The sequence below is a fragment of the Sphaerotilus hippei genome (genome assembly GCF_003201595.1).
Lineage (GTDB): Bacteria > Pseudomonadota > Gammaproteobacteria > Burkholderiales > Burkholderiaceae_C > Sphaerotilus > Sphaerotilus hippei.
In genome coordinates, this window is record NZ_QJJS01000005.1 from 1 (window position 1) to 56,272 (window position 56,272).

At 70.3% G+C, this 56,272-nt stretch carries 51 protein-coding genes (1 of these 51 cut by a window edge); 33 read left to right on the forward strand and 18 right to left on the reverse strand.

Annotation, left to right across the window (positions count from 1 at the left end):
* Positions 1-254 precede the first annotated feature (254 nt).
* Together recX and recA are read right to left on the reverse strand one after the other, a co-directional pair.
* Positions 255-776 carry a recombination regulator RecX gene (gene recX / locus C7444_RS06640; RefSeq protein ID WP_245909431.1) on the reverse strand — a complete coding sequence of 174 codons (522 nt, stop codon included), beginning with the start codon at positions 774-776 and terminating at the stop codon, positions 255-257.
* Between the two features lie 16 nt (positions 777-792).
* Entirely contained in the window at positions 793-1,842 is a 1,050-nt protein-coding gene (gene recA / locus C7444_RS06645; protein ID WP_110400066.1) for a recombinase RecA, read from the reverse strand.
* A 187-nt stretch (positions 1,843-2,029) separates the two neighbouring features.
* Here recA and C7444_RS06650 point away from each other — a divergent pair, with 187 nt between their 5' ends.
* Together C7444_RS06650 and C7444_RS06655 are read left to right on the forward strand one after the other, a co-directional pair.
* Complete coding sequence (locus tag C7444_RS06650; protein ID WP_110400067.1) at positions 2,030-2,701, forward strand: response regulator; 672 nt, start codon at positions 2,030-2,032, stop codon at positions 2,699-2,701.
* Positions 2,702-2,719: 18 nt separating this feature from the next.
* On the forward strand, positions 2,720-4,297 hold the full coding sequence (locus C7444_RS06655; protein WP_110400068.1) for a sensor histidine kinase: 1,578 nt from the start codon (positions 2,720-2,722) through the stop codon (positions 4,295-4,297).
* 6 nt (positions 4,298-4,303) lie between these two features.
* On the opposite strand, the gene rodA is transcribed toward C7444_RS06655, so the two are convergent.
* The 5 genes from rodA to C7444_RS06680 all read right to left on the reverse strand — a co-directional run bounded on the left by rodA (position 4,304) and on the right by C7444_RS06680 (position 10,280).
* On the reverse strand, positions 4,304-5,452 hold the full coding sequence (rodA, locus tag C7444_RS06660) for a rod shape-determining protein RodA (protein ID WP_110400298.1): 1,149 nt from the start codon (positions 5,450-5,452) through the stop codon (positions 4,304-4,306).
* The gene (gene mrdA, locus C7444_RS06665; RefSeq protein WP_110400069.1) at positions 5,449-7,623 is read right to left on the reverse strand and encodes a penicillin-binding protein 2; all 2,175 of its coding nucleotides are present in this window, start codon (positions 7,621-7,623) and stop codon (positions 5,449-5,451) included. The genes rodA and mrdA overlap by 4 nt, the downstream gene beginning before the upstream one ends.
* 28 nt (positions 7,624-7,651) lie before the next feature.
* A complete protein-coding gene (gene mreD, locus C7444_RS06670; protein WP_110400070.1) occupies positions 7,652-8,170 on the reverse strand; it encodes a rod shape-determining protein MreD in 519 nt (172 codons plus the stop codon).
* A 12-nt stretch (positions 8,171-8,182) separates the two neighbouring features.
* Complete coding sequence (mreC, locus tag C7444_RS06675; RefSeq protein ID WP_110400071.1) at positions 8,183-9,151, reverse strand: rod shape-determining protein MreC; 969 nt, start codon at positions 9,149-9,151, stop codon at positions 8,183-8,185.
* Positions 9,152-9,236: 85 nt separating this feature from the next.
* The gene (locus tag C7444_RS06680; RefSeq protein WP_110400072.1) at positions 9,237-10,280 is read right to left on the reverse strand and encodes a rod shape-determining protein; all 1,044 of its coding nucleotides are present in this window, start codon (positions 10,278-10,280) and stop codon (positions 9,237-9,239) included.
* A 312-nt stretch (positions 10,281-10,592) separates the two neighbouring features.
* Here C7444_RS06680 and gatC point away from each other — a divergent pair, with 312 nt between their 5' ends.
* Positions 10,593-10,892 carry an Asp-tRNA(Asn)/Glu-tRNA(Gln) amidotransferase subunit GatC gene (gatC, locus tag C7444_RS06685; protein WP_110400073.1) on the forward strand — a complete coding sequence of 100 codons (300 nt, stop codon included), beginning with the start codon at positions 10,593-10,595 and terminating at the stop codon, positions 10,890-10,892.
* Between the two features lie 11 nt (positions 10,893-10,903).
* Entirely contained in the window at positions 10,904-12,394 is a 1,491-nt protein-coding gene (gene gatA, locus C7444_RS06690; protein ID WP_110400074.1) for an Asp-tRNA(Asn)/Glu-tRNA(Gln) amidotransferase subunit GatA, read from the forward strand.
* Between the two features lie 24 nt (positions 12,395-12,418).
* Here the strand turns inward: gatA and C7444_RS06695 are convergent, their stop codons facing one another.
* Complete coding sequence (locus tag C7444_RS06695; RefSeq protein WP_110400075.1) at positions 12,419-12,808, reverse strand: VOC family protein; 390 nt, start codon at positions 12,806-12,808, stop codon at positions 12,419-12,421.
* 119 nt (positions 12,809-12,927) lie between these two features.
* Between C7444_RS06695 and C7444_RS06700 the strand changes: the two genes are divergently transcribed.
* Positions 12,928-14,229, forward strand: coding sequence for an Hsp70 family protein (locus C7444_RS06700; RefSeq protein ID WP_110400076.1), 1,302 nt, complete (start codon positions 12,928-12,930; stop codon positions 14,227-14,229).
* 39 nt (positions 14,230-14,268) lie between these two features.
* Here the strand turns inward: C7444_RS06700 and C7444_RS06705 are convergent, their stop codons facing one another.
* The 3 genes from C7444_RS06705 to C7444_RS06715 form a co-directional block, all read right to left on the reverse strand.
* Positions 14,269-15,102, reverse strand: a complete 834-nt coding sequence (locus C7444_RS06705; RefSeq protein WP_110400077.1) for an N-formylglutamate amidohydrolase — start codon at positions 15,100-15,102, stop codon at positions 14,269-14,271.
* A gap of 74 nt (positions 15,103-15,176) precedes the next feature.
* Positions 15,177-16,754 carry a glycerol kinase GlpK gene (gene glpK / locus C7444_RS06710; RefSeq protein WP_110400078.1) on the reverse strand — a complete coding sequence of 526 codons (1,578 nt, stop codon included), beginning with the start codon at positions 16,752-16,754 and terminating at the stop codon, positions 15,177-15,179.
* A 107-nt stretch (positions 16,755-16,861) separates the two neighbouring features.
* Entirely contained in the window at positions 16,862-17,629 is a 768-nt protein-coding gene (locus C7444_RS06715) for a DeoR/GlpR family DNA-binding transcription regulator (protein ID WP_110400079.1), read from the reverse strand.
* A 223-nt stretch (positions 17,630-17,852) separates the two neighbouring features.
* On the opposite strand from C7444_RS06715, the gene glpD reads away from it, so the two are divergent.
* The 7 genes from glpD (at position 17,853) to C7444_RS06750 (ending at position 25,562) form a co-directional block, all read left to right on the forward strand.
* On the forward strand, positions 17,853-19,427 hold the full coding sequence (gene glpD / locus C7444_RS06720) for a glycerol-3-phosphate dehydrogenase (RefSeq protein ID WP_110400299.1): 1,575 nt from the start codon (positions 17,853-17,855) through the stop codon (positions 19,425-19,427).
* A complete protein-coding gene (locus tag C7444_RS06725; RefSeq protein ID WP_110400080.1) occupies positions 19,418-20,509 on the forward strand; it encodes an ABC transporter ATP-binding protein in 1,092 nt (363 codons plus the stop codon). The genes glpD and C7444_RS06725 overlap by 10 nt, the downstream gene beginning before the upstream one ends.
* Before the next feature lies 1 nt (position 20,510).
* On the forward strand, positions 20,511-21,587 hold the full coding sequence (locus C7444_RS06730; protein ID WP_110400081.1) for an ABC transporter ATP-binding protein: 1,077 nt from the start codon (positions 20,511-20,513) through the stop codon (positions 21,585-21,587).
* Positions 21,584-22,477 (forward strand): carbohydrate ABC transporter permease, encoded by an 894-nt coding sequence (locus tag C7444_RS06735; protein ID WP_110400082.1) that lies wholly within the window; start codon positions 21,584-21,586, stop codon positions 22,475-22,477. Before C7444_RS06730 ends, C7444_RS06735 begins: the two co-directional genes overlap by 4 nt.
* Positions 22,470-23,282, forward strand: a complete 813-nt coding sequence (locus tag C7444_RS06740) for a carbohydrate ABC transporter permease (RefSeq protein ID WP_110400083.1) — start codon at positions 22,470-22,472, stop codon at positions 23,280-23,282. The genes C7444_RS06735 and C7444_RS06740 overlap by 8 nt, the downstream gene beginning before the upstream one ends.
* Positions 23,283-23,409: 127 nt before the next feature.
* Positions 23,410-23,718, forward strand: a complete 309-nt coding sequence (locus tag C7444_RS06745) for a DUF2160 domain-containing protein (protein ID WP_110400084.1) — start codon at positions 23,410-23,412, stop codon at positions 23,716-23,718.
* Between the two features lie 110 nt (positions 23,719-23,828).
* A complete protein-coding gene (locus C7444_RS06750; protein ID WP_110400085.1) occupies positions 23,829-25,562 on the forward strand; it encodes an ABC transporter substrate-binding protein in 1,734 nt (577 codons plus the stop codon).
* 97 nt (positions 25,563-25,659) lie between these two features.
* On the opposite strand, the gene C7444_RS06755 is transcribed toward C7444_RS06750, so the two are convergent.
* A complete protein-coding gene (locus C7444_RS06755) occupies positions 25,660-27,027 on the reverse strand; it encodes a DUF6600 domain-containing protein (RefSeq protein ID WP_110400086.1) in 1,368 nt (455 codons plus the stop codon).
* Between the two features lie 124 nt (positions 27,028-27,151).
* On the opposite strand from C7444_RS06755, the gene C7444_RS06760 reads away from it, so the two are divergent.
* The 19 genes from C7444_RS06760 to C7444_RS06850 all read left to right on the forward strand — a co-directional run bounded on the left by C7444_RS06760 (position 27,152) and on the right by C7444_RS06850 (position 49,930).
* A complete protein-coding gene (locus C7444_RS06760) occupies positions 27,152-28,105 on the forward strand; it encodes a DMT family transporter (RefSeq protein ID WP_110400087.1) in 954 nt (317 codons plus the stop codon).
* Positions 28,106-28,130: 25 nt separating this feature from the next.
* Positions 28,131-29,360, forward strand: a complete 1,230-nt coding sequence (locus C7444_RS06765) for a multidrug effflux MFS transporter (RefSeq protein ID WP_110400088.1) — start codon at positions 28,131-28,133, stop codon at positions 29,358-29,360.
* 93 nt (positions 29,361-29,453) lie between these two features.
* Complete coding sequence (locus C7444_RS06770) at positions 29,454-30,521, forward strand: carbonic anhydrase (RefSeq protein WP_245909432.1); 1,068 nt, start codon at positions 29,454-29,456, stop codon at positions 30,519-30,521.
* Positions 30,522-30,845: 324 nt separating this feature from the next.
* Positions 30,846-31,286 carry a division/cell wall cluster transcriptional repressor MraZ gene (locus C7444_RS06775; RefSeq protein ID WP_110400089.1) on the forward strand — a complete coding sequence of 147 codons (441 nt, stop codon included), beginning with the start codon at positions 30,846-30,848 and terminating at the stop codon, positions 31,284-31,286.
* Positions 31,287-31,290: 4 nt separating this feature from the next.
* The gene (gene rsmH / locus C7444_RS06780; protein WP_110400090.1) at positions 31,291-32,352 is read left to right on the forward strand and encodes a 16S rRNA (cytosine(1402)-N(4))-methyltransferase RsmH; all 1,062 of its coding nucleotides are present in this window, start codon (positions 31,291-31,293) and stop codon (positions 32,350-32,352) included.
* On the forward strand, positions 32,349-32,636 hold the full coding sequence (gene ftsL / locus C7444_RS06785) for a cell division protein FtsL (RefSeq protein ID WP_110400091.1): 288 nt from the start codon (positions 32,349-32,351) through the stop codon (positions 32,634-32,636). Before rsmH ends, ftsL begins: the two co-directional genes overlap by 4 nt.
* A complete protein-coding gene (locus tag C7444_RS06790) occupies positions 32,633-34,477 on the forward strand; it encodes a peptidoglycan D,D-transpeptidase FtsI family protein (RefSeq protein WP_110400092.1) in 1,845 nt (614 codons plus the stop codon). Before ftsL ends, C7444_RS06790 begins: the two co-directional genes overlap by 4 nt.
* On the forward strand, positions 34,477-37,494 hold the full coding sequence (gene murF / locus C7444_RS06795) for a bifunctional UDP-N-acetylmuramoyl-L-alanyl-D-glutamate--2,6-diaminopimelate ligase MurE/UDP-N-acetylmuramoyl-tripeptide--D-alanyl-D-alanine ligase MurF (RefSeq protein ID WP_110400093.1): 3,018 nt from the start codon (positions 34,477-34,479) through the stop codon (positions 37,492-37,494). Before C7444_RS06790 ends, murF begins: the two co-directional genes overlap by 1 nt.
* Positions 37,484-38,665: a phospho-N-acetylmuramoyl-pentapeptide-transferase gene (gene mraY / locus C7444_RS06800; RefSeq protein WP_110400094.1), complete on the forward strand. Its 1,182-nt coding sequence runs from the start codon at positions 37,484-37,486 to the stop codon at positions 38,663-38,665. Before murF ends, mraY begins: the two co-directional genes overlap by 11 nt.
* 2 nt (positions 38,666-38,667) lie before the next feature.
* The gene (locus C7444_RS06805; RefSeq protein WP_110400095.1) at positions 38,668-40,431 is read left to right on the forward strand and encodes a Mur ligase family protein; all 1,764 of its coding nucleotides are present in this window, start codon (positions 38,668-38,670) and stop codon (positions 40,429-40,431) included.
* Entirely contained in the window at positions 40,428-41,699 is a 1,272-nt protein-coding gene (ftsW, locus tag C7444_RS06810) for a putative lipid II flippase FtsW (protein ID WP_110400096.1), read from the forward strand. Before C7444_RS06805 ends, ftsW begins: the two co-directional genes overlap by 4 nt.
* Positions 41,696-42,811, forward strand: a complete 1,116-nt coding sequence (gene murG / locus C7444_RS06815; protein WP_110400097.1) for an undecaprenyldiphospho-muramoylpentapeptide beta-N-acetylglucosaminyltransferase — start codon at positions 41,696-41,698, stop codon at positions 42,809-42,811. The genes ftsW and murG overlap by 4 nt, the downstream gene beginning before the upstream one ends.
* Complete coding sequence (gene murC, locus C7444_RS06820; RefSeq protein ID WP_110400098.1) at positions 42,808-44,217, forward strand: UDP-N-acetylmuramate--L-alanine ligase; 1,410 nt, start codon at positions 42,808-42,810, stop codon at positions 44,215-44,217. Before murG ends, murC begins: the two co-directional genes overlap by 4 nt.
* Entirely contained in the window at positions 44,214-45,206 is a 993-nt protein-coding gene (locus C7444_RS06825) for a D-alanine--D-alanine ligase (RefSeq protein ID WP_245909433.1), read from the forward strand. Before murC ends, C7444_RS06825 begins: the two co-directional genes overlap by 4 nt.
* A gap of 21 nt (positions 45,207-45,227) precedes the next feature.
* Entirely contained in the window at positions 45,228-46,019 is a 792-nt protein-coding gene (locus tag C7444_RS06830; protein ID WP_110400100.1) for a cell division protein FtsQ/DivIB, read from the forward strand.
* An 89-nt stretch (positions 46,020-46,108) separates the two neighbouring features.
* Positions 46,109-47,338 carry a cell division protein FtsA gene (ftsA, locus tag C7444_RS06835; protein WP_110400101.1) on the forward strand — a complete coding sequence of 410 codons (1,230 nt, stop codon included), beginning with the start codon at positions 46,109-46,111 and terminating at the stop codon, positions 47,336-47,338.
* Positions 47,339-47,474: 136 nt separating this feature from the next.
* A complete protein-coding gene (gene ftsZ, locus C7444_RS06840; RefSeq protein ID WP_110400102.1) occupies positions 47,475-48,683 on the forward strand; it encodes a cell division protein FtsZ in 1,209 nt (402 codons plus the stop codon).
* Between the two features lie 112 nt (positions 48,684-48,795).
* Positions 48,796-49,731, forward strand: a complete 936-nt coding sequence (lpxC, locus tag C7444_RS06845) for a UDP-3-O-acyl-N-acetylglucosamine deacetylase (protein WP_110400103.1) — start codon at positions 48,796-48,798, stop codon at positions 49,729-49,731.
* Positions 49,732-49,744: 13 nt separating this feature from the next.
* The gene (locus tag C7444_RS06850; RefSeq protein ID WP_110400104.1) at positions 49,745-49,930 is read left to right on the forward strand and encodes a hypothetical protein; all 186 of its coding nucleotides are present in this window, start codon (positions 49,745-49,747) and stop codon (positions 49,928-49,930) included.
* A 4-nt stretch (positions 49,931-49,934) separates the two neighbouring features.
* Here the strand turns inward: C7444_RS06850 and ruvC are convergent, their stop codons facing one another.
* The 4 genes from ruvC to dusB are packed head-to-tail and all read right to left on the reverse strand — an operon-like array spanning position 49,935 to position 53,413.
* Complete coding sequence (ruvC, locus tag C7444_RS06855) at positions 49,935-50,492, reverse strand: crossover junction endodeoxyribonuclease RuvC (protein ID WP_110400105.1); 558 nt, start codon at positions 50,490-50,492, stop codon at positions 49,935-49,937.
* Between the two features lie 13 nt (positions 50,493-50,505).
* Positions 50,506-52,089 (reverse strand): bifunctional phosphoribosylaminoimidazolecarboxamide formyltransferase/IMP cyclohydrolase, encoded by a 1,584-nt coding sequence (gene purH / locus C7444_RS06860; protein WP_110400106.1) that lies wholly within the window; start codon positions 52,087-52,089, stop codon positions 50,506-50,508.
* 53 nt (positions 52,090-52,142) lie between these two features.
* The gene (locus tag C7444_RS06865) at positions 52,143-52,379 is read right to left on the reverse strand and encodes a helix-turn-helix domain-containing protein (protein WP_110400107.1); all 237 of its coding nucleotides are present in this window, start codon (positions 52,377-52,379) and stop codon (positions 52,143-52,145) included.
* Positions 52,376-53,413, reverse strand: coding sequence for a tRNA dihydrouridine synthase DusB (dusB, locus tag C7444_RS06870; protein ID WP_110400108.1), 1,038 nt, complete (start codon positions 53,411-53,413; stop codon positions 52,376-52,378). The genes C7444_RS06865 and dusB overlap by 4 nt, the downstream gene beginning before the upstream one ends.
* A 92-nt stretch (positions 53,414-53,505) precedes the next feature.
* Here dusB and C7444_RS06875 point away from each other — a divergent pair, with 92 nt between their 5' ends.
* The gene (locus C7444_RS06875; protein ID WP_110400109.1) at positions 53,506-53,976 is read left to right on the forward strand and encodes a YqaA family protein; all 471 of its coding nucleotides are present in this window, start codon (positions 53,506-53,508) and stop codon (positions 53,974-53,976) included.
* Positions 53,977-54,031: 55 nt separating this feature from the next.
* On the forward strand, positions 54,032-55,543 hold the full coding sequence (locus C7444_RS06880; protein ID WP_110400110.1) for a carboxypeptidase M32: 1,512 nt from the start codon (positions 54,032-54,034) through the stop codon (positions 55,541-55,543).
* Positions 55,544-55,571: 28 nt separating this feature from the next.
* Here the strand turns inward: C7444_RS06880 and C7444_RS06885 are convergent, their stop codons facing one another.
* Together C7444_RS06885 and C7444_RS06890 are read right to left on the reverse strand one after the other, a co-directional pair.
* On the reverse strand, positions 55,572-55,877 hold the full coding sequence (locus C7444_RS06885; protein WP_110400111.1) for a copper-binding protein: 306 nt from the start codon (positions 55,875-55,877) through the stop codon (positions 55,572-55,574).
* 30 nt (positions 55,878-55,907) lie between these two features.
* On the reverse strand, positions 55,908-56,272 hold the 3' portion of the coding sequence (locus tag C7444_RS06890) for a DUF411 domain-containing protein (RefSeq protein ID WP_110400112.1). It continues 145 nt past the right edge of the window; 365 of the gene's 510 nt are visible here — the last part of the coding sequence; the start codon falls outside the window, past its right edge; it ends in the stop codon at positions 55,908-55,910.

The window sequence follows — 56,272 nt, forward strand, 5'->3', positions numbered from 1 at the left end:
CACCGCCTCCTGCACCGTGAATGCAGCGATGCCGCGCGGCACCGGAACTTCGAACTGGCGCAGGATTTCCTTGCCTTGGTACTCGTGGATTTTCATGTGAGGCTCTGGAGTGGGGACTCGAAAAACGGAATGGCTCTGCTGTGGACGCCACCGCCGCGAGAAAAGGTGCTCGGTGCCGAGAAAAGCGCGCGGACTTTAGCATGCTGCGCTGCGTCAAAAGCATGCGTAATCACCGCAATGGACTCGGGCTTGGATCAGTCCAGCGTGTCGTCGGGCGTTTCCGCCATGCCTGCCGATCGCAGCACCTGGCGGACCACCTCGCCGGAAAAGCCCCGGCTCAGCAGGAAGCGGGCCTGGCGGGCGGCCTGGGTCGCATCGGTGGCCGGCCCGGTGAACTTCTTCTGCCAGACCTCGCGGGCACGCTGCGCTTCGGTCTGCTTGAGCTGATCCAGCGCCTCGGCCATCTCTGCGGGCGTGATGCCACGGGCCTTGAGTTCCTGGCGGATGCGCGCGCCGCCCAGCCGGCTGCCGCGGCGGTGCACCACCGATTCGACATAACGGCCGTGGTCCAGCCAGCCGGCCTGCAGCAGCTCGTCGAGCAGGTGGTCGAGCTGTTCCGGCGTCTGCGCGTGTGGCGCCAGCTTGCGCACCAGCTCCAGCCGGCTGTGCTCCCGCTGGCTGAGCAGGCGCAGGGCCCTGCCTTTAAGGCTCAGGCCCACCGGTCGTGCCGGCGACGGGTCCGTGTCGGGACCTGGTGCGGCCTCGTCGGCGCTCACGTCGATCCGGCCGGTGTCAGCCGGCCGCGTCCGGGGTCAGCGGCGGCAGCACGGCCACGCCCAGCGATTCGCGGATCTTGTTCTCGATCTCCCAGGCCAGGGCCGGGTTCTCGCGCAGGAATTCGCGGCTGTTGTCCTTGCCCTGGCCGATCTTCTCGCCGTTGTAGGCGTACCAGGCGCCGGCCTTGTCGACGATCTTGGCGGTCACGCCCAGGTCGATGATCTCGCCTTCGCGGCTGATGCCCTCGCCGTAGAGGATGTCGAACTCGGCAGTCTTGAAGGGGGGGGCGACCTTGTTCTTGACCACCTTGACCTTGGTTTCGCTGCCGATGACCTCTTCACCCTTCTTGATGCTGCCGATGCGGCGGATGTCCAGGCGCACCGAGGCGTAGAACTTCAGCGCGTTGCCACCGGTGGTGGTCTCGGGGCTGCCGAACATCACGCCGATCTTCATGCGGATCTGGTTGATGAAGACGACCGTGCAGTTGGTCTTCTTGATGTTGGAGGTCAGCTTGCGCAGCGCCTGGCTCATCAGCCGGGCCTGCAGGCCCGGCAGCGAGTCGCCCATCTCGCCTTCCAGTTCGGCCTTGGGCGTCAGGGCGGCCACCGAGTCGACGACGATCAGGTCGACCGAGCCGGAACGCACCAGCGCATCGACGATCTCGAGCGCCTGTTCGCCGGTGTCGGGCTGCGAGATCAGCAGCTCCTGCAGGTTCACGCCGAGTTTCTGCGCGTACTGGATGTCGAGCGCGTGCTCGGCGTCGATGAAGGCGCACACGCCCGAGAGCTTCTGCATCTGGGCGATGACCTGCAGCGTCAGCGTGGTCTTGCCCGAGGATTCGGGGCCGTAGATCTCGACCACCCGGCCACGGGGCAGGCCGCCGACGCCCAGCGCGATGTCCAGCCCCAGCGATCCGGTGGACACGACCTGGATGTCCTCGATCGTCTCGCCTTCGCCCAGGCGCATGATGGAGCCTTTGCCGAACTGCTTCTCGATCTGCAGCAGGGCGGCCTGCAGGGCCTTGGCTTTTTCGGTGCCGATGCCGGGTTTGCTCGTGACGTCCATGGGTGCTCTCCTGGGGGTGCGTGTCATTATCTTGGAACAGCTGGATGTTTGTACAGTGCTTGTGGCGTAAAAAACGGGATCCGGTCAAAGAACGCGTCGGGTCCGGGCGAGCGGGGCGTGCCGGACTTTTTACAATCGACAGCAGGACCGGTGCGAGTCCGGGCAGACACATCAGGAGACAGACGCAATGCGCATTTTGATCGCAGAAGATGATCAGGTCCTGGCCGACGGCCTGCTGCGCAGCCTGCGAGCCGCGGGTTATGCCGTCGATCAGGTGAGCAGCGGCACCGAGGCCGACGCGGCCCTGGCGGCCCACGAGTTCGATCTGCTCATCCTCGACCTGGGGCTGCCCAAGCTGCATGGCCTCGAGGTGCTCAAGCGCCTGCGCGCGCGCGGCTCGAGCCTGCCGGTGCTGATCCTGACGGCCGCCGACAGTGTCGAGCAGCGGGTCAAGGGGCTGGACCTCGGGGCCGACGACTACATGGCCAAGCCGTTCGCGCTGCAGGAGATGGAAGCGCGCGTGCGGGCGCTGACACGCCGGGGCATGGGCTCGGCGTCGAGCCTCATCCGCCACGGCCCGCTGACCTTCGATGCCACCGGCCGGGTGGCCTACATCGACGAGCAGATGGTCGATCTGTCGGCTCGCGAGCTGAGCCTGCTCGAGGTGCTGCTGCAGCGTGCCGGCCGGCTGGTCAGCAAGGACCAGCTGGTCGAGCGGCTGTGCGAGTGGGGCGACGAGGTGAGCAACAACGCCATCGAGGTCTACATCCACCGCCTGCGCAAGAAGATCGAGCAGGGGCCGATCCGCATCGCCACGGTGCGCGGGCTCGGTTACTGCCTCGAGAAGATCCGCGCCTGAGCCCGCGGACGCCCGGACATGGCACGGCTCAGGCCCCGCGCGCCCGGCGCGGCGACAGCGGCAGCGGGTGACGGCCGGCGCAAGGAGCAGCGTTCGCTGTTCGGCGAGATCCTCGACTGGATGCTCGCTCCCCTGCTGCTGCTGTGGCCGATGAGCCTGGCGCTGACCTGGCTGGCCGCGCAGGGCATCGCCAACAAGCCCTACGACCGGGCGCTGGTGGAGACGGTGCGCTCGCTGTCGCAGCGCATCGAGGCTCCGGACGATGGCGTGCGCTTCGACCTGCCGCGCGAGACGGCCCGCCTGCTGCGCTCCGACGAGGTCGACACGGTGTTCTATCAGGTGATCGGCCCAGCCGGCGAGTTCCTCAGCGGTGACCGGGACCTGCCGAGCCCGCCCGACGCCGACACCGCCACGGCGGGCGAGGTGCGCATGCGCGACGAGGAGCTGCATGGCGACGGCCTGCGCATCGCCTACCTGTGGGTGCAGCTGCCCGGCATCGAGCGGCTGGCGCTGGTGCAGGTCGGCGAGACGCTGACCAAACGCTCGAGGCTGGCCACCGAGATCATCAAGGGCGTGATCCTGCCGCAGTTCGTGATCCTGCCGGTGGCGGTGCTGCTGGTGTGGCTGGCGCTGGCGCGCGGGCTGGCGCCGCTGGGCGCGCTGCAGCAGCGCATCCACGAGCGTCCGCCCGACGACCTGTCTCCGCTGGACGTGCGTGACGTGCCCGAGGAGGTCTCGCCGCTGGTCGAGGCGATCAACGACCTGCTCGAGCGCCAGGAGGTGTCGCTGCGGACCCAGAAGCGTTTCCTCGCCGATGCGGCCCACCAGCTCAAGACCCCGCTGGCGGGCATGCGCATGCAGGCCGAGCTGGCCCTGCGCGAGATCGACGCCGGCCATGACGATGCCCAGGCGCTCAAGGCGACGCTGGGCCACATGGCCCATGCGTCCCAGCAGGCCGCCCACACGGTGAACCAGCTGCTGTCGATGGCCCGGGCCGAAGCCAAGACGGGCGTGCCCCTGCAGGACCGGGTGGACCTGCTGGTGCTGGTCACCGACGTGGTGCGTGATGCGGTGCCGCGCGCGCTCGACCTGGGCATCGACCTGGGTTTCGAGGGGCCGGAGGCGCCCCGGGACGTGGCGCGCTGCCAGGTGCTGGGCCATGCGGTGCTGCTGCGGGAGCTGCTCGTCAACCTGGTCGACAACGCGCTGCACTACACGCCCACCGGCGGCGTCGTCACGGTGCGGGTGCAGCCGCAGGCCGAGGACGGCAAGGTGGCGCTGCAGGTCGAGGACAGCGGTCCGGGCATCCCGCCGGCCGAGCGCGAGCTGGTCTTCCAGCCGTTCTACCGTGCGCTGGGCACCACCGTGGATGGCTCCGGCCTGGGCCTGGCGATCGTGGCCGAGGTGGCGGCGCTGCACGGCAGCGTCGTCGAGCTCGACGATGCCCGCGAGGCGGCTCCGGGCACGGCACCCGGGGCGCGCTTCACCCTGCGACTGTCGAGCCTGCCGGTCGACGAGCCGCCGGAAGGGGGCGAGGCCCAGCCGCTGCTGCTGACCCAGGCCAGCGTCGCGGGTGGCGTGCCGCAGCTGTCCTGAGCGGTCTCAGCCGTTGCGCCGGGCCCGCGCGATGGACATCAGGATGCCCAGGCTCAGGCCCATGGTGACCATCGCGGTGCCGCCGTAGCTGATGAAGGGCAGCGGCACGCCGACCACCGGCAGGATGCCGCTGACCATGCCCATGTTGACCATCGCGTAGGTGAAGATGCTCAGCGTGACCGAGCCGGCCATCAGGCGCGCGAACACGCTCGGTGCTTCCCAGGTGATGGTCAGGCCGCGGATGATCAGCGCCGTGAAGGCGGCGATCAGCACCAGGTTGCCCACCAGGCCGAACTCCTCCGAGTAGGCGGCGAACACGAAGTCGGTGGTGCGCTCCGGGATGAACTCCAGGTGGGTCTGCGTGCCCTTCATGAAACCCTTGCCGGTCAGGCCGCCCGAGCCGATCGCGATCATGCCCTGGATGATGTGGAAGCCCTTGCCCAGCGGGTCGGTCGTCGGGTCGAGCAGGGTGCAGACCCGGCCTTTCTGGTAGCCGTGCAGCACCACCCAGTCCACGTCGGGCTGGCACAGCGTCGGGCTGGCGATGATCAGCGCCGTGATCGCCAGGCCGCCGCCCAGCACGACCGGCGCGATCAGCTTCCACGACAGGCCGGCCAGGAAGAGCACGAAGAAGCCGGCCGAGAAGATCAGGATGGCGGTGCCGAGGTCGGGCTGCTTGGCCACCAGTCCGGCCGGCACCAGCAGCAGCAGGCCGGCTGCCACGAAGTCGTGGGTGCGTGGCCGGCCCTCGCGGCGCTGGAACCACCACGCCAGCATCAGGGGCGTGGCGATCTTCAGGATCTCGCTGGGCTGGATGACGATGCCGACGTTGAGCCAGCGGGTCGCGCCCTTCTTGCTGATGCCGAACAGCGCGGTGGCCACCAGCAGCAGCACCCCGATGGAGTACAGCGGCACGGCCAGGGCCATCAGCCGCTGCGGCGGCACCTGGGCGACCAGGAACAGCACGGTGGCCGCCAGCACCATGTTGCGGCCGTGGTCGACGAAGCGCGAACCGTGGTCGTAGCCGGCCGAGTACATCGCCGTCAGGCCGATCGTCGCCAGCACCAGGATGATGCCCACCAGCGGCAGGTCGAAACCGCTGATCAGCGGCTGCAGGCGCCGCCAGGGCGACGGCTGGTCGAAGCGGGATTTCATCGTGTCGGCTCGCTGGCGGAGGGTCGGGCGGCGGGGGCCGTCGCCGGGCGGGCTCGCACCCACGCCGGCTGGACCAGGCCCCGGCCCGCGCCGGCGGACCCGGAGGCCGCGACCGGTGCGGGCGCGCTGGCCGCGGGTGACGCTGCGGCGGCCGAAGCCCCGGGGGCGGTTCCCGATGCCGCGTCGGAGGCCGGTGCGGCCGCGCTGAAGCCCGCGCTGTGGATCAGCGTGGGCATGATGTCGGAGGCCCGGCGCGGCACGCCGATCGGTGCGCCGACCTGGCCGGTCCGCACCAGCGCCAGATCCTGCTCGCTCGGGTACTGCCCCAGCAGCACGTAGTCCAGCACCCGGCGCGCGATCGGGGCGGCCGCCTCGGCGCCGAAGCCGGCGTTCTCCACGATGACGGCCAGGGCCACCCGGGGCTCGTCGAGCGGCGCGAAGGCGGTGTAGAGCGAGTGGTCCCGCAGGTATTCGGAGATGCGCGAGGCGTTGTACTTCTCGTTGGCGCCCAGGCTGCGGGCCTGGGCGGTGCCGGTCTTGCCGCCGCTCTGGTAGGGCGCGCCGGCGAACACCTTGGTCGAGGTGCCGGTCTGGGTCACGCCGTACATCGCCCGCCGGATCACCTCGACGTGCTCGGGCTTGAAGGCCAGCGGGGGCAGCGCCTCGCCGGCGATGCGCTGGCGTTCGTGGGTGACGACGTTCTCGACGTCACGCACCACGCGGGGCTCGTAGCGCTGGCCGCCCGAGACCAGCGTGGCCATCGCGCTGGCCACCTGCAGCATGGTGAAGTTGTTGTAGCCCTGGCCGATGCCCAGCGAGATCGTCTCGCCCGCATACCAGCGCTGCTGGGCCGCCCGCTTGTACTTCTTGCGCTTCCAGCTGGTGGACGGCAGGTCGCCGGTGGCCTCGCCGTCGAGGTCGATGCCGGTGCGCCGGCCGAAGCCGAACGGGTCCATCTGGTCGTGGATCAGGTCCACGCCCATGTCGTTGGCCAGCGCGTAGTAGTACACGTTGCTCGACTGCACGATCGAGCGGGCCATGTCCACCGCGCCGAGCCCGGCATCGCCGTGGCTGCGGAAGCGGTGGTCGCCGAAGACGAAGGTGCCGCTGTCGTAGGTGATCTGGCCGGCGGTGCGCTTGCCGGTGTTCAGGGCGGCCATCGCCATGAAGGGCTTGTAGGTCGAGCCCGGGGGATAGGTGCCGCGCAGCGCGCGGTTCAGCAGCGGCTTGTTGATCGACTCGTTGAGCTCCTTCCAGCTGTCCTGGTCGATGCCGTCGACGAACAGGTTGGGGTCGAAGCTGGGCTTGCTGACGAAGGCCAGCACCTCGCCGTTGCGGGGATCGATCGCCACCAGCGCCCCGCGGCGCTCGCCGAACATGTCCTCGATCAGGCCCTGCAGGCGGATGTCGATGGACAGCCGCACGGTGTGTCCCGGCGTGGCCGGCTCCGAACGCAGGCGGCGCACCGGCCGACCGGCCGCGCTGGTCTCGACCTCCTCGACGCCGGTGATGCCGTGCAGCTCGCGCTCGTAGCGCTGCTCCACGCCCAGCTTGCCGATCACGTCGGTGCCGCGGTAGTTGGCGAAGTCCTCCTCGGTCCAGTCGTCCATCAGCTTCTTCTCGGACTGGTTGATGCGACCGATGTAGCCGAGCACGTGGCCGCCGATCTCGCCGTAGGGGTAGTTGCGGAACAGGCGGGCCTTGATGTCCACCCCCGGGAAGCGGTAGCGCTGCGCCATGAAGCGCGCGACCTCCTCGTCGGTCAGGCGGTTGCGGATGGGCAGGGACTCGAAGCTCTTGGAGTCGCCCATCAGCCGGCGCAGGCGCTTGCGGTCCCGCGGCTGGATGTCGACGATCGTCGCGAGCTGGTCGATCACGGTCTCGAGGTCCTCGCTCAGCTGCGAGCGGGTGATCTCCAGCGTGTAGGCCGAGTAGTTGTTGGCCAGCACGATGCCGTTGCGGTCGACGATCAGGCCGCGGTTGGGCACCACCGGCACCACCGCGATGCGGTTGTTCTCGGCTCGGGTCGTCAGCTCGTCGAAGGACAGCACCTGCAGGTAGACCAGCCGGCTCACCAGCAGCGAGAACGCCACCAGCACGGTCAGCATGGCCACGATCAGGCGCAGCCGGAACCGCTCCTGCTCGACCTCGGCGTCACGCAGCTCGATCACGCGCCGGCTCCAGGAATCGTGGGGGACATCACAGCGGCCGGTTCTTGTCCGGATCGGGCGGGCGGCGCTGCGGTGCCAGCAGCAGCAGCGAGGCCAGCGGCCACAGCAGGGCCTCGAACACCGGGGCGGCCAGCAGGGACCAGCCGGGGAAGACGTCGCCCGCGGCCAGCCGGATCAGCATCGGCACCAGGTGGCCGACGAAAAACAGCGGCAGCACGTGGATCGCCTGGGCGAAGGCACTGAACCACAGCACCCGCCGGTGGATCATGATCGCCGCATAGCTGACCAGCGTGTAGGCCAGCGCGTGCTGGCCGAGCAGCGCGCCGTGGTGCACGTCGATCAGCAGGCCGAACACGAAGGCCGCGCCCAGGCCGACGCGGCGCGGCTGGTGCACGTTCCAGAACACCAGGGTCAGCGCGACGAAGTCGGGCAGGGCCGGGGCCCGTCCGAACGGCATCAGGTTGAGCAGCAGGGCGGCCAGCAGCGTGAACCACAGGAACAGCGGGTTCACGGGCAGCAGCAACTGGTCGCTGACGCGGGGCAGCATGCGCAGGTCTCCTCAGGGGCGTTGGGTGGTGCGTGGCGCGGCGGCGGCGGCCGGAGACTCCTGCCGCTGCAGCGCCGAGGCCGCGGCGGCCGGTGCGCTGGCGGCCGAGTCGCTCGGCGGCGTCGGCAGCTGGCTGGCCAGCGGCTCGAGCACCAGCACATGGCGCACGCCGTCCAGGCGTGCGGCCGGGGTCAGCGTGATGCGGGCGAAATCGGCCTGGGTGCGGCGGTCGACCCGGCTCACCCAGGCCACCGGCAGGCCGCCGGGGTAGACGCCGTCCAGGCCCGTCGTCTGCAGCAGGTCGCCGACCGCCACGTCGGCATTGCCCGCGACGAAACGCAGGCTCAGCCCGTCGCTGCCCGGCTCGCCGGCCGCGATGCTGCGCGACTGGGTGCGGCTGTTGAGCACCGACAGCGCGGCGTCCCGGTCGATCAGCAGCGTGACCTCGGCGGTGCCGGGGTACAGGCGGGTGACCTGTCCCAGCACGCCCTCCTCGTTGACGACCGGTGCGCCCGCGACGACACCCTGGCGGCTGCCGATGTCGATCACGACCTTGCGCGAGTAGGGGTCCGGGGCCTCGTAGATCAGCTGGGCCGAGCGGCTGCGCACGGTCAGTCGCTCGCGCAGTTCCAGCAGGTTGCGCAGGCGCGCGTTCTCCTTGAGCAGCTGCTCGACCTGCAGGCTGCGCACCGACTGCCGGGTGAGCTCCGCGGTGGCGGCCTCGGCCGTCTGGCGGGCCAGCCCCACCCCGTGCAGGTAGTCGCCCAGCGTCGCGTAACCCGCGATCGGGGCCAGCATGGCCTGCTCGATCGGGTTCAGCACCACGGCCGCGGCGATGCGCAGCGGTGGGGTCAGCGCCATGCGGGTGTCCGCGGCCATCAGGAAGATGGCCAGCGAAGCGAAAAATGCCAGCCGGGTCAGGGCCGAAGGGCCTTGACGGAAAAACGGCGGCGGGGTCCGGTCCAGCGTGCCCAGGGGCATGAGGCAGCTCCGCGCGATGCCAGCGAGTCGAGCAGTCGACCGGAGCGCCGATCCCGTGCGGACCGGTGCTCCGGAGGACCCTTGATCACTCGGACGTGAAAATTGAACCCAGGCGCTCCATGCGCTCCAGTGCCATGCCGCAGCCGCGCACGACGCACGACAGCGGGTCTTCGGCGATCAGCACCGGCAGGCCGGTCTCCTCGGCCAGCAGGCGGTCGAGGTCACGCAACAGCGCGCCGCCGCCGGTCAGCATCATGCCGCGTTCGGCGATGTCGGCGCCCAGTTCCGGAGGCGTCTGCTCCAGCGCCTTCTTGACGCTCGAGACGATCTGGTTGAGCGGATCGGTCAGGGCCTCGAGGATCTCGTTGCTCGAGACCGTGAAGGCGCGCGGCACGCCCTCGGAGAGGTTGCGGCCCTTGACCTCCATCTCCTTGACCTCGGAGCCCGGGAAGGCGCTGCCGATCTCCTTCTTGATGGCCTCGGCCGTGGGCTCGCCGATCAGCATGCCGTAGTTGCGGCGGATGTAGTTGATGATGGCTTCGTCGAACTTGTCGCCGCCCACCCGCACGCTGCCCTTGTAGACCATGCCGCCCAGCGAGATCACGCCGACCTCGGTCGTGCCGCCACCGATGTCCACGACCATCGAGCCCGAGGCCTCGCTCACCGGCATGCCGGCACCGATGGCCGCGGCCATCGGCTCCTCGATCAGGTAGACCTCGCTGGCGCCGGCGCCGAGAGCCGATTCGCGGATCGCGCGGCGTTCGACCTGGGTCGAGCCGCAGGGCACGCAGATGATGATGCGCGGGCTCGGCCGCAGCAGCGAGCGCGGATGCACCATCTTGATGAACTGCTTGAGCATCTGCTCGGTGACGGTGAAGTCGGCGATCACGCCGTCCTTCATCGGGCGGATGGCCTCGATGTTGCCGGGCACCTTGCCCAGCATCGCCTTGGCCTCGGCGCCCACGGCCTGGATGGTCTTCTTGCCGTTCGGGCCGCCTTCGTGGCGGATGGAGACCACGGAGGGCTCGTTGAGCACGATGCCCGTGCCGCGCACGTAGATCAGGGTGTTGGCAGTCCCGAGGTCGATGGCAAGGTCGGTGGAAAAATAGCGTCGGAACGATCCAAACATGGGCAACTCATCAGCATCCAGGGCGCGCGCCGGGCGTGACGGACGCACACCCGAAGTATTCGGGTCCGGGGGTCGGGCAAGCGCTGCAAGGTTTCCCCGCTGCCGCTCGGCAGACCCTCCGGTCAAGGGCCATCGTGAATCGGTTCCGGTTCTGGCGGCTGCTCCGGCCGCCTTCGTCGGGCATCGGTGCCTCTCCAGGCCCCCACTGATGCCCCGCACCAGGGCCGTCTCGATAGGCGGGTGATAATACCTTATGACCTGCAGCCGACCGGATGCAGCGTGCCCCCGACGTTCTTCTCCCCCTCTGCAAACATGGCACTCACTCCCGCGGAAGTCAGCCGCATCGCCAGTCTGGCGCGGCTTGAACTGAGCCCCGACGAGCAGCACACGCTGCTGGGTCAGCTCAACGAGTTTTTTGGCATCGTCGAGCGCATGCGGGCGGTCGACACCTCGGGCGTGGCGCCGCTCTACACGCCGCTGTCGGCGGTGCAGGACGTGACCCTGCGCCTGCGTGACGACGTGGTCAGCGAGGTCGACCAGCGTGCCGACCACCAGAAGAGTGCGCCGGCCGTCGAACGGGGCCTGTTCCTCGTTCCCCGCGTGATCGAGTGAGAGGGGCCCCGATGAAACCGCTGCATGAACTCGGCGTGGCCGAACTGGCCGGCCTGCTCGGCGACAGGCAGGTCTCCAGCGTCGAGCTGACCCGCCACCTGCTGGACCGGGTCGCCGCCCACGAGGCGCTGGGCGCCTTCCTGTCGGTCGACGAGGACGTGGCGCTGGCGCAGGCCGCCGCCGCCGACGCCTGGCGCGCCCGCGGCGTGGCCGGGACGGGCCACAGTCTGCTGGGCGTGCCGATCGCGCACAAGGACATCTTCGTCACCCGCGACTTCCCCAGCACCGCCGGCTCGAGGATGCTCGAGTCCTACCGCAGCCCCTTCGACGCCACCGTGGTCACCCGCCTGGCCGCGGCCGGCGCCGTCACGCTGGGCAAGCTCAACTGCGACGAATTCGCGATGGGCGGCTCCAACGAGAACTCGGCCTACGCCGTCGCCCGCAACCCGTGGGACACCGGCCGCATCCCGGGCGGCTCGTCGGGCGGCAGCGCGGTCGCGGTCGCGGCCCGCCTGGTGCCGGCGGCCACCGGCACCGACACCGGCGGCTCGGTGCGCCAGCCGGCGTCCCTGACCGGCATCACCGGCATCAAGCCGACCTACGGCCGCTGCTCGCGCTACGGCATGATCGCCTTCGCCTCCAGCCTGGACCAGGCCGGCCCGATGGCGCGCTCGGCCCTGGACTGCGCCCACCTGCTGCAGGCCATGAGCGGCTTCGATCCGCGCGACGCCACCAGCGCCGAGCAGCCGGTGCCCGACTTCGTCGCCGCGACCACCGGCCTGCGCGAGGGCGCCACCGCCGCGCAGCCGCTCAAGGGCCTGCGCATCGGTCTGCCCAAGGAGTTCTTCGGCGAGGGCGTCACCGCCGACGTGCTGGCCGCGACCCGGGCCGCGCTGGCCGAGCTGGAGAAGCTCGGCGCGACGCTGGTCGAGGTCAGCCTGCCGCGCACCGAGCTGTCGATCCCCGTCTACTACATCATCGCGCCGGCCGAGGCCAGCTCGAACCTGAGCCGCTTCGACGGCGTGCGCTACGGCCACCGGGCGAGTGCCTACAAGGACCTCGACGAGATGTACCGCAAGAGCCGCAGCGAAGGCTTCGGCTCCGAGGTCAAGCGCCGCATCATGATCGGCACCTACGTGCTGAGCCACGGTTATTACGACGCCTACTACCTGCAGGCGCAGAAGCTGCGCCGCATGATCGCCGACGACTTCCAGGCGGCCTTCCAGGCCTGCGACCTGATCGCCGGCCCGGTGGCGCCGGCCGTCGCCCGGGCGATCGGCAGCCAGACCGATCCGGTGGCCGAGTACCTGGCCGACATCTTCACGCTGCCGGCCTCGCTGGCGGGCCTGCCCGGCATCAGCGTGCCGGCCGGCTTCGGCGAAGGCGGCCTGCCGGTGGGGCTGCAGCTGATCGGCAACTACTGGCAGGAAGCGGCGCTGCTGCACACCGGCCACGCGCTGCAGCAGGTCAGCGACTGGCACCTGAAGGCGCCGCCGGTCTGAGCCGGGCCCCGCGCGCGGCGGGGATCAGCCCATCGGCGTGCACAGCTCCACCAGCGTGCCTTCGGGCCCCCGCACATAAGCGACGGTCTGGCCCCAGGGCTTGACCGTCGGCGCCTTCAGGCCGGTCGCCCCGGCCGCCAGCGCCCGGTCGTACGCGGCGGGCACGTCGGCGCAGGTCAGGCCGATCTCGATGCCCAGCGGCAGCGTGCTGCGGTCGGCGGCGCAGTAGTCCTGCCCCAGGCTGTCGCGCGCCACGTCGTGGCGGGCGAAGGACAGCGTGGTGCTGCCGGTGTCGAGCTCGCCGTAGCCGCCGCCGTCGTGCAGGAAGCGCCGCCGCAGGCCGAAGGCCCGCTCGAAGAAATCCAGCGTGGTGGCGACGTCGGCCACGTAGACGATCGTGTAGGCGAACTGCATGCGAGGTCTCCTGATCCTGAGGTGGGCGCCCGCCCCGGGCGAGCTGCGGCCCGGACACGATAGCAGCGCGGCTGCAGCCCGTCTCTTATGATGCGCGGCCCATGCCTGCCACCTCCCCCATGTCTCCTGCCGTTTCGCCCGACGTCTGCGCCATCGACTTCGGCACCTCCAACTCCGCGGTCGTCGTGCCCGCGGGCACCGGCATGACGCTGGTGCCCCTGGAGGACGGCCAGTCGACGATGCCGACCGCCGTGTTCTACCTGGCCGAAGGACCGGGGCTGCAGAACCTGCCGCGCCTGTACGGCCGGGCCGCGGTGGCCTCCTACGTCGAAGGCACGGAAGGCCGGCTGATGCGCTCGATGAAGAGCGCGCTCGGCTCGGGCCTGATCGACCAGCCCACCGACATCGGGGCGAGCCGCTCCGTCACCTTCGCCGACGTCATCGCCAGCTACCTGCGCCACCTGCGCAGCCTGGCCCAGCAGCATGCCGGTCGCGAGCTGACCCGGGTCGTGCTGGGCCGGCCGGTCTATTTCGTCGACGGTGATCCGGTGCGTGACGCCCAGGCCCAGGCCGCGCTGGAGGACGCCGCCCGCTCGGTCGGCTTCCAGGAGATCGCCTTCCAGTACGAGCCGCTGGCGGCGGCCTTCGACTACGAGGCCGGCATCACCGAGGAGCAGCATGTGCTGGTGGCCGACATCGGCGGGGGCACGTCCGACTTCTCGGTCGTGCGGGTCGGGCCGCAGCGGCGCGAGCGCCTGGAGCGCCGCGACGACGTGCTGGCCAACCACGGCGTGCACATCGCCGGCACCGACTTCGACCGCCGCGTCGAGCTGACCAGCATCCTGCCCGAACTGGGCTACGGCGCGCTCGGCCCGGCACAGGAGGGGCGTGCGGCGCGCGAAGTGCCCAGCGGCGTGTACTTCGACCTCGCCACCTGGCACCTGATCAACACGGTCTACCGGCCGCAGCGGGTGTTCGAGCTGCGGGCGATGAAAGGCGACTACGCCGACCCCGTCCAGCACCAGCGCCTGATGAAGGTGCTGAACGATCACCTCGGCCACGAGCTGCTCGGCCGCGCCGAGGCCGGCAAGATCGCGGTCGCCGCCGGCGGCGACGCCGACATCGGCCTGCCGCTGGTCGAGCGCGGCCTGTCGGTGCGGCTGACGCAGGCGCAGGCGGTGGGCGCGCTGCACGAGGACATCGGTCGCATCGTCACCGCGGCGATCGAGACGGCGGCGCTGGCCGGGCTGGCGCCCGAGCGCATCGACGCGCTGTATTTCACCGGCGGCTCGACCGGCCTGAAGCTGCTGACCGACCGCCTGGCCGCCGCCTTCCCGAGCGCCCGCGCGGTGCACGGCGAACGGCTGGCCAGCGTGGCCACCGGCCTGGGGCTGTACGCCCGGCGCCGCTTCCACGCCTGACCTGCGCCCGCGCCCGCGTCGGCGACGCGGTCCGGCCGCTCAGGCCTGGCGCGGGTCGAGGCCCAGCAGCATCCCGATCATCGTGTCCAGGTCACGCTGCAGCCGCTCGAAGCCGTCGTGCGGCTGCAGCGTGCGCTCGTCCATGTAGAGCCGCCGGTTCAGCTCGACCTGCACGCTGTGGCGGTGGCGGGCCGGGTCGCCGTGGCGGCGCACCAGCTCCACGCCCTTGTAGGGGTGGTTGACCGAGACGCTGTAGCCGCGTTGCTCAAAATGCTGGCGCAGCCGCTCGATCAGCGCGGGCGAGCAGGTGCTGTGGTCGCGGTTGCCCAGCACGATGTCGGCATGCTCCAGGCCCGGGAACTCGGTGGCGAAGGTCGACGCGACCGCCGGCATCGAGTGGCAGTTCAGGTGGATGCAGTAGCCGTGGCGGGCCTGCGCCTGCTCCACCGCGCGGGCCACGGCCGCATGGTAGGGCGCCCAGCAGCGCTCGATGCGTGCCTGCACCTCGGCCACGCTCAGCCGGCGCCGGTAGATCGGCAGGCCGTCGTCGGTCATGCGCCAGATCAGGCCCTTGCCCAGCCTGACCTTGCTGCCCCCGGCGAGCGGGCCGGGCCAGGGCGCCTCGAGCAGCTCGGGGTCGATCTCGTCGGCGTTGCGGTTGGCGTCGAGGTAGCTGCGCGGGAAATGGGCCTCGATCCAGTGGCAGCCCCGCGCGGGGGCGCCGGCGTAGAGCTTCTCGACGTGGGTGTCCTCGGCCTGGCGCAGCCGGGTGAAGTCGCAGGCAAAACCGAAGTCGGCCGGATAGTCGGTGCCGCTGTGCGGGGAGTCGAGCACCAGCGCGCTGGTGCCTTCCTGGACGGTGATCAGGCTCATGTCGTGTCGGTACGGGTTGCAGCCGTACTGTGCCACGGGGCCCCGCGCGCTGCGCAGGGCATCTTCCCGCGGGCCTATTCGGCCACCGTCTGCCGCACCGCCCGCTCCCAGCGCGACATCAGCTCCTGCGCCCGCTCGCGGCTGAGCGTCGGGTGGAAGCGCCGCTCGGCCTGCCACAGCGTGGCCAGCTCGTCGGTGCCTGACCAGACGCCGGTGGCCAGGCCGGCCAGGTAGGCCGCCCCCAGCGCGGTGGTCTCGGTCACCTTGGGGCGCACCACCGGAATGCCCAGCAGGTCGGCCTGGAACTGCATCAGCAGGTCGTTGACGCAGGCGCCGCCGTCCACCCGCAGCTCGGTCACGGCCGAGACCAGCGTGTCGGGCCGAGCGCCCGGTCGCTGCGCAGCCTGCGCGAGTCCCCCCGGGGGGCCGTCCGGCGGATCCGCCAGGCGAGGGGCGGACAGGTCCCGGCTCATCGCGCCCAGCAGCGCGGCGCTCTGGAAGGCGATGCTCTCCAGCGCCGCCCGCGCGATGTGGGCCACCGTCGTGCCGCGGGTGATGCCCACGATGGCGCCGCGCGCCTGCGCATTCCAGTACGGTGCGCCCAGCCCGGTGAAGGCCGGCACGAACATCAGCCCGCCGGCGTCGGGCACGCTCTCGGCCAGGCTCTGCACCTGGCTGCTGGCCTCGATGGCGTTGAGCCCGTCGCGCAGCCACTGCACCACCGCCCCGCCGATGAAGACGCTGCCCTCGAGCGCGAACTCGGGCCGGTCGAGCGGGCCGGCCTGCGCCGCGCTGGTGGTCAGCAGGCCGTTGTGCGAGGTCTGGAAGCGTTCGCCGGTGTGCATCAGCATGAAGCAGCCGGTGCCGTAGGTGTTCTTGGCCAGCCCGGCCTGGAAGCAGGCCTGGCCGAACAGCGCGCTCTGCTGGTCGCCCGCGATGCCGCCCACCGGCACGGCCGCACCCAGCAGCGCCGGGTCGATCTCGCCATACCGGTGGCTCGACGGATGCACCTGCGGCAGCAGGCTGGCGGGAATCTGCAGCGTCTCGAGCAGCTCCGGGTCCCAGCGGTTGGCGCGGATGTCGAACATCAGCGTGCGCGAGGCGTTGCTGACGTCGGTGGCGTGCACCCGCCCGCCGGTGAGCTGCCACAGCAGCCAGCTGTCGACCGTGCCGAAGGCCAGCTCGCCACGCTCGGCCGCCGCGCGCGCGCCCTCCACATGGTCGAGCAGCCAGCGGATCTTGGTGCCCGAGAAATAGGCGTCGATGATCAGCCCGGTGCGCTCGCGGAAGCGCTCGGTCAGTCCCTGGGCACGCAGCTGCGCGCACAGCGGCTCGGCCCGGCGGTCCTGCCAGACGATGGCGTTGTGGAGGGGCACGCCGGTGCGGCGGTTCCACACCAGCGTGGTCTCGCGCTGGTTGGTGATGCCGATGGCCCGCAGCTCGCGCGCCGACAGGCCGGCCTGCGCCAGCACCTCGCGGGCGGTGGCCAGCTGGGTGTGCCACAGCTCCATCGGGTCGTGCTCGACCCAGCCGGGCTGCGGGTAGATCTGGCGGAACTCGCGCTGCGCCATGGCCACCACCTGGCCCCGTTCGTCGAAGACGATGCTGCGCGAGCTGGAGGTGCCCTGGTCGAGGGCCAGCACGAAGCTCATGGCTGCACCCCGGCCGGGGTGCGGCGACGGGCCGGCGCGGGGCCGGCAGCGAGGGTAGGGCGGGTGTTCATGGGTCTCCTCTGTCGTGGGGTCCAGCGGCCCCGGTCTCAGCCGGGTGCCACCTCGCACTGCACGCCGGCCTCGGCCAGCAGCGCGGGGAAGGGGTCGGGCGGCGCGACGTCGGTGTAGAGCCGGTCGAGGTGGCTCAGGCGCGCGACCTCGGCCATCGCCGGGCGGTTGAACTTGCTCTGGTCGGCGGCCAGCCAGACCTCGCGCGACTGCTCGATGATGGCGCGTGCCACGCTCACCTCGCGGTAGTCGTAGTCGCGCAGCGAGCCGTCGGCCTCGATGGCCGAGATGCCGATCAGGCCGATGTCGACCTTGAACTGGCGGATGAAGTCGACCGTGGCCTCGCCGATCACGCCGCGGTCACGCGGGCGCAGCACGCCGCCGGCGACGATGACCTCGCAGTCCGGGTTGTCGCAGAGGATGCCCGCGACGTTGAGGTTGTTGGTGATCACGCGCAGGCCGCGGTGGTGCAGCAGCTCGCGCGCCACCGCCTCGGTGGTGGTGCCGATGTTGATGATCAGCGAGCTGCCCTCGGGCACGGCCTGGGCGATGGCGCGCGCGATGCGCTGCTTGCCGTCGGCGGCCAGCGCCTGGCGCTGGCGGTAGGCGATGTTCTCGGTGGTCGAGCTGGGCACGCGCACGCCGCCGTGGAAGCGCGCCAGCAGGCCGGCCTCGGCCAGCAGCTTGACGTCGCGGCGCACGGTCTGCAGCGTGACGCCGAAGCGCTCGGCCAGCGTTTCCACGCTCACCGAGCCCCGGGCGCGCACTTCATCGAGCAGCTCGGATTGACGGGGGTTGGGGGTCATGGCGTGAATTGTCGGCTGGCAGGGCATCACAAGGCTTGCGCAGCCTAAACGAACGAAAAGGAAATCAAACGAGGGTTTTCTCTGATGAGTTGTGTTCGTTTAAAAGTTAAAACGAAAAAAGGCGAACACAAATGACGACAATCCGCGTCGCTTCGTCACCCCTCAGGAGTTGAATTTGGCTACTCAATCGCCGTTGGACACGGCGTCCGCAACCCGTGCCGAGATGTCGGCGGCCCCGATCGCCTGCGATGTGCTGGTGGTCGGTGGCGGCATCAACGGCGTGGGCATCGCCCGCGACCTGGCCGGCCGGGGCTGGTCGGTCGTGCTGGCCGAGCAGGACGACCTGGCCGCGCACACCTCGTCGTCGAGCACCAAGCTGATCCACGGCGGGCTGCGCTACCTCGAGTACTACGAGTTCGGCCTGGTGCGCAAGGCGCTGCAGGAGCGTGAGGTGCTGCTGCGCAGCGCGCCGCACATCATGTGGCCGCTGCGCTTCGTGATGCCGCACGACCCGTCGATGCGCCCGGCCTGGCTGGTGCGCCTGGGCCTCTTCCTCTACGACCACCTGGCCCGCCGCGAGGTGCTGCCCGGCTCGCGCGGCGTGGACCTGCGCCGCCACCCGGTGGGCGCGCCGCTGCAGCCCCGCTTCGAGCGCGGGTTCATCTATTCCGACGGCTGGGTGGACGACGCCCGCCTGGTGGTGCTCAACGCCATCGAGGCGCGCGAGCGCGGTGCGCAGCTGTTCACCCGCACCCGCTGCACCGCCGCGCAGCGCCATGCCAGCGGCTGGACCGCGACGCTGCAGCCGGCCGACGGCCCGGCGCGCACGGTGACGGCGCGGGCGCTGGTCAACGCGGCCGGCCCGTGGGCCGAGAGCTTCCTGCGGGGCACCGCCTCGCCGGCGACCGGCGAGGCGCTGGCCACCAAGAGCCTGCGCCTGGTCAAGGGCAGCCACATCGTCGTGCCGCGCTGCTTCGAGCACGACCACGCCTACATCTTCCAGAACCCCGACAAGCGCATCATCTTCGCCATTCCCTACGAGCAGGAGTTCACCCTGATCGGCACGACCGACCAGGAGCTCCAGGGCGATCCGCGCGGGGCCCGCATCGGCGACGACGAGGTGGCCTACCTGTGCGAGCAGGCCAGCCGCTACTTCACCCGCGCCGTCACGCCGGCCGACGTGGTCTGGAGCTATGCCGGGGTGCGACCGCTGCTCGACGACGCCTCGGGCGATCCGTCGGCGGTCACGCGGGACTACCTGCTCGAGAGCAACACCGCCGCGGCGCCGCTGCTGAGCGTGTGGGGCGGCAAGATCACCACCTTCCGCAAGCTGGCCGAGGACGCCGCCACCGACGTCGGTCGCATGCTGGGCGAGGTCCGCTCGCCGTGGACCGAGCCGGCCGCGCTGCCCGGTGGCGACCTGTCGGCCTGGATCGGCCGGCCGCAGCGGCCCGACACCGACTTCGAGCGTTTCGTCACCACCGTGCGCCAGCGCCACCGCTGGCTGCCGGCGGCCCTGGCCCGGCGCCTGGCGCGGGCCTACGGCAGCCGCATCGACCGGGTGCTGGGCGATGCCGCCGCGCTGGCCGACCTGGGCGCCGAGGTGGCCCCCGGCCTGCATGAAGCCGAACTGCGCTACCTGCAGCGCGAAGAGTGGGCCGTGAGCGGCGACGATGTCCTGTGGCGTCGCAGCAAGCTCGGCCTGCATTACACCGAGGCCGAGCGCGCGCGCGTGGCCCAATGGATGGAGACCCCTGTGTCCAAGCAACGAGAGTCGAGGGCCGCCGCATGCAGCTGACCCTGGACCACATCATCAAGAAAGTCGGGCCCGAGACCTGGCTCCATGACATGAGCCTGGCCCCGCAGCCCGGCGCGGTGACCGTGCTGCTGGGCGCGACCCAGGCCGGCAAGACCAGCCTGATGCGGGTGATGGCCGGGCTGGACGTGCCCACCAGCGGTCGCGTGCAGGTCGACGGCATCGACGTGACCGGCATGCCGGTGCGCGAGCGCAACGTCTCGATGGTCTACCAGCAGTTCATCAACTACCCGTCGATGACGGTGTTCGACAACATCGCCTCGCCGCTGAAGCTGGGTGGCCGGCCGGCCGCCGAGATCGATCGCCGGGTGCGTGAACTGGCCAGCCGCCTGCACATCGACATTTTCCTCGACCGGCTGCCGGCCGCGCTGTCGGGCGGCCAGCAGCAGCGGGTCGCGCTGGCGCGCGCGCTGGCCAAGAACGCGCCGCTGATGCTGCTCGACGAGCCGCTGGTCAACCTCGACTACAAGCTGCGCGAGGAACTGCGCGAGGAGCTGTCCCAGCTCTTCGCCGCCGGGGAGTCGACCGTCATCTACGCGACCACCGAACCCGCCGAGGCCCTGCTGCTGGGCGGCTGGACGGCGGTGATGGACGCGGGCGAGCTGCTGCAGTACGGCCCGACCGCCGAGGTCTTCCACCGGCCGAAGTCGCTGCGCGTGGCCCGGGCGTTCAGCGATCCGCCGATGAACCTGCTGCCGGCCGAGGTGGCCGACGGCGGCGCGCGGCTGCAGGGCGGGCCGCTGCTGGCGGTGGCCCTGCCGTCCCGCGCGACCCGCTCGCTCACGCTCGGCCTGCGCGCCAGCGCGCTGCGGGTGCGCGCCCGTGCGGGGGACGTGGCACTGCCGGGCACGGTGGAGCTGGCCGAGATGTCGGGCTCCGACACCTTCGTGCACGTGCACACCGCCGTGGGCGAGCTGGTGGCCCAGCTGACCGGCGTGCACGACTTCGCGCTGGGGGCGGCGATCACGCTGCACGTCAGCCCGGCGCAGGTCTACGTCTTCGACGCCGCCGGCGACCTGCTGGTGGCGCCCGAACGCTCCTCCTCCGCACCGCGGGAGTCCTGACATGGCACGCATCGATCTCGACCTCGCCCACGCCTACCGGCCCCACCCGAAGCAGGACAGCGACTACGCGCTGCTGCCGCTGAAGATGTCCTTCGAGGACGGCGGCGCCTACGCGCTGCTCGGCCCCTCGGGCTGCGGCAAGACGACCATGCTCAACATCATGTCCGGCCTGCTGGTGCCCTCGCACGGCAGCGTGAAGTTCGACGGCCAGGACATGACGCGCGCCACGCCGCAGCAGCGCAACATCGCGCAGGTCTTCCAGTTCCCGGTCATCTACGACACGATGACCGTGGCGGAGAACCTGGCCTTCCCGCTGAAGAACCGCAAGGTGCCGGCCGCGCAGATCCAGGCCCGCGTCGGCCAGATCGCCGAGATGCTGGAGATGAGCCACCAGCTCGACCTGCGTGCGGCCGGCCTGTCCGCCGACCAGAAGCAGAAGATCTCGCTGGGCCGCGGCCTGGTGCGCCCCGACGTGTCGGCGGTGCTGTTCGACGAGCCGCTGACAGTGATCGACCCGCACCTGAAGTGGCAGCTGCGCCGCAAGCTCAAGCAGATCCACCATGAGCTCAAGCTCACGCTGATCTACGTCACCCACGACCAGGTGGAGGCGCTGACCTTCGCCGACCAGGTGGTGGTGATGACGCGCGGCAAGGTCGTGCAGCTGGGCACGCCCGAGGCGCTGTTCGAGCGGCCGGCGCACACCTTCGTCGGCCACTTCATCGGCTCGCCGGGCATGAACTTCCTGAGCGCGAACGTCGATGCCGCGGGCGTCGAGGTCGGCGGACACCGGCTGGGCACGGCGGGCGGCTGCAGCCTGCCGGCCGGCGAGCTCAAGCTGGGCATCCGCCCCGAATACCTGGGCCTGGTGCCTCGGGACAGCGCCGGTGCGCTGCCGGGTGTCGTGCGCCAGGTGCAGGACATCGGCACCTACCTGCTGGTGAGCTGCGAGGCCCGCGGCCAGGTGCTGAAGGCGCGCCTGGCGCCTGACGCGCCGGCGCCCGCCGTCGGCGATGCCGTGGGCCTGCAGGTGCTCAACGAACACACCTGCTACTACAAGAACGAGGAGCTCATGGCATGAGCCAGACCACCAAACCGGTGAACCAGAAGGCCTGGTTCCTGATCCTGCCGGTCTTCATCTGCGTGGCGTTCTCCGCCATCCTGCCGCTGATGACGGTCGTCAACTATTCGGTGCAGGACATCATCAGTCCCGAGCGGCGGGTGTTCGTCGGCACCGAGTGGTTCGCCGCCGTGATGCGCGACGAGGACCTGCACGCCGCGCTGTGGAACCAGCTGCGCTTCTCGCTGGCCGTGCTGGCCGTCGAGCTGCCGCTGGGCGTGCTGCTGGCGCTGGCCATGCCGGCGCAGGGCTGGAAGTCCTCGGCCACGCTGGTGCTGGTGGCGCTGTCGCTGCTGATCCCGTGGAACGTGGTGGGCACCATCTGGCAGATCTACGGCCGCGCCGACATCGGCCTGATGGGCGCGACGCTGGCGAAGCTGGGCATCGACTACAGCTACACCGGCAACGCCACCCACGCCTGGCTGACCGTGCTGCTGATGGACGTGTGGCACTGGACGCCGCTGGTGGCGCTGCTGGCCTATGCTGGCCTGCGCAGCATCCCGGACGCCTACTACCAGGCCGCCCGCATCGACGGCGCGAGCAAGTTCGCGGTGTTCCGCTACATCCAGCTGCCCAAGATGCGCGGCGTGCTGATGATCGGCGTGCTGCTGCGCTTCATGGACAGCTTCATGATCTACACCGAGCCCTTCGTGCTGACCGGCGGCGGTCCAGGCAATGCCACGACCTTCCTGTCGCAGTACCTGACGCAGAAGGCGGTCGGCCAGTTCGATCTCGGCCCCGCGGCGGCCTTCTCGCTGATCTATTTCCTCATCATCCTGCTGTTCTGCTTCGTGCTCTACAACTGGATGCAACGCCTCGGCCAGACCGGCAAGGAGGGTGGTCATGAATGACACCGGATTCCAGAAGCGCTCGCTGTTCCTGATCGCCTACTTCATCTTCGCGCTGCTGCCCATCTACTGGATGGTCAACATGAGCTTCAAGACCAACGAGGAGATCCTCAGCAGCTTCAGCCTGTGGCCGCAGCACTTCACCTGGGACAACTACAAGCTCATCTTCACCGACGAGAGCTGGTACTCGGGCTACATCAACAGCCTGATCTACGTGGCCATCAACACGGTGATCTCGATCACCGTGGCGCTGCCGGCGGCCTACGCGTTCTCGCGCTACAGCTTCCTGGGCGACAAGCACGTGTTCTTCTGGCTGCTGACCAACCGCATGACGCCGCCAGCGGTGTTCCTGCTGCCCTTCTTCCAGCTCTACACCACCGTCGGGCTGATGGACACGCACCTGGCCGTGGCGCTGGCCCACCTGCTGTTCAACGTGCCGCTGGCGGTGTGGATCCTGGAGGGTTTCATGTCGGGCATCCCGCGCGAGATCGACGAGACCGCCTACATCGACGGCTACTCCTTCCCGCGCTTCTTCCTGACGATCTTCCTGCCGCTGATCAAGGCCGGCGTGGGCGTGGCGGCGTTCTTCTGCTTCATGTTCAGCTGGGTCGAGCTGCTGCTGGCGCGCACGCTGACCAGCGTCAACGCCAAGCCCATCGTCGCGACGATGACCCGCACGGTCAGCGCCAGCGGCATGGACTGGGCCACGCTGGCCGCCGCCGGCGTGCTGACCATCGTGCCGGGCGCGATCGTGATCTGGTTCGTGCGCCACTACATCGCCAAGGGCTTCGCCATGGGCCGGGTCTGACGGTCGAACAAGGAACAACACATGCAAAGCAACGACAGAACCAGGCGGCAGCCCCGGAACGGGCTCCGCCCGTCCGTCGGCTGCGCCTCCTCGAGGGGGCGCGCCGCAGGCGCGACGGAGGTGGGCCATGTTTGACTGGATGGTCTGGACCACCCCGGTGGCGGTGTTCTTCACCTGCATCGTGCTGATGCTGATCGGCATGACGGTGTGGGAGATCCGCTCGCCCACGACGATGCGCAAGGGTTTCCTGCCGATGGCGACCACCCGCGGCGATCGCCTGTTCATCGGCCTGCTGAGCGCGGCCTACGTCAACCTGGCCTTCGTCGGCCTGGCGGGACGTTTCGTCGAATGGTTCTCGCTGGCCGACGAGCCCAGCATCTGGATCAGCTTCGTCGCTTCGATGGCGCTGCTGGCGCTGGTCATGCGCAAGGGCTGAACCTTTCGGCCGCCCGCACCGGGCGGCCCCGCGAACATCAGGATCCGGCCCGAAGCTTCCCCGGGGCCGAGGGATCCCACCAACGGGGAGCACGCATGAGGAGACACGACATGAAGATGCGCTATACCGCACTGGCGTTTGCCGCTGCAGCGCTGGTGGCCGGCCAGTCGGCCTGGGCCGGCGAGCCCGAGGCGAAGAAGTGGGTCGACAGCGAGTTCCAGCCTTCCACGCTGAACAAGGATCAGCAGATGGCCGAGATGAAGTGGTTCATCGACGCCGCCGCCAAGCTCAAGGCCCGTGGCGTGAAGGACATCTCGGTCGTCTCCGAGACCATCACCACGCACGAGTACGAGTCCAAGACGCTGGCCAAGGCCTTCAGCGAGATCACCGGCATCACCGTCAAGCACGACCTGATCCAGGAAGGCGACGTGGTCGAGAAGCTGCAGACCTCGATGCAGTCGGGCAAGTCGATCTACGACGGCTGGATCACCGACTCCGACCTGATCGGCACGCACTACCGCTACGGCAAGGTGATGAACCTGACCGACTACATGGGCGGTGCGGGCAAGGAGTTCACCAACCCCGGTCTCGACCTGAAGGACTTCATCGGCACCAAGTTCACCACCGGCCCGGACGGCAAGCTCTACCAGCTGCCCGACCAGCAGTTCGCCAACCTGTACTGGTTCCGCGCCGACCTGTTCGCCCGCAAGGACCTGAAGGACAAGTTCAAGGCCAAGTATGGCTACGAGCTGGGCGTGCCGCTGAACTGGAGCGCCTACGAGGACATCGCCGAGTTCTTCACCAACGACGTGAAGAACATCGACGGCAAGGCCATCTACGGCCACATGGACTACGGCAAGAAGGATCCGTCGCTGGGCTGGCGCTTCACCGACGCCTGGCTGTCGATGGCCGGCACCGCCGACATCGGTGCACCGAACGGCCTGCCGATCGACGAGTGGGGCATCCGCGTGGCGGCCGACAAGTGCACGCCGGTGGGCGCCTCGGTCGAGCGCGGGGGGGCGACCAACTCGCCGGCCGCGGTCTACGCGCTGACCAAGTACGTCGACTGGATGAAGAAGTACGCGCCCAAGGAAGCCTCGGGCATGACCTTCGGCGAAGCCGGTCCGGTGCCGGCCCAGGGCCAGATCGCCCAGCAGATCTTCTGGTACACGGCCTTCACCGCCGACATGACCAAGAAGGGCCTGCCCGTGGTCAACGCCGACGGCACGCCCAAGTGGCGCATGGCGCCCGGCCCGAACGGCCCGTACTGGAAGCAGGGCATGCAGAACGGCTACCAGGACGTCGGGTCATGGACCTTCTTCAAGGACCACGACGCGAACAAGACCGCCGCGGCGTGGCTCTACGCCCAGTTCGTCACCGCCAAGACCACGTCGCTGAAGAAGACCACGGTCGGCCTGACGCCTATCCGCGAGTCCGACATCCAGAGCAAGGCCATGACCGACCTGGCGCCCAAGCTGGGCGGCCTGGTCGAGTTCTACCGCAGCCCGGCGCGTGTGGCCTGGAGCCCCACCGGCACCAACGTGCCCGACTACCCGAAGCTGGCGCAACTGTGGTGGAAGAACGTGGCCCAGGCCGTGACCGGCGAGAAGACCCCGCAGGGGGCGATGGACAACCTGGCCAAGGAGATGGACGACGTGATGGCCCGCCTGGAGCGGGCCGGCATGGCCCAGTGCGCGCCCAAGCTCAACAAGAAGGAAGACCCGAAGAAGTGGCTGTCCGACAAGGCGGCACCGTGGGCCAAGCTGGCCAACGAGAAGCCCAAGGGCGAGACCATCGACTACGACAAGCTGCTGGGCGCCTGGAAAGAAGGCCGCGTGCGCTGACGTCGAAGTCCGCCGCGACACGACCGCATGCGGTCGTGTCCGGTCCGGGGGCCGCTTCCGTGAGGGGGCGGCCCCTTTTTCTTTTCGGCGGTCCTGTCTATTGCCGGGAGCGCGGGATGCGCTGGGCGTCTTCACCGGCCGGGGGCTGTCCCTGCTCGTGGTGGCGTCGCCGCAGGTCTTCCCCGGGCGGCATCGGTCTGGGGGTGACGGCGGCCGGAGGGGGCTCCGGCCGCCCGATCGGGGCCGGCGCGACCGGGGCGGGCAGGGGGGCCGGGGTGGGACGGAGTTCGGGACGAGGTTCGGGGCGCGGGTCCGGGCGGCGCTCCGGCGGCCGGTCCTGCCGTGGCGGGGGCAGGACCGGGACGGGGACGGGACGGGGGATCAGGATCGGCGCAGGGCGCCAGCGTTCCTGAGGCGGCGGCTCGGACCAGCGCCGGGGCGGCGCCGGCCAGTGCCACTCGCGCGGCACCGGCATGGACTCGCGGTACACCGGCGGCGTGACGTGGCGCGCCCGATCCCGTCCGGGGATCCAGCTCCAGCGGCCGTGCCACAGCACCCAGCGGCCGTAGAAGAACGGCGCGAAGCCCCAGACGCTGCGGTCGACCCAGACCCGTCCCCAGGGCTCGACCACGGTCCAGCGACCCTCACGATAGGGCTCCCAGCCGGCCTGCACCGACACGGGGATCCAGACCCAGCCCCATTCGGGCGTCCGCTCCCAGCGGCCATGCTGGCCCAGGGTCTCGACGCCGGGCAGGTCGTCCCATTCCCGTTCGGGCGGCCGGTCGGCGCTGCGCTCGCTGGTGTCGAGCCCCCAGCGGGCGAAGGCATCGGACGTCGGCACCCCGAGCCGCCAGCCCCCTTCGGCATGCAGCTCGGCGCGCTGGCCGGGCATCAGGCGCAGCGTGCCGGCCCGCTGTTCGACGAGCACCCCGTCGCGCCAGGTGGTGACGCCATGGGCTGGCTGGCCCGAGGCGTCCGGCGCATCCACCCGGAACAGGCTCGCGCCCATCGGGCGGATGTCGGCCAGCGGACTCGAGACCCGCACCCGGCCGGCGCCGTCGGCCCGGCGCACCCAGACGGACAGCGTGCCGCGCACCAGCCGCAGCTCGATGCCGGCGCTGTCGAGCCGCTCCAGCTGCAGCAGGCTGCGCTCGCCCAGGCGCACCCGGATGCTGCCGAGGTCGAGCTCGGCCCGTGCGCCGTCGTCGGTGATCAGGCGGTCCTGGCTGGCGAGCGGCCAGTTCACCAGCGTGTCGTCGGGTCGAGGCTGTTCGCCCGAGGCGATGCCGCGCGACAGGTGCACCGGGCCGCTGGTGGCGGCGATCCGGCCCTGCGGCACGTCGGCGTCCTCGCGGTCGTCGTCGACCTCGGCATGGGCGCAGGCGGTCAGCAGCGCCATCAGCAGGCCCAGCACCAGCAGCAGGATCGGCCGGGTCGGGGCGGGGGGCGTGGCGGAGGTGGCCATTCGGAGGGTCCTGGCGCGGGCCGGAAAGTGGATCACCGGCCCCTAACGGCCCAGGCCGGCGGTTCGCTGACCGGCTCCGGGCGCGTGCGATCATCCGGCGTGATCCGGGGGTGGAAATCGATCGATGTGGACTGGTACCTTGTTTGCCCTGCTGGCCGGCCTGATGTGGGGGCTGGTGTTCGTGGGGCCCCTGCTGCTGCCGGAGTATCCGGCGTCCCTGCAGTCCTTCGGCCGCTACCTGGCCTTCGGGCTGATCTCGCTGCCGCTGGCCTGGCTCGACCGGCGCCAGCTCGCGCAGCTGAGCCGGCGCGACTGGGCCACCGCGCTCGAGCTGGCGCTGGTGGGCAACATCGTCTACTACCTGTTCCTCGCGTCGGCGATCCGGCACGCCGGCGGGCCGGTGCCGACGATGATCATCGGCACGCTGCCGGTGGTGATCGCGCTGGTCTCCAACTGGCGCGATGCCCGGCGTGACGGCCGCCTGTCCTGGCGACAGCTGCTGCCCTCGCTGCTGCTGATCGGGCTGGGCATCCTGCTGGTCAACCAGGTGGAGCTGGCGCACCGGGCGCAGCAGGGTGATCTCGACCTGTCGCGCCACCTGCTGGGGGCGCTGCTGGCCGCGGGGGCCGTCGTGTGCTGGACCTGGTACCCGCTGCGCAACGCCGACTGGCTGCGCGCCCATGCCGGCCGCAGTCCCTGGACCTGGGCGATCGCCCAGGGCGTGGCGACGCTGCCGCTGGCCCTGCTGGGCTACGGCGGCCAGTGGGCCTGGAACGTCGCCACCCACGAGGCCTTCCCGATGCCGTTCGGACCCCGGCCGCTGTTCTTCATCGGACTGATGGGCGCCATCGGCCTGCTGGCCTCCTGGGTCGGCACGCTGGCCTGGAACGAGGCCAGCCAGCGGCTGCCCACCCGGGTGGTCGGCCAGCTGATCGTCTTCGAGACCCTGGCGGCGCTGTCCTACGCCCTGGTGCTGCGCGGCACCTGGCCGGAAGGCGGCCTGCTGCTCGGGGTCGCCCTGCTGGTGGCGGGGGTGCTGCTGGCCCTGCGCCAGCGTGGATCGGGGGGCAGCGCCTAAACTCGTCGGCTTTGCCCGGGCCCGCATGTCCCTTCCTTCCGATTCCGTCTGGAAAGCACCCCGCTGGGCCCTGGCCGTGCTGCTCGCCACGCTGAGCATGCTGGGGCCGTTTTCGATCGACACCTACCTGCCGGCGTTCGCCGGCATCGCCGGTTCGCTGCAGGCCTCGCCGCTGGAGATGCAGCAGACGCTGTCGGCCTACCTGCTCGGCTTCGCCGTCATGAACCTGTTCCACGGCGCGCTGGCCGACAGCTTCGGGCGCCGGCCGGTCGTGCTGACCGGGCTGGTGGTGTTCACGCTGGCCAGCCTGGGCTGCGCGCTGTCCACCCACGTGGGCACGCTGGTGCTGTTCCGGGCGCTGCAGGGCATGTCCACCGGTGCCGGGGTGGTGGTCTCGCGGGCGGTGATTCGCGATCTGTTCCCGCCGGCCGAGGCCCAGCGCATGATGTCGCAGGTCACGATCTACTTCGGCGTGGCCCCGGCCATCGCGCCCATCCTGGGCGGCTGGCTCTACGTGCACCTGGGCTGGCACGCGATCTTCGGCTTCCTGGCCCTGGTCGGCGTGGCCATGACGCTGGCGGTCTGGCGCGTGCTGCCCGAGACGCTGCCGGCGTCGCAGCGCCAGTCCTTCGATCCCCGCCACCTGATGCTGGGTTATTCGCAGCTCGGCCTGAGCGGGCGCTTCTGGCTGCTGGCGCTGGCCTCGGGCGTGCCGTTCAACGGCATGTTCCTCTACGTGCTGAGCGCGCCGACCTTCCTGGGCGAGCTGCTCGGGCTCGGCCCGACCGAGTTCTTCTGGTTCTTCCTGTGCAACATCGGCGGCATCATGCTCGGGGCCTGGACCAGCGGCCGCATGGCCGGACGGCTGCATCCGCGCCGCCAGATCCGCATCGGCTTCGGCATCATGACCGTGGCGTCCGCGCTCAACCTGGGCATGAACCTGGTCTGGCCGCCCACCTTGCCCTGGGCACTGCTGCCGCTGGCGCTCTATGCCTACGGCTGGGCGCTGCTGGTGCCGGTGGTCACGCTGATGGTGCTCGACCTGTTCCCGGCGCGGCGCGGCATGTCCTCGTCGCTGCAGGCGACGGTGGCCAGCACCGCCAACGCGATGGTCGCGGGCCTGCTCGCGCCGCTGGTGATGCACAGCGCGGTCGGGCTGGCGCTGGCGTCGTCCGCGTTGATGGCCGTGGGCCTGCTGGCCTGGCTGCTGGTCAAGCGGCGCATGCCACGCGAGCACGAGCGCACGGCACCCTGACCCCCGACCGATCCTTCAGATCGGGGCGGCATCGTCCGATAAACCGGCATGGACGGCCCCGTGTGGCGGTCGGATGCATGGTCGGAGTTGCAGATGTCTCCCTTGAGATTCGGATTGGAAGCCCGCCACCTCGCCTGGGCGGTCACGATGGCGCTGGCCCTGTGCGGCAGCGCCCGCGCCGCTGAGGCCCATGGTGCGGCCGCGGAGCACAAGCCGGCCCCGCGTGCGGCCGGCAAGGCCGTCGCGGCCCCCGCTCCCGCGGAAGCCGACCTCGACCAGCTGCGCCAGCGGCTGAACGACCGCATGTCGGCGATCAAGCCCGCTCCAGGCGGTGCGCCGGAGGTGCGGGTCATCAACAAGGACCAGGGCGTGACGACCCGGGTCCGCGCGGCCGCTGCGGCGCCTGCCCAGGGCCATGGCGCGACACCCCGACCTGCCGCCGCTGCGGCGGCCCTGGCCGCAGGGGTGCATGGCGGTCACGGCGGCGCCGCCCACTGGAGCTACGGCAGCGAAGGCGGGCCCGCCGACTGGGGCCAGCTCAAGCCCGAGTTCCTGCTGTGCGGGACGGGCCGGCGCCAGAGCCCGATCGACATCCGCGGTGGCATCGCCGTGGAGCTGGAACCGATCCGTTTCGACTACAAGCCCGGTGGCTTCAACGTCATCGACAACGGCCACACCGTGCAGGCCAACGTCGCCTCCGGCAGCTCGATCCAGCTGGGCGGGCGCCGCTACGACCTGGTGCAGTTCCACTTCCATCGCCCGTCCGAGGAGCGCATCAACGGCCGGCAGTACGACATGGTCGCCCACCTGGTGCACAAGGACCTCGACGGGCGGCTGGCCGTGGTGGCTGTGCTGCTGGAGCAGGGGAGGGCGCATCCGGCCGTCCAGCAGGTCTGGAACGCGCTGCCGCTCGAGAAGAACGAGGAGGTCAGCGCCCCGTCGGTGCTCGACCTGAACCAGCTGCTGCCGGAGGACCGGCGCTATTTCACCTACATGGGCTCGCTGACCACGCCGCCGTGCAGCGAAGGGGTGCTGTGGCTGGTGATGAAGCAGCCGGTCCAGCTGTCCCAGGAGCAGCTCGGCGTGTTCGTGCGCCTCTATCCGATGAACGCGCGGCCGATCCAGCCGGTCGCCGGGCGGCTGATCAAGGAATCCAACTGAGGGGATGCCCTGGCAGGGATGGATTTGCTGGATTCGCAACTCTCTTGATCCTCCAATCCCCTGATGAGAGGCCGCCTTGCGCGGCTTTTTCTGCTTTTGGAGGCGTCGAGCAGCGATCCCGGCCCGGGGATGCGGGCCCCGGCAGAACCGCTGCGGCGGCCTGTCTTCGCAAGTCCTTCATTCATATGGCATTTTTTTCTTTTTTGAGCATTTACCCCTTGCTATCGTAAGTACTTGATTTCATTGGTTATTCCTCTGGGCCTTCCTTGACCCCCCCCGATTTCCTCCGTTACAGTGGGGAAACGTGTCGAAGAGTGGGTTTTTGTGGCGGACTTTCATTTCCAGGGGACCTCGGCGCTTGCGCTGGATGCCAAGGGGCGGGTGACCGTTCCTGCGCGCCACCGCGACCTCCTGCAGGCCCTGGCACAAGGCCGGCTCACGCTCACCAAGCACCCGGAAGGTTGCCTGATGGTCTTCCCCCGGCCGGTCTGGGAGGCTTTCCGTGTCCGTGTCGAGGCCCTGCCGATGTCGGCCGGTGGCTGGAAACGCATCTTCCTGGGCAGCGCCTTCGACGTCGACATCGACAATGCCGCCCGTGTCCTGATCGCTCCGGAGTTGCGAGCGGCCGCCGGCCTCAGCAAGGATGTGCTGATGCTGGGCATGGGCAACCACCTCGAGCTGTGGGATGCACAGCGTTACGCGGCGGCGGAGGCCGCTGTGCTGCAGCAGCCGATGCCCGACGTGTTGCAAGATTTCAGTTTCTGACCCCATGGCCACCGTTGCAGCAGTCCCTTCCCTTCTTCCGGGCGACCCGGTCGGCTCCCCGGATCCGACCCCCGGCGCGCCGGCGGCGTTCGAGCACCGCACCGTGCTGCTCCAGGAGGCGGTCGATGCCCTGGTGACCCGCGAGGACGGTGTCTACCTCGACGGCACCTTCGGGCGCGGCGGCCACAGCCGGCTGATCCTGTCGCGCCTGGGGCCGGCCGGCCGCCTCTGGGCGGTCGACCGGGATCTCGAGGCCGTGGCCAACGCCACCCAGGGAGCCAGCCGCATCGACGATCCGCGCTTCGCCATCCTGCATGGCCGCTACGGCGAGTTCGATGCGCTGCTCGACCGCCAGGGCGTGGGCCGGCTCGACGGCATCCTGCTCGACATCGGCGTGTCCTCGCCGCAGATCGACAACCCCGAGCGGGGTTTCAGCTTTCGTTTCGACGGCCCGCTGGACATGCGCATGGACACCACGCGTGGACAGAGCGCGGCCGAATTTCTCGAAGGCGCCGACGTGCGCCGCATTGCGGAGGTGATACGTGACTACGGCGAAGAACGGTTCGCTGTTGCGATTGCAAAGGCGCTTGTCGCACGCCGCGAAGCAGGCCATCCGGTGCGACGCACCGCCGAGCTGGCCGAGGTCGTGGCTCGTACGGTCAAGACCCGAGAGCGCGGACAGGACCCGGCAACACGCACGTTCCAGGCCCTGCGCATCCTGGTCAATGGCGAGCTGGAGGAGCTGGAACAGGGGCTGAAGGCGGCGCTGGCCCGTCTGGCACCGGGTGGCCGGCTGGCCGTCATCAGCTTCCATTCGCTGGAAGACCGCATCGTCAAGACCTTCATCAACCAGCATGCCCGCGAGGTCTGGGACCGGCGCATGCCGCTGGCCGAACCCGCGCCGGCGTTGCTGAACGCGCTGGCCCGCATCAAGCCGGGCGAGGCGGAGATCGAGGCGAATCCACGCTCGCGCTCGGCCATCCTGCGGGTGGCCGAGCGCACCGACGTGCCGCTGCCCGAGGCCAAGGACGCCGCCTGGCGCGCGGCCCGGGGAGGCCGGGCATGACCACCCGACTCAACATGCTGCTGCTGGTCGCGCTGATCGTCAGCGCGGTCTATCTGGTGCAGACCTCGTACGAGTCGCGCCGTCTGTTCGTGGCGGTGGAGCGTTCGCGCAGCCAGGGTCGCCAGCTGCAGCTCGAGGCCGAGCGGCTCGACCTCGAGCTGCGGGCCGAGGCCACCAGCGGCCGCGTCGACGAGGTGGCGCGGGTGCGCCTGCAGATGCGCACCGCGACGCCGGCGACCACCGCCTACGTCGTCGAGTCGGCGGCTCCGGGAGAAAAGCCATGATCCGCGACTGGCTGGAGCGCCTGCGCGGCGCCCCGCGCAACCGCAGCAACAGCCGTGGCCGCGGCAGCCGTGCGACCGCCGCCCGGTCGGCGGCACCGCCGCCGACGGTGCAGTACGCCAGCAGCCCGCTGCTGGCGGCCAAGACCCCGATGTGGCGCTCGCGCCTGGTCGTCGTCGGTGTGGGCATCGGCTTCACGATCCTGATCGGCCGGGCGGTCTACATCCAGGTGATCGACCAGGATTTCTACCTGAAGCAGGGCGAGAGCCGCTACGTCAAGACCTTCACGCTCGCCGGCAGCCGGGGCCGCATCGTCGACCGCAACGGCCAGATCCTGGCCGCCAGCGTGCCGTCGCCGTCGATCTGGGCGATCCCGCGCGACTACAAGGCCACTGCCGAGCAGCACCGGCAGCTCGCCCAGCTGCTGGGCATGAAAGCGTCGGACCTGAAGACCCGGCTGACGGAAAACGGCAACTTCGTCTGGCTGCGTCGCCAGGTCGACGAGAACACCGCCAGCCAGATCAAGGCCCTGGGCGTCAAGGGCATCCACCAGCAGCGCGAATACCGGCGCGAGTACCCCGAGGGTGAAGCGTCGGCCCACGTGGTCGGCTTCACCAACGTCGAGGAGCGTGGCCAGGAGGGTATGGAGCTGGCCTTCCAGAAGGAGCTGCAGGGCCGCAATGGCAGTCGCAGCGTGGTGCGTGATCGTCTGGGTCGCATCGTCGAGGACATCGGTGACAGTGTCGATCCCCAGGATGGGCGGGACGTCGAGCTGTCCATCGACTCGAAGGTCCAGTTCTTCGCCTACCAGCGCCTGCGCGAGGCGGTCAGCGACCATGCGGCCAAGGCGGCCAGCGTGGTGGTGCTCGACGCCCAGTCCGGCGAGGTGCTGGCGATGGCCAACTACCCGAGCTACCTGCCCGGCGAGCGTCGCTCGCTCAGCGGCGGGCAGCTGCGCAACCGGGCCGTGACCGACACCTTCGAGCCGGGCTCGACGATGAAGCCGTTCACCGTCGCGCTGGCCATGCAGACCGGCCGCGTCCGGCCCGAGACCGTGATCCAGACCGCGCCGGGCCGCATCCAGGTCAGCGGCTCGACCATCACCGACTCCCATCCGCACGGGCCGCTGACGGTCGAGCAGGTCATCCAGAAGTCGAGCAACGTCGGCACGGTCAAGATGGCCATGCAGATGCAGCCGCGCGAGATGTGGGAGATGTTCACCTCCGTGGGCCTCGGCCAGAAGCCGCCGCTGCCTTTCCCGGGCATGGCCTCGGGCCGGCTGCGGCCGTTCAAGAGCTGGCGCCCGGTCGAGCAGGCGACGATGAGCTATGGCTACGGCCTGTCGGTGTCGCTGCTGCAGCTGGCCCGGGCCTACACCGTCTTCGCGCGCGACGGCCAGCTGATCCCGGTGTCGATGCTCAAGAACGACCGGGTCGCCAACGGGGTCCAGATCGTGACGCCCGAGGTGGCACGTGACGTGCGCAAGATGCTGCACATGGCCACCATCGCCGGGGGCACCGCGCCGCGCGCCCAGACCATCGGCTACACCGTCGCCGGCAAGACCGGCACGGCCCACAAGCAGGAAGGCAAGGGCTATGCCGATCGCAAGTACCGCTCGGTGTTCGTCGGCCTGGCGCCTGCTTCGGCGCCACGCATCATCGTCGCGGTGATGGTTGACGAGCCGACCGTCGGGGGCTACTTCGGCGGCGAGGTCGCCGCACCGGTGTTCAGCAAGGTGGTGCAGCAGTCGCTGCGGGTGATGGGCGTGCCTCCGGACATGGACGTGTCGCCCCAGATGGTCGCGCGCGCCCAGGCGGCGCCGGCCGAGCGGGAGTCGTTCTGATGGCGCCGCTGACCACGCTGCACGAGCTGCCGGCCGTGCTCGACTGGCTGGCCCGGCAGGTGCCGCCCACCGCCCGGCTCTGCATCGACAGCCGCCAGCTGCGGCCCGGCGACGTCTTCGTGGCCTGGCCCGGCCATGCGCAGGATGCGCGCCGTTTTGTGCCGGCGGCGCTGGCCGACGGGGCATCGGCCGCGCTGGTCGAGGCCGACGGTGTCCAGGCCCATGGCCTGGACGACGCCCGCATCCTGGCCGTGCCCGGCCTGAAGCGCCTGACGGGCGAGCTGGCGCACCACTGGTACGGCCGGCCGAGCGATCGCCTGAAGGTCATCGCGTCCACCGGCACCAACGGCAAGACCTCGACCGCCTGGTGGATGGCCCAGGCGCTGAGCCTGACGGGCCTGCGCTGCGCGGTGGTCGGCACGCTGGGCATCGGCGAGCCGCCGACGGCGGCCCACCCGCAGGCGGCCATCGTGCACACCGGCCTGACCACGCCGGATCCGGTGACGCTGCACCGCACGCTGGCGCAGTGGCCGGGCGAGCCGCTGGCCGCCTGCGCGGTGGAGGCCTCGTCGATCGGCCTGATCGAGCACCGCCTGGCCGGGGTGCACATCGACGTGGCGCTGTTCACCAACTTCACGCCCGACCACCTCGACTTCCACGGCAGCATGGACGCCTACTGGGCGGCCAAGCGCGCCCTGTTCGACTGGCCCGGCCTGCAGGCGGCGGTCATCAACCTCGACGATGCGCATGGCGCCGCGCTGGCCGCCGAGCTGCAGGCGGCCGGCTCGCCCGCCGTCTGGGGCTACAGCATGCAGGGGGCGCCATCGGCACGCCTGTCGGCCACCGACCTGCGCTACGACGGGGACGGCCTGCAGTTCCTGCTGCACGAAGGCGGGCGCCGCGTCGAGATCCGGACCCGCCTGATCGGCGACTACAACGTGGCCAATGCGCTGGCCGTGCTCGGCGGACTGCGTGCGCTGGGCCTGTCGCTGGACGAGCTGCCCGCGCTGGCGGCGCAGTTCACGCCCGTGCCCGGCCGCATGCAGCGGGTGAGCCCGCCCGCGGCGGCCTCGGTGCCCGGGCCGGAGATCGTCGTCGACTACGCCCACACGCCCGACGCGCTGGACAAGGCCTTGCAGGCATTGCGCCCGCTGGCGCGCGCGCGCGGGGGCGAGCTGCTCTGCGTCTTCGGCTGCGGTGGCAACCGCGACCCGGGCAAGCGCCCGGTCATGGGCGCGCTGGCGGTGCGGCTGGCCGACCGGGTCGTCGTCACCAGCGACAACCCGCGCCTGGAGCCGCCCGCGGCCATCATCGAGCAGATCATGGCCGGGGCGACCGCCGTGCCTGCCGCCGAGCGCCGGGCCCGCGAGGTGCGGCAGCGGCCCGACCGGGCGGTGGCGATCGCCACCACCATCGCCACCGCGCGGGACCAGGACGTGATTCTGATCGCCGGCAAGGGGCACGAGGACTATCAGGACATGGCAGGACAGAAGACCCGTTTTTCCGACGTCGAGCAGGCCGAACTGGGCCTGCAGGCCCGGATCGCGCCCCCTTTCATGACCCTCGGCCAGGCGATGTCGCTGCTGGCCTCGCGTCTGGACGGGGTGCAGCTGGCGGGTGACCCGGCGCTGCCGCTGCAGCGGGTGCACACCGACAGCCGCAGCGTGCGGGCGGGAGACCTGTTCGTCGCGCTGCGCGGCGAGCGTTTCGACGCCCACGATTTCCTGCCGCAGGTGCAGGTCGCCGGCGCGAGCGCGGCGCTGGCCGAGCGTGGCCTGGCCGAGGCCGGTCTGGCGGGCCTGCAGGTCGGCGACAGCCTGCTCGGGCTGCAGCAGCTGGCGGCGGCCTGGCGCGCGCAGCAGCGCCTGCCCGTCATCGCGGTCACCGGCAGCAACGGCAAGACCACGGTCACGCAGATGCTGGCCTCGATCCTGCGCGCCTGGCATGGCGAGGCGACCCACTCGACCGCCGGCAACCTGAACAACCACATCGGCGTGCCGCTGACGGTGCTGGGCCTGCGGGCCGGCCACCGCTCGTCGGTCGTCGAGCTGGGCATGAACCATCCCGGCGAGATCGCCGAGCTGGCGGCCATCGCCCAGCCGACCGTCGCACTGGTCAACAACGCCCAGCGCGAGCACCAGGAGTTCATGAAGACCGTCGAGGCGGTGGCCCGCGAGAACGCCTCGGTGTTCGCCTCGCTGCCGGCCGACGGCGTGGCGGTGTTCCCCGCCGGCGACCCGTACAGCCCGCTGTGGACGAGCCTGGCCGCCGGTCGGCGCTGCTGGCGTTTTGCGCTCGAGGACGACGGGGTCGCCCCGGCCGGGCCGGTCGAGGTGCGTGGCCGGGCCACCTGGCAGGGCGAGCACTGGCTGCTCGACCTGGACACACCGGCCGGTGCGCTGCAGCTGGCGCTGCGGCTGGCCGGCCGCCACAACCTGCGCAATGCCCTGGCCGCGACGGCCAGCGCCCTGGCCGCCGGCGCACCGCTGGCCGCGGTGCGTGACGGCCTGCTGGCCTTCGAGCCGGTCAAGGGCCGCTCGCAGCTGGGCCGGCTGCAGCTGGGCGGGCGCGAGGTCGTGCTGGTCGACGACACCTACAACGCCAACCCCGACTCCGTGCGGGCCGCCATCGACGTGCTGGCCGAGCTGCCCGGTCCCCGCTGGCTGGTGCTGGGCGACATGGGCGAGGTCGGTGACGACGGCCCGGCCTACCACGCCGAGGTCGGCCGCCACGCCGCCGAGCGTGGCATCGACTGCCTGTGGACCGCCGGCGTGCTGGCCCGCCACGCCCATGAGGCCTACCGGGCGGCGCGCTCGGGCGCCGGGCTGAGCGACAATGCCGGCCCCTGCCACTTTCCAGACACCGGCTCGCTGGTGGCGCAGGTCCGCTCGGGCGAGCGGGTGGTTCCGTCGTCGGCAGCTGTATTGGTCAAGGGATCGCGCTTCATGCGCATGGAGGGTGTGATCGCGGCGTTGCGCGAGCTTCAGGGCACACAAGGAGAACAACATGCTCGTTAGCCTCGCCACCTGGCTGCAAGGCCTCTATCCCGACCAGCTCGGGTTCCTGCGGGTCTTCCAGTACATCACCTTCCGGGCGGTGATGGCGGCCATGACCGCGCTGCTGCTCGGCCTGGCCTTCGGGCCGTGGGTGATCCGCCGGCTGGCGGAGCTCAAGATCGGCCAGCCGGTGCGCGAATACGGCATGCAGACCCACCTGGTCAAGAGCGGCACGCCCACCATGGGCGGCGTGCTGATCCTGCTGTCGATCGCGGTGTCGACGCTGCTGTGGTTCGACTGGAGCAACCGCTTCGTCTGGGTGGTGATGCTGGTGACCTTCGGCTTCGGCGCCGTGGGCTGGGTCGACGACTGGCGCAAGGTGGTCGACAAGAACCCCGAAGGCATGGCCTCGCGCGAGAAGTACCTGTGGCAGTCGCTGATCGGCCTGGTGGCGGCGCTCTACCTGGCGTTCAGCGTCTCCGAGACCTCGAACCTGAAGGTGCTGGAGCTGTTCCTCGCCTGGGTGCGGTCGGGCTTCTCCAACGAGCTGCCGCCCAAGGCCGACCTGATCGTGCCCTTCTTCAAGACGGTCAGCTACCCGCTCGGCGTCTTCGGCTTCATCTTCCTGACCTACTTCGTCATCGTCGGGGCCAGCAATGCGGTGAACTTCACCGACGGCCTGGACGGTCTGGCCATCATGCCGGTGGTGCTGGTGGGTTCGGCGCTGGGGCTGTTCGCCTACGCCACGGGCAGCTCGGTGTTCTCGAAGTACCTGCTGCTGCCGCACATCCCCGGCGCGGGCGAGCTGCTGATCTTCTGCGCGGCGATGGCCGGCGCCGGCCTGGCCTTCCTGTGGTTCAACGCCTATCCGGCGCAGGTCTTCATGGGTGACGTCGGCGCGCTGGCGCTGGGCGGCGCGCTCGGCACCATCGCGGTCATCGTGCGCCAGGAGATCGTGCTGGGCATCATGGGCGGCGTCTTCGTCGTCGAGGTGCTGTCGGTGATGCTGCAGGTCAGCTACTTCAAGTACACCAAGAAGCGTTTCGGCACCGGCCGCCGCGTGCTGCTGATGGCCCCGCTGCACCACCACTTCGAGAAGAAGGGCTGGCGCGAGACCCAGGTCGTGGTCCGGTTCTGGATCATCACCATGCTGCTGTGCCTGGTCGGCCTGTCGACGCTGAAGCTGCGCTGATCATGAAATTCCTCAAGGACCTCCACCTGCTGATCCTGGGCCTGGGTGACTCCGGCCTGGCGATGGCCCGCTGGGCGCAGCGCTGCGGCGCGGCGCGCATCGTGGTGGCCGACACCCGTGCGGCGCCGCCGCAGGCCGCCCGCCTGGCCGAGGAGGTTCCGGGCGCCGAGCTGCGCTGCGGCGCCTTCGCGCCCGCGCTGCTCGACGGGGTGCAGCTGGTGCTCAAGAGCCCGGGCCTGTCCCCGCTGGAGCCGGCGCTGGCCGCGCTGACCGAGGCGGCGGGCGAGCGTGGCCTGCTGGTGCTCGGCGAGCTGGCGCTGTTCGCCCATGCGCTCAAGGACCTGCAGGCCGAGCGGGCCTATGCGCCGAAGGTGCTGGCGATCACCGGCACCAACGGCAAGACCACCACCACCTCGCTGACCGCCCAGCTGGTCGAGCGCGCCGGCCGCCGCGTGGCGATGGCCGGCAACATCGGCCCGACGCTGCTCGATACGCTGGGGGCGGCGCTGGACCTGGAGCCGCACGTGCCCGCCGCACCCGTGGCCGGGGCGCCCGTGGTCGAGTCGGTCGAGCCGGCCGCCGCTGCCGACGTCGAGGGGGATCCGGCACCGGTCGAGGCCGAAGCCGGCACGGTGCCGACCGGTGGCGAGCCGCTGGATGCGGGCGGCGGGCCGCCGCCGCACCTGATCCCGTCGCCGCCGGCGCCGCCCGAGTTCGAGCACCTGCCGCAGGTCTGGGTGCTCGAGCTCTCGAGCTTCCAGCTCGACGGGGTCGGCAACTTCGAGCCCACCGCCGCGACGGTGCTCAACATCACCCAGGACCACCTCGACTGGCACGGCTCGATGGCCGCCTACGTGGAGGCCAAGGCCCGCATCTTCGGCCACCAGGCCGTGATGGTGATCAACCGCGACGACCGTGCGGTCGAGGCCCTGGTGCCCCGGCCGCCCGAGCCCGAACCGGGCCGCGGCGGCAAGCCGGTGCGCGGCCGGCTGCCGCGGCCGGTGGCCCGCCAGGTCGTGCGCTTCGGGCTCGACCAGCCGCGCCATCCGGGTGACTGGGGCCTGGTGGTCGAGAACGGCATGGCCTGGCTGGTGCGCGCCCACGACAGCGACGACACGCCGCTGCGCGGCCGGCGCGCCGAGGCCGCGGCCCCCGACCTGCAGCTGCAGCGCCTGATGCCCGCCGATGCACTGCGCATCCGGGGCCGCCACAACGCGGCCAACGCGCTGGCCGCGCTGGCGCTGGCCAGCGCCGCGGGCGTGCCGCTGGCCCCGATGCTGCACGGCCTGCGCGAATACCGCGGCGAGCCGCACCGGGTCGAGTGCCTGGGCATGGTCGACCAGGTCGAGGCCTACGACGACAGCAAGGGCACCAACGTCGGGGCGACCGTGGCCGCCCTCGACGGGCTGGGCCAGGAAAAGGGTCCGCAGCGCCTGGTGGTCATCCTGGGCGGTGACGGCAAGGGCCAGGATTTTTCGCCGCTGATCGCGCCGGTGCAGCGTCAGGCGCGTGCCGTGGCGCTGATCGGGCGGGACGCCGGGCGCATCGCCGAGGCCCTGGCGGGCACCGGCGTGACGATGGTCCGCCACGACAGCCTGGAAGCGGCCACCCGCTGGAGCTTCGAGCAGGCGCGTCCCGGTGACGCGGTGCTGCTGAGCCCGGCCTGCGCCAGCCTGGACATGTTCCGCAACTACGCGCACCGGGCCGAGGTCTTCGCGGCCACCGTGGCGCAGCTCGTCACCGAACGAGGGGAGATCGGCGCATGAGCGACCAACCGACCACATCGGCGCTGCGCCATCCGCTGTCCTGGCTGACCGAGCGCCTGGGCACCGGCCGCAGCGAAGGCACACGCGTGCCGGTGCGCGACTGGGTCAGCGTCAAGCCCGGCGAGTCGCCTCGCTGGGTCGGCTTCGACGTGGCCTTCGCCTGGGTGGTGCTGGGCCTGCTGTCGCTGGGGCTGGTGATGGTCTATTCGGCCTCCATCCAGCTGCCCGACAACCCGAAGTTCGACAACTACGCGCCGACCCACTTCTTCCTGCGCCACCTGATGTCGATCGCGCTGGCGGGCATCGCCGCCATCGTCACGCTGTCGGTGCCGATGCGGACCTGGGAGAAGGCGGCCCCCTGGCTGTTCGTGATCTCGCTGGTGCTGCTGATCGCGGTGCTGATGCCCTTCATCGGCAAGGTGGTCAACAAGTCGCGCCGCTGGATCCCGCTGGGCATCATGAACTTCCAGCCCAGCGAGCTCGCCAAGCTGGCCATGGTCATGTATGCGGCCAACTACATGGTGCGCAAGATGGACGTCAAGGAGAGCTTCGCCCGCGCGGTGCTGCCGATGGCCATCGCGCTGGGCGTGGTCGGCCTGCTGCTGCTGGCCGAGCCGGACATGGGCGCCTTCATCGTCATCGCGGTGATCGCCACCGGCATCCTCTTCCTCGGCGGCGTCAACGGGCGCATGTTCCTGCTGATCTCGGCGGTGCTGATCGGGGCCTTCGTGCTGATCATCACCTTCAGCGACGTGCGGCGCGAGCGCATCCTGGCCTACATCCATCCCTGGGACGAGAAGTACGCCCAGGGCAAGGGCTACCAGCTGACGCACTCGCTGATTGCCTTCGGCCGCGGCGAGATCTTCGGCCAGGGCCTGGGCTCGTCGGTCGAGAAGCTGCACTACCTGCCCGAGGCCCACACCGACTTCCTGCTCGCGGTGATCGGCGAGGAGCTGGGGCTGGTCGGCGTGGTCGCGGTGATCGCTGCGTTCTTCTGGCTGGTGCGGCGCACCTTCATCATCGGCCGCCAGGCCATCGCGCTGGACCGGGTGTTCTCCGGCCTGACCGCGCAGGGCATCGGCCTGTGGATGGGCGGACAGGCCTTCATCAACATGGGCGTGAACCTGGGCGTGCTGCCGACCAAGGGCCTGACGCTGCCGCTGATGAGCTACGGCGGCTCGGCCATCCTGCTGAGCTGCATCGCGCTGGCGGTGGTGTTCCGGGTCGACATGGAAAACCGCCAGATGATGCGTGGAGGGCGGACATGAGCACGCGCAGCGCTGCCGCGTCGCGCCACCTGGTGATCATGGCCGCCGGCACCGGGGGCCACATCATTCCCGGGCTGGCGGTCGCGCGCGAGATGCTCGCCCGGGGCTGGACGGTCAGCTGGATGGGCACGCCCCAGGGCATGGAGAACCGGCTGGTGCCGCCCACGGGCCTGCCGCTGGACACCATCGGCTTTGCCGGCCTGCGCGGCAAGGGCGCGCTGGGCATGGTGCGCGGTGCGCTGCAGCTGCTGCGCGCGCTGGGCCAGAGCCTGGGCATCCTGCGTCGCCGCTCGGCGGCCGTGGTGCTGGGCATGGGCGGCTACGTCTGTTTTCCCGGAGGCCTGATGGCGCGCCTGCTGGGCCGTCCGCTGATGCTGGTCAACGCCGATGCGGCGCTGCTGCTGTCCAACCGCTCGCTGCTGCGCTGGGCCGACCGCGTGGCCTTCGGCTTCGACGGCGAGGCGGCCCGTTCGGTGTCGCGCGGGGTGGTGACCGGCAACCCGGTGCGCCGCGAGATCGAGGCCATCGCACCGCCCGCGCAGCGTTTTGCCGGCCGCAGCGGCCCGCTGCGGGTGCTGGTCGTCGGGGGCAGCCTGGGCGCGCAGGTGCTCAACGACAACCTGCCCCTGGCCCTGGCCGAACTGCCGCCGCAGCAGCGTCCGCAGGTCATCCACCAGACCGGCCTGGCCCACCATGCGCGGGTCGAGGCGGCCTACCGGGCGCTGGGCCTGGAAGGGGCGGCCGAGGTGCTGCCCTTCATCGACGACATGGCCGCACGCCTGGCCGACTGCGACGTCATCGTCTGCCGTGCCGGGGCCGTGACGGTCAGCGAGCTGTGCGCCGCGGGCGTGGCCGCGGTGCTGGTGCCGCTGGTGGTCAGCACCACCTCGCACCAGCGCGACAACGCGATGTGGATGGCCGGGCATGGGGCGGCGCTGCACCTGCCGCAGCCCGAGCTGACCCCCACCCGGCTGGCCGGGCTGCTGCGCGACCTGAGTCGCGACGAGCTGGCCCGCATGGCCACCCAGGCCCGCACGCTCGCCCTTCCCGAGGCCGCCCGCCGGGTGGCCGATGAACTCGAACAGCTGGTCAACCAGAAAGAGCCTGCATGAAGCACGCCGTCAAGCACATCCACTTCGTCGGCGTCGGTGGCGCCGGCATGAGCGGGATCGCCGAGATCCTGCACAACCTCGGCTACGTCGTCTCCGGCTCCGACCAGAACGACAGCGCGGTGACGCGCCGCCTGGCCGAGCTGGGCATCCGCATCTGCCTGGGCCACGATGCGGCCCATGTGCAGGGCGCCGAGGCGGTGGTCACCTCCACGGCGGTGCGCGGCGACAACCCCGAGGTCATCGCCGCGCGCAGCCGCCGCATCCCGGTCGTGCCGCGGGCGGTGATGCTGGCCGAGCTGATGCGGCTGAAGTCCGGCATCGCGATCGCCGGCACGCACGGCAAGACCACGACCACCTCGCTGGTCACCAGCGTGCTGGCCGAGGCCGGACTCGACCCGACCTTCGTGATCGGCGGCAAGCTCAACAGCGCGGGCGCCAATTCGGCCCTGGGCAAGGGCGACTACATCGTCGTCGAGGCCGACGAGTCCGATGCGTCCTTCCTGAACCTGCTGCCGGTGCTGTCGGTCGTCACCAACATCGACGCCGACCACATGGATACCTACGGGCACGACTTCGCCCGGCTCAAGCAGGCCTTCATCGACTTCCTGCACAAGATGCCCTTCTACGGCGCCGCGGTGATCTGCAGCGACGATCCGGGCGTGCGCTCCATCATCCCGATGATCTCGCGGCCGGTCATCACCTACGGCCTGGGCGAGGACGCCCAGGTGCGCGCGGTCGACGTGCAGGCCCTGCCGGGCGGGCAGATGCGCTTCACCTGCCAGCGCCGCAACGGCATCACGATGCCCGACCTGCAGATCACGCTGAACCTGCCGGGCGAGCACAACGTGCGCAACGCGCTGGCCGCCATCGCGGTGGCCACCGAGCTGGAGCTGCCCGATGCGCCGATCGCGGCCGCGCTGGAGAAGTTCGGCGGGGTCGGCCGGCGCTTCCAGCGCTGGGGCGAGCTGCGCTCGGCCGATGGCGGCCGGTTCACGCTGGTCGACGACTATGGCCACCACCCGGTCGAGATGGCCGCGGTGATCGCCGCGGCTCGGGGCGCCTTCCCGGGACGCCGGCTGGTGCTGGCCTTCCAGCCGCACCGCTACACCCGCACCCGCGACTGCTTCGAGGACTTCGTCAAGGTGCTGTCGACCTCGGACGCGGTGCTGCTGTGCGAGGTCTACGCCGCCGGCGAGAGCCCGATCGTGGCCGCCGACGGCCGCAGCCTGGCGCGTGCGCTGCGGGTGCAGGGCAAGGTCGACCCGGTCTTCGTCGACGACATCGGCGAGCTGCCAGACACGATCGCCGCCCAGACGCGCGACGGCGACGTGCTGATCGCGATGGGTGCGGGCTCCATCGGCGCGGTGCCGGCCCGGGTGGCCGAATTGTTGAAGGAGGGGGCATGACACACGAACGGACCACACCATCGGCCGCGGCGATGGGCAAGGTCGCGGTGCTGATGGGCGGCACGTCGGCCGAACGCGAGATCTCGCTGATGAGCGGGCGGGGCGTGCTCGAGGCGCTGCGCAGCCAGGGGGTCGACGCGCACGCGGTCGATCCGGCCGAGCAGGACCTCTGGGCGCTCAAGGCCCAGGGCTATGCGCGCTGCTTCATCGCGCTGCACGGCCGCCATGGCGAGGACGGCTGCGTCCAGGGCGCGCTCGAGCTGGTCGGTCTGCCCTACACCGGCTCCGGCGTCATGGCCTCGGCCATCGCGATGGACAAGGTCATGACCAAGCGGGTCTGGATCGCGCAGGGCCTGCCCACGCCCCGCTACGTCTGGCTCGACCCCGAGCAGCAGCGTGACGCGGCCCGTGTCGCCGAGGTGCCGGCCGAGCTGGGCCTGCCGCTGATCGTCAAGCCGCCACGCGAAGGCTCGTCCATCGGCGTGACCAAGGTCAGCGAGGCCGGGCGCATGGCCGCGGCGGTGCTGGACTCGTCGCGCTACGACCCCGACGTGCTGTGCGAGGAGTTCATCGACGGCGAGGAAGTGACCTGCCCGGTGCTCGGCGAGGGCAGCGAGGCCCGTGCGCTGCCGGTGGTGCGCATCCAGCCGCCCGAGGCGGGTTACGACTACCAGAACAAGTACTTCACCGACGACGTGCGCTACCTCTGCCCGAGCGGCCTGCCGGCCGACGAGGAGGCGCGCATCCAGCGTTTCGTGCTGGCCGCCTACCGCGCGCTGGGCTGCCGCGGCTGGGGCCGGGCCGACCTGATGATCCGGGCCAGCGACCGCCAGCCCTTCCTGCTCGAGATGAACACCTCGCCGGGCATGACCGGCCATTCGCTGGTGCCGATGTCCGCGCGCGCGGCGGGCATCAGCTACGAGGCGCTGTGCCTGGACATCCTCGCCGGGGCGCGGCTCGACGGCGTGGTCCGCGCCACCGCAGGCTGAGGCCGGGACGTGTCCGCGACCATGAACTCCGCCCCGATCGCCCTGCCGTTCGACCTGCGGCCGACCCGCGCGGGTCTCAAGTGGCTGCTGGTGCTGCTCGCGCTCGGCCTGTTCGCGTTCGCGCTGGTGCGCGGGGCACGCCTGCCCTGGTTCGACTTCAAGACGATCTCGGTCGAGGGCGACCTGATCCACAACACCGCCGCCAGCGTGCGCCGGCAGGCCCAGCCGCAGCTGTCGGGCGGCTATTTCACGATGAACCTGCAGCAGGCCCGTGCCGCCTTCGAGACCGTGCCGTGGGTGCGCCGGGCGCAGGTGAAGCGGGTCTGGCCCGGCCGCCTGGTGGTGACCCTCGAGGAACATCGCCCGGTGGCGTTCTGGGAGCGCACCGGCAGCGACCCGCAGCTGGTCAACGATCACGCCGAACTGTTCGAGGTCAACCTGGGTGACCTCGAGGACGACGACCTGCCGATGCTGCGCGGGCCCAAGGGCAGCACCGAGCAGGTGCTGTCGTTCTGGCAGGCGCTGTCGCCGGTGGTGGCGCGCATGCCCGCGCGGCTGGTCAAGCTGAGCCTGTCGGACCGCGGCTCCTGGCGCGCCGAGCTCGACACCGGTGCCACGCTCGAGATCGGCCGCGGCGAGCCCGGCGAGTTGCTGCTGCGCACCGAACGTTTCGTGCGCAGCGTGCCGCAGATCATGGACAAGTTCGATCGTCACGCCATCGAGTACGTCGATCTGCGTCACAGTGACAGTTATGCCTTGCGGCTGGCCGGCGTCGGTTTTGTCCGTCCCACCGTGCGTGGCAAGCCGGAGTGAGTGGCACTGCACTTGCGTCTGAACCCAGCGACACACGAACACACAGAACATCCGCAAGCCGCCGCTCGGCGGACTTGCAAGGAAAACGAATGGCCAAGGAATACAAGGATCTCGTCGTCGGACTGGACATCGGCACAGCCAAGGTGATGGCGGTGGTGGCCGAGGTGCTGCCCGACGGCGAACTCAGGCTCGCCGGGCTCGGCGTGGCGTCCTCCCATGGCCTCAAGCGTGGGGTGGTCGTCAACATCGACGCGACCGTGCAGTCCATCCAGCAGGCGCTGAAGGAGGCCGAGATGATGGCCGACTGCAAGATCGGCCGGGTCTACACCGGCATCACCGGCAGCCACATCCGCGGCCAGAACTCCACCGGCATGGTCATCGTGCGCGACAAGGAGGTCACGCCGATCGACGTGGCCCGCGTGGTCGAGACCGCCAAGGCGATCAACATCTCGACCGACCAGCGCCTGCTGCTGGTGGAGCCGCAGGAATTCGTCATCGACGGCCACGAGGTGCGCGAGCCGATCGGCATGAGCGGCGGCCGCCTCGAGGTCAAGGTGCACATCGCCACCGGTGCCAACAGCGCGGCCGAGAACATCATCAAGTGCGTGCGCCGCTGCGGCCTCGAGGTCGAGCAGCTGGTGCTCAACCCCAGCGCCTCGAGCCTGTCGGTGCTGACCTCCGACGAGAAGGATCTGGGCGTGGCGCTGGTCGACATCGGCGCGGGCACGACCGACGTGGCGATCTTCACCGACGGGGCCATCCGCCACACCGCCGTCATCCCGATCGCCGGCGACCTGATCACCAGCGACATCGCGATGGCGCTGCGCACGCCGACCAAGGACGCCGAGGAGATCAAGGTCGCCTTCGGTGTGGCCAAGCAGCTGCTGGCCGATCCGGGCGAGCAGCTGGAGGTGCCGGGCCTGGGCGACCGGGCGCCACGCATGCTCAGCCGCCAGGCGCTGGCCGGCGTGATCGAGCCGCGGGTCGAGGAGATCTTCGCGCTGGTCCAGCAGGTCATCCGCGAGAGCGGCTACGAGGAGCTGCTGTCCTCGGGCATCGTGCTGACGGGCGGTGCCGCCGTCATGCCGGGCATGGTGGAGCTGGGTGAGGACATCTTCCTCAAGCCGGTGCGCAAGGGCCTGCCCAGCTACAGCGGGGCGCTCTACGACATGGTGGCGAGCCCGCGTTCGGCCACGGCGATGGGCCTGCTGGAGGAGGCTCGCCTGGCGCGCCACCGGGGCATGCGGGCGGCCCAGTCATCGAGTCCGGTGAACGGCCTGTTCGGCCGGGCGAAGGATTGGTTCCTCAAAAGTTTCTGAAAGTGAACGGCCCGTGACATTGCACCATCGATGTCTTGATAAGAGGCCACTATGCTTGGCAGACCGCTCGGGGTATGTACATGGGTCTGCCACCCACACGTAAGACGGCAACTGCTAACCAAACTAGGAGAGCGGCATGGGTATCGAAATGATCGAAGAATTCAACCAGGGCACGCAGATCAAGGTGATCGGCGTGGGTGGCGGCGGCGGCAATGCGGTCGACCACATGATCGGCCAGGGCGTGCAGGGCGTGGAGTTCATCTGCGCCAACACGGATGCCCAGGCCCTCAACCGTTCGCAGGCTCACACCCTGCTCCAGCTGGGTCACACCGGCCTGGGCGCGGGCTCGCGGCCTGACGCCGGCATGGCGGCGGCCGAAGAGGCGACCGACCGCATCCGCCAGTCGCTCGAAGGTGCGCACATGGTGTTCATCACCGCCGGCATGGGTGGTGGCACGGGCACGGGCGCCGCGCCGGTGATCGCCCGCCTGGCCAAGGAGATGGGCATCCTGACCGTCGGCGTGGTGACCAAGCCCTTCGAGTTCGAGGGTGCCCGCCGCATGAAGCAGGCCGACGCCGGCCTGGCCGAGCTGGAAGCCAACGTCGACAGCCTGATCGTCGTGCTCAACGAGAAGCTGCTCGAGGTCATGGGCGACGACGTCACCCAGGAACAGGCCTTCGCCGAAGCCAACGACGTGCTGAAGAACGCCGTGGGCGGCATCAGCGACATCATCCACATCCCCGGCCTGGTCAACGTCGACTTCGAGGACGTGAAGACGGTGATGAGCGAGCCCGGCAAGGCCATGATGGGCACGGCGACCGCCAGCGGTCCGGACCGTGCCACCAAGGCGGCCGAAGCCGCCGTGGCCTGCCCGCTGCTCGAGGGCATCGACCTGTCCGGCGCGCGCGGCGTGCTGGTGCTGATCGCCGCGAGCAAGCAGACCTTCAAGCTGGCGGAAAGCCGCAACGCGATGACCACCATCCGCCGTTATGCGGCCGAGGATGCCCACGTCATCTTCGGGACCGCCTACGACGAGAGCCTGGGTGATGCGCTGCGCGTGACCGTGATCGCCACCGGCCTGGCCCCGGCCAAGAAGGCGGCGATGGCGGTCGTGCAGTCGACGCTGGTCCAGCGCACCGGCACCGACAACATCCCCGTGCTGACCCATCCGGTCAACTCGCAGGTCGCCCAGGGCCACGGCCCGGTGGGCACCAGCCATGACTACGTGGTCCCCAGCGTGTGGCGCAACAGCCGCACGCAGGCGGCGGCCAAGGTCGACGCCCTGGCGTCCAACGGCATGGAAGAGATCGAGATCCCCGCCTTCCTGCGCAAGCAGGCCGACTGATCCCGAGCGCTCTCCGACCCATTGCCGCTGAATTTCCCCGGCGGCCCTGCCCAGGGCCCCGGGGTTTTTGGCTGTGTGAGCACTGTCACTCCGGCCTGCCTAGAATGACACCATGCTTCAGCAACGAACATTGAAGTCCCTGACCCGAGCGGTCGGCGTGGGCCTGCACAGCGGCCAGAAGGTCGAACTGACCCTGCGTCCCGCAGCACCGGACACCGGCATCGTCTTCCGCCGCATCGATCTGCCCAGCCCGGTGGACATCCCCGTGTGCGCCGAAGCCGTCTGCGACACCCGCATGGCCTCGACCATCTCGGTCGGTGGCGACCCCGGCGCACCGAAGGTGCAGACCATCGAGCACATCCTGTCGGCCTGCGCCGGCCTGGGGCTCGACAACCTCTACATCGACATCACCGCTGACGAGGTGCCCATCCTCGACGGCTCCGCTGCCAGCTTCGTCTTCCTGCTGCAGAGCGCGGGCGTCGAGCTGCAGAACGCGCCCAAGCGCTTCATCCGCATCAAGAAGCCGATCGAGGTGCGCGAGGGCGAAGGCCGCCACCTGAAGTGGGCCCGCCTGGTGCCCTACCACGGCTGGCGCTTCAGCTTCGAGATCGAGTTCGACCATCCCGCGCTCGACGCCACCGGCCAGCGGGTCGTGTTCGACTTCGCCAGCGGCCGCTACAAGCACGACATCGCCCGGGCCCGCACCTTCGGCTTCACCCGTGACGTCGAGATGATGCGCTCGCGCGGCCTGACGCTGGGTGGCAGCATGGACAACGCGATCGTCATCGACGACTACCGCGTGCTGAACACCGACGGGCTCCGCTACGACGACGAGTTCGTCAAGCACAAGATCCTCGACGCCATCGGCGACCTCTACATCGGCGGCCACCCGCTGCTGGCCGACTACACCGCCTACAAGAGCGGCCACGCGCTCAACAACAAGCTGCTGCGCGCGCTGCTGGCCGACCGCACGGCGTGGGAGCTGGTCACCTTCGAGGACGAGAAGCTCGCACCCCGCGGGCTGGCCGACCTCGTGCCGGCCTTCTGAGCCCCGCGCGGCCATGCTGGTCTTCCGCTGGCTCGTGCTGCTGCTGCTCGTGGGCGCGGCCGTCACGCTGGCCGTCTACGTGGGCACGCGTGACCGGCGCTGGCTGCGGCTGACGCTGCTGATCGCCAAGTGGACCGTCATCGCCGGCCTGGGCTTCTTCGGCGTGCTGCTGCTCGAGCGGCTGGTGATGGTGGTCTGATCGCTCAGTAGATCCGGCCCGCCCGGTACTGGCCATGCGTCCTGCGCTCCAGCGTCGTGGCCTGGCCCATCGCGGCGAATGACGCGCTGGCGTGGGCATGGGTGATCGCCAGCCCGAGGGCGTCCGAGGCGTCCTGCGTGGGCTTGCGCGACAGCGACAGCAGGCGGGTCACCATCTCCTGGATCTGCGCCTTCCTGGCCTGGCCGTGGCCGACCACGGCCTTCTTCATCTGCAGTGCGGTGTATTCGGTGACGGACAGGTCCTTGGAGACCAGCGCCGTCACCGCCGCGCCACGCGCCTGCCCGAGCAGCAGCGTGCTCTGCGGGTTGACGTTGACGAAGACGATCTCGACCGATGCGCAATGCGGCCTGTAGGTGTCCACCACCTCGCGGATGCCGTCGTACAGGATCTTGAGCCGGCCGGGCAGGTCGCCCAGGTCGGCTTCGCTGGTGCGGATCACGCCGCTGGCCACGTAGCTCAGCCGCTGACCCTCGCTGTCGATCACGCCGAAGCCGGTCGTGGCCAGGCCGGGGTCGATGCCGAGGATGCGCTGGCTGGCCACGGGCGCGCGCCGGTCAGTGGCGGAAATGGCGCGTGCCAGTCAGCACCATCGCGATGCCACGCTCGTCGGCGGCGGCGATCACCTCGTCGTCGCGCATCGAGCCACCCGGGTGGATGACGCAGGTCGCGCCCGCGTCCACCACCACGTCCAGGCCGTCACGGAACGGGAAGAAGGCGTCGCTGGCCACGGCCGTGCCCGACAGGCTCAGGCCGGCGGCCTGGGCCTTGATGCTGGCGATGCGGGCCGAGTCGAGGCGGCTCATCTGGCCGGCGCCGACGCCGAAGGTCATGCCGTCCTTGCAGAACACGATGGCGTTGGACTTGACGAAGCGCGCCACGGTCCAGGCGAACTTCAGGTCTTCCAGTTGCTGGGCGGTGGGTTGCACCTTGGTGACGACCTTCAGTTCGCCGACGATGTCGACGTTGTCGGCCGACTGCAGCAGCATGCCGCCGCCCACGCGCTTGAAGTCCAGCGCGTTGACGGCCTTGCTGACGGGCACTTCCAGCAGGCGCACGTTCACCTTGCTGGCGTAGGCCGCGCGGGCCGCCGGCGTGATGGTCGGGGCGATCGCCACTTCGACGAAGTGCTTGTTGGCGTTGATCTTCTCGACCACGTCGGCGTCGAGCGGGCGGTTGAAGGCGATGATGCCGCCGAAGGCCGAGGTCGGGTCGGTCTTCAGGGCCTTCTCATAGGCTTCGAGCAGCGTCGCGCCGACGGCCACGCCGCAGGGGTTGGCGTGCTTGACGATGACGCAGGCCGGCACGTCGAAGGCCTTGACGCATTCCCAGGCGGCGTCGGCGTCGGCGATGTTGTTGAAGGAGAGTTCCTTGCCCTGGATCTGCGTCCAGCCCGACAGCAGGCCGGCGGCCGGCGCGGCTTCCTTGTAGAAGGCGGCCGACTGGTGCGGGTTCTCGCCGTAGCGCATGCCCTGCACCTTGTGCAGCTGCAGGTTGAAGACGGCGGGGTATTCCTCGCGCTTCGGCACTTCAGCGGTCTTTTCTTCCGAACCCGATTCCAGCGAGGTCAGGTAGTTGCTGATCATGCCGTCGTAGGCGGCGGTGTGCGAGAACACCTTCTTGGCCAGCATGAACTTGGTGGCGCGGGTCAGCGACTGGCCGCTGGAGGCGGCCAGCTCGGCCAGCACCTGCGGGTAGTCGGTGGGGTCGATCACCACGCCAACGTCCTGCCAGTTCTTGGCCGCGGCGCGCAGCATGGCCGGGCCGCCGATGTCGATGTTCTCGATCGCGTCCTCGAAGCTGCAGTCGGCCTTGGCCGTGGCTTGCGCAAACGGGTACAGGTTGATGATCAGCAGGTCGATCGTGTCGATGCCGTGCTCCTGGAGCGCGGCCATGTGCTCGGGCACGTCGCGGCGGGCCAGCAGGCCGCCGTGCACGCGCGGGTGCAGCGTCTTGACGCGGCCGTCGAGCATCTCGGGGAAGCCGGTGATCTCGCTGACCTCGGTGACGGGCAGGCCGGCCTGGGCCAGCAGCTTGGCCGTGCCGCCGGTGGACAGCAGCTTGATGCCGTGGCCGTGCAGGCTCTGGGCGAATTCGACGATGCCGGTCTTGTCGGAGACGGAAAGGAGGGCGGTGGTCATGGGCGGACTCTGGGGTGTCGTTTGGATACGGGGAGGCGGGGCGGGGCGTTGGCTCAGTCGATCAGCTTGTGCTCGACCAGCTTGCGGCGCAGCGTGTTGCGGTTGATGCCCAGCCATTCGGCGGCGCGGCTCTGGTTGCCTTCGGCCTTCTGCATCACCACGTCGAGCAGCGGGCGCTCGACGGCCTTGATCACCATGTCGTACAGGGCGTTCGGGTCGGTCCCGTGCAGGTCGCGGAAATAGGTTTCCAGGTTCTCGCGGATGGAGGCGTCGATCGGGCTGTGGCTCATGCGGCTTGTCGTTCTTCGTTGGCGATCGTGGCGCCGGCCTGCGGCCAGTGCGGGCAGGTGTCGGCGAGATCGCTCAGGTAATCATGCACCGCCCTGGCTTGCTCGGCGATGCGTTCCAGCACATTCATGCGGGCGCGAAATGTAGCGCCCCCGGGCAGGCCGTGCACGGCCCAGCCGATGTGCTTGCGGGCGGTGCGCACCCCTGCGCGTTCACCGTAGAGGCTGTAGTGGTCCTCCAGGTGCTCGAGCAGCCAGTCGCGCACCTGGGTGGTGGCCGGGGCCGGCAGGTGCTCGCCGGTGGCCAGGAAATGGCCGATCTCGCGGAAGATCCACGGCCGGCCCTGGGCCGCGCGGCCGATCATCAGCGCATCCGCGCCGGTGAGCTGCAGCACGGTGCGGGCCTTCTCGGGGCTGGTGATGTCGCCGTTGGCCACCACAGGGAGCGACACCGCCTGCTTGACGGCGCGGATGGTGTCGTACTCCGCGTCGCCGCGGTAGCCCTGGTCCCGGGTGCGGCCGTGCACGGTGATCATCGCCACGCCGGCGGCCTGAGCCGCCCGGGCGATGCGCACGGCGTTGCGCTCGCCGTCGCACCAGCCGGTGCGCATCTTCAGCGTCACCGGCACCCCGTGCGGGGCGGCGGCCTCGACCACCGCCTCGATGATGGACAGCGCCAGCGGCTCGTCCTGCATCAGCGCCGAGCCGGCCCACTTGTTGCACACCTTCTTGGCCGGGCAGCCCATGTTGATGTCGATGACCTGCGCGCCCCGGTCGATGTTGTAGCGTGCCGCCTCGGCCAGCATCGCGGGTTCGGTCCCGGCGATCTGCACCGCGATGGGCTCGACCTCGCCGTCGTGGTTGAGGCGGCGCGAGGTCTTCAGGCTGTCGCGCAGGTCCGGGCGCGAGGTCACCATCTCGCTGACGGCATAACCGGCCCCCAGCCGCTTGCACAGCTGGCGGAACGGCCGGTCGGTCACCCCGGCCATCGGGGCGACGAACAGGGCATTCGGCAGCGACAGGTGGCCGATCTTCATGGGGTCCGGGGTGGGTTGCCGGGCGAGGGGAGGGCCCGGGGTGCTGAAAAAGGAGGCAGAAGTATAGCTGCGCGTCGCCGACAATCGTGCCGATGGATGCCTGGATACCGACCTTGCTGGCGATGCTGGCCCTGCCGCAGTACGGATTGAGCACGCTGTTCGTCATCGCGTTCATCTCGGCCACGCTGCTGCCGCTGGGCTCGGAGCCTGCCCTCTACGGCCTGGTGAGGCTCAACCCCGAGCTGCTGTGGCCGGCCATCCTGGTGGCCACCGCGGGCAATACGCTGGGTGGTGCCGTCAGCTGGTGGATGGGCTACGGCGCGGAGCGTGCCTATGAGAAGGTCAGGCACCATCCGGCCGAGCACCGGGCGCTGGCCATGCTGCGTCGCTTCGGCGCGCGGGCCTGCCTGCTGAGCTGGCTGCCCATCGTCGGCGATCCGCTGTGTGCGGTGGCCGGCTGGCTGCGCCTGCCGTTCTGGCCCTGCGTGGCCTACATGGCCGTCGGCAAGCTGCTGCGCTACGTGGTGATGACCCTGGCCCTGCTGCAGGTGATGCCGTCGTGACCGGCGCCCGGCCGCGGCTCCCGCGATCTTCCTGAACCGCCCAACGAGACCCCCGATGACTGCTCCTGCTGCCCCCGAGACCCCCGCCTACCTCGAGCTGGCGCGCCGCCACGAGCGCCTGCACCGCTTCGAGCACCTCGAATCCATCGCCGGCTGGGACCAGGCGGCGATGATGCCGCCCAAGGGCCAGGAGGCCCGGGCCGCGGCGCTGGCCGAACTGGGCGCGCTGATGCACGGCCAGCGCACCGATCCGGCGCTGGCGGCGCTGCTCGAGCGTGCCGGGCAGGAGCCGCTCGACGACTGGCAGCGCGCCAACCTGCGCGAGATGCGCCGCGAGCACCGCCTGGCCACCGCCCTGCCCACCGCGCTGGTCGAAGCCAGCACGCTGGCCACCAGCCGCTGCGAGCATGCCTGGCGCCGCCTGCGTCCGGCCAACGACTGGGCCGGTTTCCTCGAAGTGTTCGAGCCGGTGCTCGACCTGGCGCGTGAGCAGGCGCAACGCCTGGCCGATCACCAGGGCCTGTCGCCCTACGACACGCTGCTGGACCGCTTCGAGCCCGGCATGCGCTCGGCCGAGCTCGACGGCCTGTTCAGCGACCTGCGCACCTGGCTGCCCAGCCTGGTCAGCCAGGTGCGCGAGCGCCAGGCCGGCGAGGTGGTGCTGGTGCCGCAGGGGCCGTTCCCGATCGAGGCGCAGCGCCGCCTCAACCTCGAGATGATGCGCCGGCTCGGCTTCGATTTCGAGGCCGGCCGCCTCGACGAGAGCACCCACCCCTTCTCCGGTGGCGTGCCCGAGGACGTGCGGCTGACCACCCGCTACCAGCTCGACGACCTGATGCAGAGCCTGCTGGGCACCATCCACGAGACCGGCCACGCCCGCTACGAGCAGAACCTGCCGTGGGCCTGGATCACCCAGCCGGTCGCCCGGGCCCGCTCCTTCGGCCTGCACGAGAGCCAGAGCCTGTCCTTCGAGATGCAGCTGGCGCGCCATCCGGCCTTCCTGCAGCAGCTCGCGCCGCTGCTGGTCGAGCACTTCGGCGCCCAGCCGGCCTTCGAGCCGGGCAATCTGCAGCGCCTGCTGACCCGGGTGCATCCCGGCCACATCCGCGTCGATGCCGACGAGCTGACCTACCCCGCCCACGTGATCCTGCGCTACGAGATCGAGCGTGACCTGATCGAGGGTCGCCTGCAGGCCCGCGACATCCCGGCGGTCTGGGACGAATCGATGCGCACGCTGCTGGGCCTGTCGACCCTGGGCAACGAGCGTGACGGCCCGATGCAGGACGTGCACTGGCCGTCGGGTTATTTCGGCTATTTCCCCTGCTACACGCTGGGGGCGATGTATTCGGCGCAGTGGTTCGCGGCGATGCGCCGCGAGCGGCCCGACCTGGATGCGGTGCTGGCCCGCGGCGACCTGCAGCCCGTCTTCGACTGGCTCGGCGAGCGCATCTGGAGCCAGGGCTCCCGCTGGGAGACCGCGGAGCTGGCGCAGCGCGCCAGCGGCGCCCGGCTCGACCCGGCGCATTTCCGGGCCCACCTCGAGCGGCGTTATCTGTCGGAAAACTGATGTCGCCGGGGGGCGTTCTTTTTCGGCCTCAGCGGGCCGGCACCAGCCTGGTGACGGTGTACTGGCCGCCGACCTTGTCGGCGTCGAACTTCACCTTGTCACCGACCTTGAGGGTGTCGAGCAGGCCGGCCTCCTGCACCCGGAAGACCATGGTCATCGGGGGCATGTCGAGGTTGCGGATCTCGCCGTGGCGCAGCGTGATCTTCTGCTGCGCCTTGTCGATCTTCATCACCTCGGCGTCGGTGCTCTGGGCCAGCGCCGGTCCGCCGGCCAGCGTGGCGGCGACACCGGCCAGCAGCGTCCAGCGCGACAGGATGGATTTCAGTCGGTTCATGTCGAGGGTTCCTTCTCCGCGATCAACGCTTCAGCGGTAGCTCTGGTAGACACGGCTGCTGCCGTCAGCGGCCACGAGCAGCACATCGTAGGGGTCGTGGCGGCCCTGGTACTCGGGGCCGTCCATGCCGGGCGAGCCCAGCGGCATCGCCGGCACGGCCAGACCGAGGGCCTCGGGCCGCTCGGCCAGCAGGCGCCGGATCTCGCGTGCGGGCACATGGCCCTCGAGCACGTAGCCGTCGACGCGTGCGGTGTGGCAGGAGCCCAGCCGCTGCGGCATGCCCAGACGCACGCGGGCCTGGGTGTTGCCGGTGTCGAAGCTGCGGGTGCGCAAGCCGCTGTCCTCGAGGTGGCGGATCCAGTCGTGGCAGCAGCCGCAGGTCGGGCTCTTCCAGA

Coding starts and splice junctions, on each gene's coding strand:
- recA (WP_110400066.1), bottom strand. CDS start 1,842: ATGGACGTCACGAGCAAACCCGGCATCGGCACCGAAAAAGCCAAGGCC.
- C7444_RS06650 (WP_110400067.1), top strand. CDS start 2,030: ATGCGCATTTTGATCGCAGAAGATGATCAGGTCCTGGCCGACGGCCTG.
- C7444_RS06655 (WP_110400068.1), top strand. CDS start 2,720: ATGGCACGGCTCAGGCCCCGCGCGCCCGGCGCGGCGACAGCGGCAGCG.
- rodA (WP_110400298.1), bottom strand. CDS start 5,452: ATGAAATCCCGCTTCGACCAGCCGTCGCCCTGGCGGCGCCTGCAGCCG.
- mreD (WP_110400070.1), bottom strand. CDS start 8,170: ATGCTGCCCCGCGTCAGCGACCAGTTGCTGCTGCCCGTGAACCCGCTG.
- mreC (WP_110400071.1), bottom strand. CDS start 9,151: ATGCCCCTGGGCACGCTGGACCGGACCCCGCCGCCGTTTTTCCGTCAA.
- C7444_RS06680 (WP_110400072.1), bottom strand. CDS start 10,280: ATGTTTGGATCGTTCCGACGCTATTTTTCCACCGACCTTGCCATCGAC.
- gatC (WP_110400073.1), top strand. CDS start 10,593: ATGGCACTCACTCCCGCGGAAGTCAGCCGCATCGCCAGTCTGGCGCGG.
- gatA (WP_110400074.1), top strand. CDS start 10,904: ATGAAACCGCTGCATGAACTCGGCGTGGCCGAACTGGCCGGCCTGCTC.
- C7444_RS06695 (WP_110400075.1), bottom strand. CDS start 12,808: ATGCAGTTCGCCTACACGATCGTCTACGTGGCCGACGTCGCCACCACG.
- C7444_RS06700 (WP_110400076.1), top strand. CDS start 12,928: ATGTCTCCTGCCGTTTCGCCCGACGTCTGCGCCATCGACTTCGGCACC.
- C7444_RS06705 (WP_110400077.1), bottom strand. CDS start 15,102: ATGAGCCTGATCACCGTCCAGGAAGGCACCAGCGCGCTGGTGCTCGAC.
- glpK (WP_110400078.1), bottom strand. CDS start 16,754: ATGAGCTTCGTGCTGGCCCTCGACCAGGGCACCTCCAGCTCGCGCAGC.
- C7444_RS06715 (WP_110400079.1), bottom strand. CDS start 17,629: ATGACCCCCAACCCCCGTCAATCCGAGCTGCTCGATGAAGTGCGCGCC.
- glpD (WP_110400299.1), top strand. CDS start 17,853: ATGTCGGCGGCCCCGATCGCCTGCGATGTGCTGGTGGTCGGTGGCGGC.
- C7444_RS06725 (WP_110400080.1), top strand. CDS start 19,418: ATGCAGCTGACCCTGGACCACATCATCAAGAAAGTCGGGCCCGAGACC.
- C7444_RS06730 (WP_110400081.1), top strand. CDS start 20,511: ATGGCACGCATCGATCTCGACCTCGCCCACGCCTACCGGCCCCACCCG.
- C7444_RS06735 (WP_110400082.1), top strand. CDS start 21,584: ATGAGCCAGACCACCAAACCGGTGAACCAGAAGGCCTGGTTCCTGATC.
- C7444_RS06740 (WP_110400083.1), top strand. CDS start 22,470: ATGAATGACACCGGATTCCAGAAGCGCTCGCTGTTCCTGATCGCCTAC.
- C7444_RS06745 (WP_110400084.1), top strand. CDS start 23,410: ATGTTTGACTGGATGGTCTGGACCACCCCGGTGGCGGTGTTCTTCACC.
- C7444_RS06750 (WP_110400085.1), top strand. CDS start 23,829: ATGAAGATGCGCTATACCGCACTGGCGTTTGCCGCTGCAGCGCTGGTG.
- C7444_RS06755 (WP_110400086.1), bottom strand. CDS start 27,027: ATGGCCACCTCCGCCACGCCCCCCGCCCCGACCCGGCCGATCCTGCTG.
- C7444_RS06760 (WP_110400087.1), top strand. CDS start 27,152: ATGTGGACTGGTACCTTGTTTGCCCTGCTGGCCGGCCTGATGTGGGGG.
- C7444_RS06765 (WP_110400088.1), top strand. CDS start 28,131: ATGTCCCTTCCTTCCGATTCCGTCTGGAAAGCACCCCGCTGGGCCCTG.
- C7444_RS06770 (WP_245909432.1), top strand. CDS start 29,454: ATGTCTCCCTTGAGATTCGGATTGGAAGCCCGCCACCTCGCCTGGGCG.
- rsmH (WP_110400090.1), top strand. CDS start 31,291: ATGGCCACCGTTGCAGCAGTCCCTTCCCTTCTTCCGGGCGACCCGGTC.
- ftsL (WP_110400091.1), top strand. CDS start 32,349: ATGACCACCCGACTCAACATGCTGCTGCTGGTCGCGCTGATCGTCAGC.
- C7444_RS06790 (WP_110400092.1), top strand. CDS start 32,633: ATGATCCGCGACTGGCTGGAGCGCCTGCGCGGCGCCCCGCGCAACCGC.
- murF (WP_110400093.1), top strand. CDS start 34,477: ATGGCGCCGCTGACCACGCTGCACGAGCTGCCGGCCGTGCTCGACTGG.
- mraY (WP_110400094.1), top strand. CDS start 37,484: ATGCTCGTTAGCCTCGCCACCTGGCTGCAAGGCCTCTATCCCGACCAG.
- C7444_RS06805 (WP_110400095.1), top strand. CDS start 38,668: ATGAAATTCCTCAAGGACCTCCACCTGCTGATCCTGGGCCTGGGTGAC.
- ftsW (WP_110400096.1), top strand. CDS start 40,428: ATGAGCGACCAACCGACCACATCGGCGCTGCGCCATCCGCTGTCCTGG.
- murG (WP_110400097.1), top strand. CDS start 41,696: ATGAGCACGCGCAGCGCTGCCGCGTCGCGCCACCTGGTGATCATGGCC.
- murC (WP_110400098.1), top strand. CDS start 42,808: ATGAAGCACGCCGTCAAGCACATCCACTTCGTCGGCGTCGGTGGCGCC.
- C7444_RS06825 (WP_245909433.1), top strand. CDS start 44,214: ATGACACACGAACGGACCACACCATCGGCCGCGGCGATGGGCAAGGTC.
- C7444_RS06830 (WP_110400100.1), top strand. CDS start 45,228: ATGAACTCCGCCCCGATCGCCCTGCCGTTCGACCTGCGGCCGACCCGC.
- ftsA (WP_110400101.1), top strand. CDS start 46,109: ATGGCCAAGGAATACAAGGATCTCGTCGTCGGACTGGACATCGGCACA.
- ftsZ (WP_110400102.1), top strand. CDS start 47,475: ATGGGTATCGAAATGATCGAAGAATTCAACCAGGGCACGCAGATCAAG.
- lpxC (WP_110400103.1), top strand. CDS start 48,796: ATGCTTCAGCAACGAACATTGAAGTCCCTGACCCGAGCGGTCGGCGTG.
- C7444_RS06850 (WP_110400104.1), top strand. CDS start 49,745: ATGCTGGTCTTCCGCTGGCTCGTGCTGCTGCTGCTCGTGGGCGCGGCC.
- purH (WP_110400106.1), bottom strand. CDS start 52,089: ATGACCACCGCCCTCCTTTCCGTCTCCGACAAGACCGGCATCGTCGAA.
- C7444_RS06865 (WP_110400107.1), bottom strand. CDS start 52,379: ATGAGCCACAGCCCGATCGACGCCTCCATCCGCGAGAACCTGGAAACC.
- dusB (WP_110400108.1), bottom strand. CDS start 53,413: ATGAAGATCGGCCACCTGTCGCTGCCGAATGCCCTGTTCGTCGCCCCG.
- C7444_RS06875 (WP_110400109.1), top strand. CDS start 53,506: ATGGATGCCTGGATACCGACCTTGCTGGCGATGCTGGCCCTGCCGCAG.
- C7444_RS06880 (WP_110400110.1), top strand. CDS start 54,032: ATGACTGCTCCTGCTGCCCCCGAGACCCCCGCCTACCTCGAGCTGGCG.
- C7444_RS06885 (WP_110400111.1), bottom strand. CDS start 55,877: ATGAACCGACTGAAATCCATCCTGTCGCGCTGGACGCTGCTGGCCGGT.